The 55,583-nt window shown below is 72.7% G+C and carries 56 protein-coding genes and 3 pseudogenes (2 of these 59 running past the window's edge); 38 read left to right on the top strand and 21 right to left on the bottom strand.

Going from position 1 to position 55,583, the window contains the following annotated elements:
- Together JO379_RS03120 and JO379_RS03115 are read right to left on the bottom strand one after the other, a co-directional pair.
- On the bottom strand, window positions 1-811 hold the 5' portion of the coding sequence (locus JO379_RS03120; protein WP_209513682.1) for an alpha/beta fold hydrolase. The gene continues 587 nt to the left of window position 1, outside the view; 811 of the gene's 1,398 nt are visible here — the first part of the coding sequence; its start codon is at window positions 809-811; its stop codon lies off the left edge, out of view.
- Between the two features lie 30 nt (window positions 812-841).
- Window positions 842-1,900 (bottom strand): methyltransferase, encoded by a 1,059-nt coding sequence (locus tag JO379_RS03115; protein ID WP_209513680.1) that lies wholly within the window; start codon window positions 1,898-1,900, stop codon window positions 842-844.
- A 130-nt stretch (window positions 1,901-2,030) separates the two neighbouring features.
- Here JO379_RS03115 and JO379_RS03110 point away from each other — a divergent pair, with 130 nt between their 5' ends.
- The 8 genes from JO379_RS03110 to JO379_RS03075 all read left to right on the top strand — a co-directional run bounded on the left by JO379_RS03110 (window position 2,031) and on the right by JO379_RS03075 (window position 14,962).
- A complete protein-coding gene (locus JO379_RS03110; RefSeq protein ID WP_209513678.1) occupies window positions 2,031-2,744 on the top strand; it encodes a winged helix-turn-helix transcriptional regulator in 714 nt (237 codons plus the stop codon).
- 51 nt (window positions 2,745-2,795) lie between these two features.
- The gene (locus JO379_RS03105) at window positions 2,796-3,614 is read left to right on the top strand and encodes an SDR family NAD(P)-dependent oxidoreductase (RefSeq protein ID WP_209513676.1); all 819 of its coding nucleotides are present in this window, start codon (window positions 2,796-2,798) and stop codon (window positions 3,612-3,614) included.
- A gap of 172 nt (window positions 3,615-3,786) precedes the next feature.
- A complete protein-coding gene (locus tag JO379_RS03100) occupies window positions 3,787-4,776 on the top strand; it encodes a DUF1702 family protein (RefSeq protein ID WP_209513675.1) in 990 nt (329 codons plus the stop codon).
- 72 nt (window positions 4,777-4,848) lie between these two features.
- On the top strand, window positions 4,849-6,765 hold the full coding sequence (locus JO379_RS03095; protein WP_209513674.1) for a CRTAC1 family protein: 1,917 nt from the start codon (window positions 4,849-4,851) through the stop codon (window positions 6,763-6,765).
- A 29-nt stretch (window positions 6,766-6,794) separates the two neighbouring features.
- Complete coding sequence (locus tag JO379_RS03090) at window positions 6,795-7,754, top strand: enediyne biosynthesis protein UnbU (protein WP_209513673.1); 960 nt, start codon at window positions 6,795-6,797, stop codon at window positions 7,752-7,754.
- Window positions 7,751-13,549 (top strand): type I polyketide synthase, encoded by a 5,799-nt coding sequence (locus JO379_RS03085; RefSeq protein ID WP_209513672.1) that lies wholly within the window; start codon window positions 7,751-7,753, stop codon window positions 13,547-13,549. Before JO379_RS03090 ends, JO379_RS03085 begins: the two co-directional genes overlap by 4 nt.
- Complete coding sequence (locus tag JO379_RS03080) at window positions 13,546-14,010, top strand: acyl-CoA thioesterase (protein ID WP_209513671.1); 465 nt, start codon at window positions 13,546-13,548, stop codon at window positions 14,008-14,010. The genes JO379_RS03085 and JO379_RS03080 overlap by 4 nt, the downstream gene beginning before the upstream one ends.
- 13 nt (window positions 14,011-14,023) lie before the next feature.
- Window positions 14,024-14,962, top strand: coding sequence for a hypothetical protein (locus JO379_RS03075; protein WP_209513670.1), 939 nt, complete (start codon window positions 14,024-14,026; stop codon window positions 14,960-14,962).
- Between the two features lie 37 nt (window positions 14,963-14,999).
- On the opposite strand, the gene JO379_RS03070 is transcribed toward JO379_RS03075, so the two are convergent.
- Both JO379_RS03070 and JO379_RS03065 read right to left on the bottom strand, forming a co-directional pair.
- Window positions 15,000-15,749, bottom strand: coding sequence for a helix-turn-helix transcriptional regulator (locus JO379_RS03070; RefSeq protein ID WP_209513668.1), 750 nt, complete (start codon window positions 15,747-15,749; stop codon window positions 15,000-15,002).
- A 75-nt stretch (window positions 15,750-15,824) separates the two neighbouring features.
- Entirely contained in the window at window positions 15,825-16,730 is a 906-nt protein-coding gene (locus JO379_RS03065; protein ID WP_209513665.1) for an SRPBCC family protein, read from the bottom strand.
- 166 nt (window positions 16,731-16,896) lie between these two features.
- Here JO379_RS03065 and JO379_RS03060 point away from each other — a divergent pair, with 166 nt between their 5' ends.
- The 6 genes from JO379_RS03060 to JO379_RS03035 all read left to right on the top strand — a co-directional run bounded on the left by JO379_RS03060 (window position 16,897) and on the right by JO379_RS03035 (window position 24,813).
- Window positions 16,897-18,174: an ABC1 kinase family protein gene (locus JO379_RS03060; RefSeq protein WP_209513664.1), complete on the top strand. Its 1,278-nt coding sequence runs from the start codon at window positions 16,897-16,899 to the stop codon at window positions 18,172-18,174.
- A 14-nt stretch (window positions 18,175-18,188) separates the two neighbouring features.
- Window positions 18,189-19,445 (top strand): SDR family NAD(P)-dependent oxidoreductase, encoded by a 1,257-nt coding sequence (locus JO379_RS03055; protein WP_209513663.1) that lies wholly within the window; start codon window positions 18,189-18,191, stop codon window positions 19,443-19,445.
- Between the two features lie 72 nt (window positions 19,446-19,517).
- Window positions 19,518-20,840, top strand: coding sequence for a HEAT repeat domain-containing protein (locus tag JO379_RS03050; RefSeq protein ID WP_209513662.1), 1,323 nt, complete (start codon window positions 19,518-19,520; stop codon window positions 20,838-20,840).
- Window positions 20,841-20,884: 44 nt separating this feature from the next.
- The gene (locus JO379_RS03045; protein WP_209513661.1) at window positions 20,885-21,556 is read left to right on the top strand and encodes a DUF6073 family protein; all 672 of its coding nucleotides are present in this window, start codon (window positions 20,885-20,887) and stop codon (window positions 21,554-21,556) included.
- A gap of 130 nt (window positions 21,557-21,686) precedes the next feature.
- Window positions 21,687-23,801, top strand: a complete 2,115-nt coding sequence (locus tag JO379_RS03040; protein WP_209513660.1) for a methyltransferase domain-containing protein — start codon at window positions 21,687-21,689, stop codon at window positions 23,799-23,801.
- Between the two features lie 16 nt (window positions 23,802-23,817).
- Entirely contained in the window at window positions 23,818-24,813 is a 996-nt protein-coding gene (locus JO379_RS03035) for a methyltransferase (RefSeq protein ID WP_209513659.1), read from the top strand.
- A gap of 134 nt (window positions 24,814-24,947) precedes the next feature.
- On the opposite strand, the gene JO379_RS03030 is transcribed toward JO379_RS03035, so the two are convergent.
- From JO379_RS03030 to JO379_RS03020, 3 genes are all read right to left on the bottom strand, one after another.
- Window positions 24,948-25,778 carry a maleylpyruvate isomerase family mycothiol-dependent enzyme gene (locus tag JO379_RS03030; protein ID WP_209513658.1) on the bottom strand — a complete coding sequence of 277 codons (831 nt, stop codon included), beginning with the start codon at window positions 25,776-25,778 and terminating at the stop codon, window positions 24,948-24,950.
- A complete protein-coding gene (locus JO379_RS03025) occupies window positions 25,775-25,948 on the bottom strand; it encodes a hypothetical protein (protein ID WP_209513657.1) in 174 nt (57 codons plus the stop codon). Before JO379_RS03025 ends, JO379_RS03030 begins: the two co-directional genes overlap by 4 nt.
- Window positions 25,949-26,019: 71 nt before the next feature.
- On the bottom strand, window positions 26,020-27,024 hold the full coding sequence (locus JO379_RS03020; RefSeq protein WP_209513656.1) for a helix-turn-helix transcriptional regulator: 1,005 nt from the start codon (window positions 27,022-27,024) through the stop codon (window positions 26,020-26,022).
- 95 nt (window positions 27,025-27,119) lie between these two features.
- On the opposite strand from JO379_RS03020, the gene JO379_RS03015 reads away from it, so the two are divergent.
- From JO379_RS03015 to JO379_RS03005, 3 genes are all read left to right on the top strand, one after another.
- Window positions 27,120-27,839 carry an NADPH-dependent F420 reductase gene (locus JO379_RS03015; RefSeq protein WP_209513655.1) on the top strand — a complete coding sequence of 240 codons (720 nt, stop codon included), beginning with the start codon at window positions 27,120-27,122 and terminating at the stop codon, window positions 27,837-27,839.
- 207 nt (window positions 27,840-28,046) lie between these two features.
- Window positions 28,047-28,448, top strand: a complete 402-nt coding sequence (locus JO379_RS03010) for a VOC family protein (RefSeq protein WP_209513654.1) — start codon at window positions 28,047-28,049, stop codon at window positions 28,446-28,448.
- A 15-nt stretch (window positions 28,449-28,463) separates the two neighbouring features.
- Window positions 28,464-29,699 carry a winged helix DNA-binding domain-containing protein gene (locus JO379_RS03005; RefSeq protein WP_209513653.1) on the top strand — a complete coding sequence of 412 codons (1,236 nt, stop codon included), beginning with the start codon at window positions 28,464-28,466 and terminating at the stop codon, window positions 29,697-29,699.
- On the opposite strand, the gene JO379_RS03000 is transcribed toward JO379_RS03005, so the two are convergent.
- A complete protein-coding gene (locus tag JO379_RS03000; protein WP_209513652.1) occupies window positions 29,652-29,930 on the bottom strand; it encodes a glycosyltransferase family protein in 279 nt (92 codons plus the stop codon). The genes JO379_RS03005 and JO379_RS03000 overlap by 48 nt on opposite strands.
- A 235-nt stretch (window positions 29,931-30,165) precedes the next feature.
- On the opposite strand from JO379_RS03000, the gene JO379_RS02995 reads away from it, so the two are divergent.
- Together JO379_RS02995 and JO379_RS02990 are read left to right on the top strand one after the other, a co-directional pair.
- On the top strand, window positions 30,166-30,969 hold the full coding sequence (locus JO379_RS02995) for a GNAT family N-acetyltransferase (RefSeq protein WP_245381354.1): 804 nt from the start codon (window positions 30,166-30,168) through the stop codon (window positions 30,967-30,969).
- Between the two features lie 287 nt (window positions 30,970-31,256).
- Window positions 31,257-31,871 (top strand): AAA family ATPase, encoded by a 615-nt coding sequence (locus JO379_RS02990; RefSeq protein ID WP_209513651.1) that lies wholly within the window; start codon window positions 31,257-31,259, stop codon window positions 31,869-31,871.
- A gap of 93 nt (window positions 31,872-31,964) precedes the next feature.
- Here JO379_RS02990 and JO379_RS02985 read toward each other — a convergent pair whose 3' ends face one another.
- Entirely contained in the window at window positions 31,965-32,237 is a 273-nt protein-coding gene (locus JO379_RS02985) for a GlsB/YeaQ/YmgE family stress response membrane protein (protein ID WP_209513650.1), read from the bottom strand.
- Window positions 32,238-32,393: 156 nt separating this feature from the next.
- On the opposite strand from JO379_RS02985, the gene JO379_RS02980 reads away from it, so the two are divergent.
- The 10 genes from JO379_RS02980 (at window position 32,394) to JO379_RS02935 (ending at window position 38,068) form a co-directional block, all read left to right on the top strand.
- Complete coding sequence (locus JO379_RS02980; protein ID WP_209518465.1) at window positions 32,394-32,726, top strand: gas vesicle protein GvpO; 333 nt, start codon at window positions 32,394-32,396, stop codon at window positions 32,724-32,726.
- Window positions 32,727-32,846: 120 nt separating this feature from the next.
- Window positions 32,847-33,311: a gas vesicle structural protein GvpA gene (locus JO379_RS02975; protein WP_209513649.1), complete on the top strand. Its 465-nt coding sequence runs from the start codon at window positions 32,847-32,849 to the stop codon at window positions 33,309-33,311.
- A 3-nt stretch (window positions 33,312-33,314) separates the two neighbouring features.
- On the top strand, window positions 33,315-34,028 hold the full coding sequence (locus tag JO379_RS02970; protein WP_209513648.1) for a GvpL/GvpF family gas vesicle protein: 714 nt from the start codon (window positions 33,315-33,317) through the stop codon (window positions 34,026-34,028).
- A gap of 23 nt (window positions 34,029-34,051) precedes the next feature.
- Window positions 34,052-34,303, top strand: a complete 252-nt coding sequence (locus JO379_RS02965; RefSeq protein ID WP_209513647.1) for a gas vesicle protein GvpG — start codon at window positions 34,052-34,054, stop codon at window positions 34,301-34,303.
- A gap of 53 nt (window positions 34,304-34,356) precedes the next feature.
- Entirely contained in the window at window positions 34,357-34,890 is a 534-nt protein-coding gene (locus JO379_RS02960) for an ABC transporter substrate-binding protein (RefSeq protein ID WP_209513646.1), read from the top strand.
- Window positions 34,883-35,959, top strand: coding sequence for an SRPBCC family protein (locus tag JO379_RS02955; protein ID WP_209513645.1), 1,077 nt, complete (start codon window positions 34,883-34,885; stop codon window positions 35,957-35,959). Before JO379_RS02960 ends, JO379_RS02955 begins: the two co-directional genes overlap by 8 nt.
- Window positions 35,960-36,002: 43 nt before the next feature.
- Window positions 36,003-36,572, top strand: a complete 570-nt coding sequence (locus JO379_RS33075) for a gas vesicle protein (RefSeq protein ID WP_307841880.1) — start codon at window positions 36,003-36,005, stop codon at window positions 36,570-36,572.
- A 23-nt stretch (window positions 36,573-36,595) separates the two neighbouring features.
- Complete coding sequence (locus tag JO379_RS02945) at window positions 36,596-37,417, top strand: GvpL/GvpF family gas vesicle protein (RefSeq protein WP_209513644.1); 822 nt, start codon at window positions 36,596-36,598, stop codon at window positions 37,415-37,417.
- Window positions 37,414-37,683, top strand: a complete 270-nt coding sequence (locus JO379_RS02940; RefSeq protein WP_209513643.1) for a gas vesicle protein — start codon at window positions 37,414-37,416, stop codon at window positions 37,681-37,683. Before JO379_RS02945 ends, JO379_RS02940 begins: the two co-directional genes overlap by 4 nt.
- Before the next feature lie 61 nt (window positions 37,684-37,744).
- Window positions 37,745-38,068, top strand: a complete 324-nt coding sequence (locus JO379_RS02935) for a gas vesicle protein K (protein ID WP_209518463.1) — start codon at window positions 37,745-37,747, stop codon at window positions 38,066-38,068.
- Between the two features lie 164 nt (window positions 38,069-38,232).
- On the opposite strand, the gene JO379_RS02930 is transcribed toward JO379_RS02935, so the two are convergent.
- A complete protein-coding gene (locus JO379_RS02930) occupies window positions 38,233-40,308 on the bottom strand; it encodes a SpoIIE family protein phosphatase (protein WP_209513642.1) in 2,076 nt (691 codons plus the stop codon).
- A 265-nt stretch (window positions 40,309-40,573) separates the two neighbouring features.
- Here JO379_RS02930 and JO379_RS02925 point away from each other — a divergent pair, with 265 nt between their 5' ends.
- Window positions 40,574-41,263, top strand: a complete 690-nt coding sequence (locus tag JO379_RS02925; RefSeq protein WP_209513641.1) for an adenosylcobinamide amidohydrolase — start codon at window positions 40,574-40,576, stop codon at window positions 41,261-41,263.
- 159 nt (window positions 41,264-41,422) lie between these two features.
- Window positions 41,423-41,971 carry a phosphatase PAP2 family protein gene (locus tag JO379_RS02920; protein WP_209513640.1) on the top strand — a complete coding sequence of 183 codons (549 nt, stop codon included), beginning with the start codon at window positions 41,423-41,425 and terminating at the stop codon, window positions 41,969-41,971.
- Window positions 41,972-42,070: 99 nt separating this feature from the next.
- On the opposite strand, the gene JO379_RS02915 is transcribed toward JO379_RS02920, so the two are convergent.
- The 5 genes and pseudogenes from JO379_RS02915 to JO379_RS02900 form a co-directional block, all read right to left on the bottom strand.
- The gene (locus JO379_RS02915) at window positions 42,071-42,241 is read right to left on the bottom strand and encodes a hypothetical protein (RefSeq protein ID WP_209513639.1); all 171 of its coding nucleotides are present in this window, start codon (window positions 42,239-42,241) and stop codon (window positions 42,071-42,073) included.
- A 35-nt stretch (window positions 42,242-42,276) separates the two neighbouring features.
- A complete protein-coding gene (locus tag JO379_RS02910; protein ID WP_209513638.1) occupies window positions 42,277-42,480 on the bottom strand; it encodes a hypothetical protein in 204 nt (67 codons plus the stop codon).
- Between the two features lie 230 nt (window positions 42,481-42,710).
- Window positions 42,711-43,067: a Clp protease N-terminal domain-containing protein gene (locus JO379_RS02905; RefSeq protein ID WP_372449132.1), complete on the bottom strand. Its 357-nt coding sequence runs from the start codon at window positions 43,065-43,067 to the stop codon at window positions 42,711-42,713.
- Window positions 43,059-43,256: pseudogene (locus JO379_RS34060) on the bottom strand (Clp protease N-terminal domain-containing protein); the annotation flags it as partial. The pseudogene JO379_RS34060 and the gene JO379_RS02905, both read right to left, overlap by 9 nt.
- Window position 43,257: 1 nt before the next feature.
- Window positions 43,258-43,500, bottom strand: a complete 243-nt coding sequence (locus tag JO379_RS02900; protein ID WP_209513636.1) for a hypothetical protein — start codon at window positions 43,498-43,500, stop codon at window positions 43,258-43,260.
- A 209-nt stretch (window positions 43,501-43,709) separates the two neighbouring features.
- Between JO379_RS02900 and JO379_RS02895 the strand changes: the two are divergent.
- A pseudogene (locus tag JO379_RS02895) lies at window positions 43,710-43,934 on the top strand (DUF6624 domain-containing protein); the annotation flags it as partial.
- A 52-nt stretch (window positions 43,935-43,986) separates the two neighbouring features.
- Complete coding sequence (locus JO379_RS02890) at window positions 43,987-44,178, top strand: hypothetical protein (RefSeq protein ID WP_245381352.1); 192 nt, start codon at window positions 43,987-43,989, stop codon at window positions 44,176-44,178.
- Window positions 44,179-44,375: 197 nt separating this feature from the next.
- Here JO379_RS02890 and JO379_RS02885 read toward each other — a convergent pair whose 3' ends face one another.
- From JO379_RS02885 to JO379_RS02880, 3 genes and pseudogenes are all read right to left on the bottom strand, one after another.
- Window positions 44,376-44,819 carry a DUF2267 domain-containing protein gene (locus tag JO379_RS02885; protein WP_209513635.1) on the bottom strand — a complete coding sequence of 148 codons (444 nt, stop codon included), beginning with the start codon at window positions 44,817-44,819 and terminating at the stop codon, window positions 44,376-44,378.
- A gap of 75 nt (window positions 44,820-44,894) precedes the next feature.
- Window positions 44,895-45,070, bottom strand: a pseudogene (locus JO379_RS33070) (DUF2267 domain-containing protein); the annotation flags it as partial.
- A gap of 82 nt (window positions 45,071-45,152) precedes the next feature.
- Window positions 45,153-45,584 (bottom strand): Hsp20/alpha crystallin family protein, encoded by a 432-nt coding sequence (locus JO379_RS02880; RefSeq protein ID WP_209513634.1) that lies wholly within the window; start codon window positions 45,582-45,584, stop codon window positions 45,153-45,155.
- Window positions 45,585-45,711: 127 nt separating this feature from the next.
- Here JO379_RS02880 and JO379_RS02875 point away from each other — a divergent pair, with 127 nt between their 5' ends.
- The 4 genes from JO379_RS02875 to JO379_RS02860 all read left to right on the top strand — a co-directional run bounded on the left by JO379_RS02875 (window position 45,712) and on the right by JO379_RS02860 (window position 49,518).
- Entirely contained in the window at window positions 45,712-46,344 is a 633-nt protein-coding gene (locus JO379_RS02875) for a type III effector protein (RefSeq protein ID WP_209513633.1), read from the top strand.
- Between the two features lie 166 nt (window positions 46,345-46,510).
- The gene (locus tag JO379_RS02870) at window positions 46,511-46,978 is read left to right on the top strand and encodes a winged helix DNA-binding protein (protein WP_209513632.1); all 468 of its coding nucleotides are present in this window, start codon (window positions 46,511-46,513) and stop codon (window positions 46,976-46,978) included.
- Between the two features lie 530 nt (window positions 46,979-47,508).
- Window positions 47,509-48,318, top strand: a complete 810-nt coding sequence (locus JO379_RS02865) for an SDR family NAD(P)-dependent oxidoreductase (protein WP_209513631.1) — start codon at window positions 47,509-47,511, stop codon at window positions 48,316-48,318.
- 567 nt (window positions 48,319-48,885) lie between these two features.
- Complete coding sequence (locus JO379_RS02860) at window positions 48,886-49,518, top strand: HAD family hydrolase (RefSeq protein WP_209513630.1); 633 nt, start codon at window positions 48,886-48,888, stop codon at window positions 49,516-49,518.
- Here JO379_RS02860 and JO379_RS02855 read toward each other — a convergent pair.
- The 3 genes from JO379_RS02855 to JO379_RS02845 are packed head-to-tail and all read right to left on the bottom strand — an operon-like array spanning window position 49,406 to window position 54,113.
- Window positions 49,406-50,755, bottom strand: a complete 1,350-nt coding sequence (locus JO379_RS02855; RefSeq protein WP_209513629.1) for an MFS transporter — start codon at window positions 50,753-50,755, stop codon at window positions 49,406-49,408. The genes JO379_RS02860 and JO379_RS02855 overlap by 113 nt on opposite strands.
- A complete protein-coding gene (locus JO379_RS02850; RefSeq protein WP_209513628.1) occupies window positions 50,752-52,761 on the bottom strand; it encodes a PEP/pyruvate-binding domain-containing protein in 2,010 nt (669 codons plus the stop codon). The genes JO379_RS02855 and JO379_RS02850 overlap by 4 nt, the downstream gene beginning before the upstream one ends.
- Window positions 52,758-54,113, bottom strand: a complete 1,356-nt coding sequence (locus tag JO379_RS02845; RefSeq protein WP_443742789.1) for an ATP-grasp domain-containing protein — start codon at window positions 54,111-54,113, stop codon at window positions 52,758-52,760. The genes JO379_RS02850 and JO379_RS02845 overlap by 4 nt, the downstream gene beginning before the upstream one ends.
- 337 nt (window positions 54,114-54,450) lie before the next feature.
- On the opposite strand from JO379_RS02845, the gene JO379_RS02840 reads away from it, so the two are divergent.
- Window positions 54,451-55,583, top strand: partial view of a PAS domain S-box protein gene (locus JO379_RS02840; RefSeq protein WP_209513626.1) — the 5' portion only. The gene runs 163 nt beyond the window's last position; 1,133 of the gene's 1,296 nt are visible here — the first part of the coding sequence; its start codon is at window positions 54,451-54,453; its stop codon lies off the right edge, out of view.

The following is a 55,583-nucleotide window of genomic DNA, read 5'->3' as shown; positions in this document are numbered from 1 at the left end:
GCATCGTGCCGTCCACCACCGGCAGGCCGGCGACCGGCAGCGGCTCCCGGTCGGCCCGCTCGACGAGCCGGTCCAACCGCTCCCGTACGACGGGCGCCGTGGTGCCCAGGTCCAGGTCGGCGTGGCGTCCGGCGGCCCACTGCGCCCAGTCGCCCAGCGTGGACTCGCAGGCTTCGGCGTAGTCCAGGAACATCCGGCGCCACACGGAGCCGGGGTCGATGACGCTGTCGAGGACGACGCGGTCGGCGTGCTCGCCGAACAGTTGCGTCCACACCGCGCCCAGGTAACTGCCGTAGGAGTGGCCCAGGTAGGAGACGCGCTCCTCGCCCAGCGTGCGGCGGATCACGTCCATGTCGCGGGCGATGTTGCGCGAGGTGAGGTGCGGCAGGACGTCCCCCGCCTCGGCGAAGCAGCGCTCGACGATGCCGCGCTGGTACCGGGCCTCGTCGTCGAAGGCGAGCGGGCGGTGGAAGATCCACAGCCACTCGTCGGGTGTCAGACCGCAGGACAGCGGGTCACTGCGGCCACTGAAGCGGTGGTCGAAGCCGACGATGTCGAACCGGTCGAGCACGTCGGGCGGCAGGACCGCGGTGAGCTGCGGTACGAGGAGAGTGCCGCGGTTGCCGGGGTCGTCGGGGCCGACGAGCAGCACGCCCTGGCGGAGTTTCCCGTCGCGGGCGCGGTGACGGGCGAGAGCGAGATCGACGGTACGGCCGACGCCCGGGCGGGCGTGGTCCACGGGAACGGTGACCGTGGCGGTGTCGAGGCCCACGAGGGCGTCTTCGGTGGCGGGCTGCCATGGGACGGACATGGTGGTCCCTTCTCGGTGGAGGAAGAGCCCCTAAGGCCGGATCTCGTACAGCGCGTTGAGCGGCGTCGGCGCCGGCAACTGCCGCACCGACCGCAGCCCCGCCCCCGCGCACAGCTCCCGCAGCCGGGCCGCCGGCAGACCGAGCATTCCCAGCGCCGCCCCGTCCCGTGCGACCGGCACGCTGTAGAGCACGCTCGTGCCGTACAACAGGGCAGCTGCCGAGCCCCGGTTGTCGGTGGGGTGGTCGGCGCCGTTGCTCTCGAGGAGCAGGAGCACCCCGTCGTCGGCGAGGGCCGCCCGGACCGCGCGCAGCGCGACCTGCGGGTCCGGCGCGTCGTGGAGCACGTCCAGGGCCAGGACCAGGGCGTGGTCGCCCGTCGCCGGCAGTGCTTCCGACGCGCCGGTGTGGACGAACTCCACCCGCTTGTCGACCCCGGCGGCGGCCGCCTCCCGCCTCGCGTGCTCGACGTTGAGCCGCAGCGCGTCGTAGCCGGTGCAGCGCGAGCGGGGGTACGCCCGGGCGAGCAGGACCAGGGCGTGCCCGCCGCCGCTGCGGAGGTGGGCCACCCGGGCCCCGGCCTCGAGCCGTTCGGCCAGGCCGTCGACCGCGGGGATCCACTGCGGCAGCAGCAGGGTCCCCAGCCAGCTGGAGCTCATCTGCCACATCGTGTGGAAGAGGGCGTCCGGGTACCGCTCGTGCGGGACGGCCCTGCCCGAGCGGAAGGCGTCGGCGACGGTGTCGAGCATCAGCGACAGGGCGGGCACGAGGCGGGCCGCACCGCCCATGAAGAACGGCGAGTCCTCGTGCGCCAGCACCGCCGCGTGCTCGGCCGGCAGGGCGAAGCGCGCGTCCTGTGCCTCGAGGTAGCCCGCCGAGGTGAGGCCGTGGAGCCATTCACGGACGTACCGCTCGTCCAGGCCCGTACGGGCGGCGAGTTCGGTACTGTCGGCCGGGCCGCCGGTGGCGAGTGCGGTGAAGAGGCCCAGACGGTCGCCGAGGGCGCACATGATGCTGACCATGCCGCCGCTGACGTCGTCCAGGAAGCGGGTGACGAACTCCTGCACGCCCGTGCTGTCGCATCGGTCCATGCCGCCCGACTGTAGTGACCGCCGGACCGGTGGGCCTTCTCCCAGATTGCTCACGCCGCACCGACGGTAGCGGTGGGGGCCATTGCTACCATCAATCGTCGTGACGAGGGCGGAATGCTGAGGGTGCGTCATGAAGGGCAAGCGCAATTACGGGCAGTTCTGCGGGCTCGCGGCCGGCCTCGACGTCGTCGGCGAGCGCTGGACGCTGCTGATCGTGCGCGAACTCCTCATCGGACCAGCCCGGTTCAACGAAATCCTGGGCAACCTCCCCGGGCTCGGCCCCAATCTGCTCACGGAACGGCTGCGCGCGCTCGACGAGCGGGGGGTGCTGGAGTCGGCGGCCGTGCCCGGCGACGGGCGGGGCAGGCAGTACCGGCTCACGCCGCGCGGTGAGCAGTTGCGCGAGCCGATGCTGATGCTCGCCCGCTGGGGCATGGCGTTCCTCTGCGAGGCCGATGCCACCACCGGTGTCGTGCGGCCCGCCTGGGGCATCCTGGCCGTCCAGGCGATGATCCACGGCCGGCCGGTGCCGGCGGTCGAGGAGAGCTACGAGTTCCGCGTGGCCGACGAGACGTTCCACATCGAGGTGGCGGACGGGCGCGCGGTCACCCGGCGCGGGCCCGCCGCGGAGCCGGCCCTGGTGGCCACCACCGACGCGGAGACGTTCGTGAGCATCGGCGCCGACACGCGCACGCCCTTCGAGGCGCTGCTCTCCGGGCGGCTGCGGATCGAGGGGGACCCGCAGGCAGTGCGGCGCTGCGTGGAGTTCATGGGGCTGCTCGACGCCCCCGGCCGCCCGCCCGTGGTACCGGGAGCGTCGGCGGCCACCGCACCACCCGGCTGACGGCGCTCGTCGGCCGGCCGTGTCCCGTCGAAGTCGAAGGGGAAGTCCGCCATGACAGCAGACCCGACGCAGGCCCCGACGCAGGCCCCGGCCCGGACGCAGGCCCCGGCTCAGGAGCTGGCCGGCACCACCGCCCTCGTCACCGGCGCCTCCAGTGGCATCGGCGAGGCCACCGCGCTTGCCCTGGCGGCCCAGGGCGCCTGTGTCGTCCTCGCCGCCCGCCGCCGCGACCGGCTGGAGAAGACGGCCGCGACGGTCACCGCCGCGGGCGGCCGTGCCGTGGTCGCCGAGGCCGATCTCAGCGGTGAGGCCGGCGCCACGGCGGCCGTCTCGGCCGCCGTGGCCGCGACCGGGCGGCTGGACATCGTGGTGAACAGCGCCGGCGTCCTGCTGCTGGGCCCCGTCGAGGACGCCCCCGCCGAGGAGTGGCACCGCATGGTGAACGTCAACCTGCTCGGCACGGCCCTCGTCACCCGTGCCGCCCTCCCGCACCTGTTGCGCGCCGCCGCCGACGGCCCCCGGCACGTCGCGGATCTCGTCAACGTCAGTTCGCTCGGCGGCCGCGTCGCCACAGCGAACACCGCCGTGTACAACGCCGCGAAGTTCGGTGTGAACGGCTTCAGCGAGGCCCTGCGCCAAGAGGTGGCGCGCCGCCACCTGCGGGTCTGTGTCGTCGAACCCGGCTTCGTCGCCACCGAACTGCCGCGGCACTCCCGGCCCGAGGTGCTCGGGGCCCTCGCCGGGGACTTCGACCCGGGCGAGCCGATGCGCCCGTCCGATGTCGCCGGGACGATCGTCCACGTCGTGACCCGCCCCCGCCACATGGCCATCGGTGAAGTGCTGCTGCGCCCGGCCGAGCAGCTGGCATAGGGCCCGCCGTCGAGCGATTCGGGCTTTTCGGCAGAATCCCCCACCCCATCCTCCCCGGTGTGTTGACCGTCACTTCCGTAACTGATAGCAATACGCACTGTGTTCGAGTCCGGTTGAGGACCAGCACGGGGAACTCCACGGCGTCGCACCACCCTGAGGACGGGGGTCGCACATGCCCGGAAAGCCCTTCGCACATCCACGCTCGCCCTACCGTGCCCGGCCCGGCCCACCACCCTCCCCCTGGGCCCGCCGCCTACGACTGCGCGACGAGATGGCCGACTTCTCCGTCCGCGGGTTCCACTGCGGCAGAACGGAGAGCCGTCGCGTCCTGGAGCGCCACGCGCGCTCCTTCCTCGCCGGCTTCAACACCGCCGTCGAGTCCACCACCGCCGGTACCCACGAGCGGCTCGCCGTCCTCGACGCCACCGAGCGCGGCTTCGCCTACGAAGGGGCGGGCATGGCCTGCGCCCTGCTCGACCTCCTCCGCCTGGGCCGGGGGCACCGCCGCCTCACCGCGCTCCTCGACGGCCCCGGCCGGAGCCATGTCCACCTCGTGCACGTCGGCGCCGGATGGGCCCTGGCCCGGGTGCCGCTGCCGGGCGCCCGGCGGCTGCTCGGCCTCGACCCGCTGCTGCAGTGGCTGACTCTGGACGGCCACGGCTTCTCCCAGGGATTCTTCGGGGGCCGCGCCGCCCTGGCCCGGCTCGCCCGCGGGCACCCGCTCCGACCCGCCGGGACCGTACGCCACCAAGGGCTGGGCCGCAGCCTGTGGTTCATCGAGTCCGCCGACCCCGGGCGCATCGCCGACACGGTCGGCGCCTTCCCGGCGGACCGCCGCCCCCACCTGTGGAGCGGGGTGGGGCTGGCCGCCTGCTACGCCGGCGGAGCCGCCGATACCGAGCTGGACCGGATCCGGCAGGCGGCCGGCCCGTACTGGCACCACCTCGCCCAGGGGGCGGCGTTCGCCGCCCAGGCGCGACGGCTCGCCGGGCACATCCCCGCGCACACGCACCTGGGGGTACAGCGCCTCGTCGGCGTCGACACCGTGACCGCCGCGGACTGGACGGTCGCCGCGAGGCGGAAGCTGCGCGGCGACGGCACCCTCGAGGACTACCTGACCTGGCGGGAGACCATCAGGGACAGCGCGCTCGCGTCCCGCTGACTCCCGCCGGGCCGACGGACCCCGCTGCACCGAAGCAGGAAGGCCGACCGGCCCCCGGATCACGGAGGGAACATGCTCCGCACTCAGTGGCGCGCGCTCGCCGCCCCCCTCGTCGCGGTGGTGATCGCGACCTGTCTGGGCGTAGCGGCCGCCCAGCCCGGTACGTCCGCCGCGGAGCGGGCCCGGCTCGCCGGGCAGTTCCGCTTCTCCGCCGCGTACCTCAACGGCGACCCCGTGGACGCCCGCACCGAGCGCCCGGTCCAGCCCGGCCTGCGCCGGATCTCCGCATGGATCTCGGCCGTGGGCGCCGGCGCCGCCGTCGGGGACATCGCCGGCACCGGGCGCGACTCAGACGTCTGCCTGGTCGACCCCCGTGACGACTCCGTGACGGTCCGGCCCCTGCCCGGCTCCGCCGGCCGCTACGCCCCCTTCACGCTGACGCCCCGCGGGCTGCCCTGGGACCCGCGGACCATGTCCCCGATGGGCTGCGTCACCGGCGACTTCGCGCAGAACGGCCTGACCGGCGTGCTGGTCTACTACTGGGGCCGCTCCCCGGTCCTCTTCCTGCGCACCGCCGGCACCGTGCCCTCGGCCGACGCGTTCCGGGCGCAGGAACTCGTCTCGCCCATGAAGCTGTGGAACACCACCACCGTCAACCACTCCGACCTCGACGGTGACGGTCACCCCGATCTCGTCGTCGGCAACTACTTCCCCGACGGCGCCCGCGTCCTGGACACCCGGGCCGCCGACGATCCCCGGATGGCCATGCAGGACGGCATGTCCAACGCCCGCAACGCCGGCACCACCCACGTCCTGCTGTGGACCTCCGGCCGCGGCGGCACCGAACCCGCCGCCGGCTTCCGCGACGTCCCCCGAGCCCTGCCCTCCGGGGTCCGGCACGGCTGGGCCCTGGCCCTCGGCGCCCAGGACCTCGACGGCGACGGCCTGCCGGAGCTGTACCTCGCCAACGACTTCGGCCCCGACCGGCTGCTGGCCAACCGCTCCCGGCCCGGTACCGCCGACTTCGCCCTCACCGAGGGGCGGCGCGGGTTCACCACGCCCAAGTCCAAGGTGCTCGGCCACGACTCGTACAAGGGCATGGGCGTGGCCTTCGCCGACCTGGCCGGCACCGGCGAACCGGACATCCTGGTCAGCAACATCACGCTCCCGTACGCCCTGGAGGAGTCCAACTTCGTCTTCACCCGCGACGGTCCGGTCTCCGACCTCGCCCGGGGCACCGCCCCCTATCGCGACCGCAGCGAGGAGCTCGGCCTGGCCCGCTCCGGCTGGTCCTGGGACGTCAAGACCGGCGACTTCGACAACAACGGCAGGCCCGAGATCCTGCAGGCCGTCGGCTTCATCAAGGGCCCCACGAACAAATGGCCCGAGCTGCAGGAGCTGGCCATGGCCAACGACAGCGTGCTGCACCACCCCGCGAGCTGGCCCCGCCTCACCACCGGCGACGACCTCTCCGGCGCCGCCACCAACCGCTTCTGGGTGCGCAACGCCGCCGGCCGCTACACCGACCTCGCCCGCGCCACGGGACTCGACCAGAAGGTGCCCAGCCGGTCCTTCGCCCTCACCGACGCCGACGGCGACGGCCGCCTGGACATCGTCGTCGCCAACCAGTGGGGCAGATCCGTCCACTACCGCAATGTCAGCCCCGCCGGGCAGCACCTCGCCCTGCGCCTGAGGGTGCCCACGACCGTACCGGGCGGCACCGCCACCACCCCGGCCATCGGCGCCCGGGTCACCGTGCGCACCGCCGACGGGCGCGTACAGGCCCAGCAACTGCAGCCGGCCAACGGGCACACCGGCGTGAACAGCACCGAGCTGCTGTTCGGGCTGGGCAAGGGCGACAGGGGGCCCGTCACCGTCGAGATCGCCTGGCGGGACGTCGCGGGCCCGCACCGCACGACGCGCTCGCTGGAGCCCGGCTCCCACACCGTCGTCCTGCCCGGGCCCGGTCCCGCCGGCGCACGGCGCTGAGTCCGTCCCCCACGCGAAGAGGTGCTGCCGTGACGACCACCGCCCCCGCTTCCTCCGCCCCGACGGCCGCCGCCCCCGCCGGTCTCACCCCGGAACAGCGGCGCAGCAAGGCCCTGCGCCGCTTCGCGCTGTCCATCACCGTCCTGAACATCCTCGGTCTGACCTGGCTGGGTTTCGAGCAGGCGTATGTGACCCCGTTCGTGGCCGTCGCCGCCGCCTACGCCACCGAACTGCTGCTGGAGAGCGCCGACGCCGCGGCCCACCGGCGCCGCCCGCGCTACCTGGGCTCCTTCGGGCAGGTCCTCGACTTCATGCTGCCCGCGCACATCACCGGGCTCGCCTGCTCGATGCTGCTCTTCGCCAGTGACCGGCTGCTGCCCGTCGCCTTCGCGGCGGCCGTCGGTATCGGCTCCAAGTACGTCGTGCGCGCCCGGGTGCGCGGCCGGCTCCAGCACGTCCTCAACCCGTCCAACACCGGCATCGTGGTGACCCTGCTGCTGTACGACTGGGTGGGCATCGCCCCGCCGTACGAGTTCACCGAGTACGCGCCCGGCATCCTGCGCTGGGTCATCCCGCTCGCCGTGCTGGTCGCGGGGACGCTGCTCAACGCCAAGCTGACGAGGAAGATGCCGCTGCTGCTGGGCTGGGCGGGCGGGTTCGTGCTGCAGGCCGTGGTGCGGTCCCTGTTCACCGATGCCTGGATCGTCGGCGCGCTGACACCCATGACCGGCGTGGCCTTCATCCTCTACACCAACTACATGATCAGCGACCCCGGTACGACGCCGTTCGCACCGCGCCGGCAGTTCGCCTTCGGCCTCGGCATCGCCGTCGCCTACGGAGTCCTGATGGTCCTGCACATCAGCTTCGGCCTCTTCTTCGCCCTGGGCATCGTGTGCGCGGTGCGCTGGCTGGCGCTCGTCACGCTGCCGGTGACCAGGCCGCTGATGGATCGTTTCGGCCGGGCTCGTGCCGCCGGGGAGGCCCTGTGAAGTGCAGCGTCGCCGTGGTGGGCATGGCCTGCCGCTACCCGGACGCCGACGACCCGGCCGCGCTCTGGCAGACCGTGCTGGCCGGCCGCCGCGCCTTCCGCCGCATCCCGCCCGAGCGGCTCCCCCTCGCCGACTACGGGCCCGGCGGGGCGGACGGCATCGACGCCGAGCGGGCCGCGGTCCTCGAGGGCTGGTCCTTCGACCGGGCGGCCTTCCGCGTGCCGGGCCCCGCCTACCGTGCCGCCGACCTCACCCACTGGCTCACCCTCGATGTCGCCGCGGCGGCGCTGCGCGACGCGGGGTTCGCCGGGGGCGAGGGGCTCGACCGCGACCGGGTGGGTGTCGTCATCGGCAACTCCCTCACCGGAGAGTTCTCCCGCACCGGGCAGCTGCGGCTGCGCTGGCCCTACGTCCGCCGCACCGTGGAACGGGTGCTGTCCGAGCACGGCACCGCGGCCGGCGACCGCGTGGAGATCCTCCACGCACTGGAGTCCCGCTACAAGCAGCCCTTCCCCGTGCCCGGCGACGAGTCCCTCGTCGGCGGCCTCGCCAACACCATCAGCGGCCGGGTCTGCAACCACTTCGGCTTCCACGGCGCGGGCTACACCGTCGATGCCGCCTGCGCCTCCTCCCTCGTCTCCGTCATCACCGCCTGCACGGCACTCGCCCAGGGCGACCTCGACCTCGCGCTCGCCGGCGGCGTGGACCTCAGCCTCGATCCCTTCGAACTCGTCGGCTTCTCCCGGCTCGGCGCGCTCGCCCACGGCCCCATGCGGGTCTACGACCGCCGGCCGACCGGCTTCCTGCCCGGCGAGGGCTGTGGCGTCCTGGTCCTCGCCCGCGAGGCGGACGCCGTGCGCCTGGGCCTGCGGACCTACGCCCGCATCGAGGGCTGGGGCATGTCCTCCGACGGCCGGGGCGGGCTGACCCGGCCCGAGCACACCGGCCAGGCCCTCGCCCTGCGCCGGGCCTACGAGCGGGCCGGCTTCGGCCCCCAGACCGCCGGCCTCGTCGAGGGGCACGGCACCGGCACCACCGTCGGCGACCGCGTCGAACTCGCCGTGCTCGACGAGGCGTTGCGGGCCGCCGGCGCGCGGCCCGCCCGGCCCACCGCGCTCGGCAGCGTCAAGGCCAACATCGGGCACACCAAGGCCGCCGCCGGCGTCGCCGGGCTCATCAAGGCCGTCCTCGCCGTCCACCACGGCGTCGTACCCCCCACCACGGGCTGCGACGACCCGCACGAACTGCTCGCCGGCCCCGACCCGGTGCTGCGCGTACCGACCGCCCCCGAGCCCTGGCCGGACGGGCTGCGGTACCGACGGGCCTCGGTCAACTCCGCGGGGTTCGGCGGCATCAACGCGCACGTGGTCGTCGAGGGCCGCGCGGCGTCCCGGACGGCCGCCTGGGGGTACGCCCCCGCGCCGGGCCCGGAGGTCTTCCCGCTCAGCGGCGACGACCCCGGCGAACTCGCCCGCCGCCTCCACCGGCTCGCCGGCCTCGCCGAGACCCTCTCCGAAGCCGAACTGACCGACACCGCGGCCGAACTGGCCCGCCGCGCCGACCCCGCGCGGCCCCTGCGCGTCGCCGTCGTCGCCACCTCGCCCGTCGGCCTCGCCAGGCGCCTGCGGGCCGCGGCCGCCCCCCTCGGGGACCTCGCACGGGACGGCGGCGTCCACTGGGACGCGCGCGGCGGCGTCTTCGCGGGCGCCGGCCCGGCCGCCCGGCTCGGGCTGCTCCTCCCCGGCCAGGGCGCCCCCGAGCGGACCGCCACCGGAGCGCTGGGACGCCTGGTGGCCGTCGGGGACCTCGTCGCGGAGGTTCCCGACCTGCCGCCCGGACGAGCCGCCTCCGACACGGCCGTGGTGCAGCCCGCCGTCGTCGCGGCCTCGCTGGCCGGTCTGCGCTACCTCCGGCGGCTCGGCGTTCGGGCCGACGCCGTGGCCGGCCACAGCCTCGGCGAACTCACCGCCCTGAGCTGGGCGGGCGCCCTCGGACCCGCTGCCGCGGTGGCGCTCGCACGCGCCCGCGGCGCGCTGATGGCCCGCCACGGCGACAGCGGCGGCGGCATGCTCGCCGTCGGCACGGACGCCACGACGGCGAAGGCGCTGCTGGAGCACACCGGTGCCGTGATCGCCGCGGTCAACGGGCCCCGGCACGTCACGGTGGCGGGGCCCCGTCCCGACCTGGCCCGCGTCCGCGAACGCGCCGTCCACGACGGCGTGTCCACCGTCCCCCTCGCCGTCTCCCACGCGTTCCACACGTCCGCGATGCGCCCCGCCCTGCCCGCACTGACCCGCTGCTTCGCCGCAGCGGACTTCGCCCCGCCGTCCGGCACCGTGATCTCCACGGTCACCGGCGCGGCCCTCGCCCCCGACACGGACCTGGCCGCACTCCTGACCCGCCAGATCCTCTCCCCGGTCCGCTACGCCGAAGCGGTCCGCGCACTCACCGCCCGCGTGGACGTGCTCCTGGAGGTGGGCCCCGGCACGATGCTCACCGCCCTCACCCAGCCCACCACCGCCCTCCCGGTCATGGCCCTCGACACGACGGCCACGACATCCGTGGCCGCTGCCACGGCAGCGCTCTTCGCCGCCTGCGCGGCCGATGTGACGCCATGGACGGCGGATCGTTTCTCCCGGCCGATCGACCTGGACCGCCCACGGGAGTTCCTGACGAACCCCTGCGAGACGGACCGGATCCCGTCCCACGGCGCGGACGCCGGTATCCCCGACGGCCCGGCCGCGGCGACGACACCGGCGGAGACGGCCGCCGGGGCTCCGGCACCACCGAGCCGGGACCCGTACCCGGAATCCGCCCCGCACGGCAGCCATGCCCGGTCCGGGCCCGGCGAAGACGCGACGGGCAGCACCCTCGAAGCCGTGCGGCGCATCGTCGCCAAGGCGGTGGAGTTGGCGGAGGAGGACATCGGGGACGACGACCTGCTGCTCGCCGACCTGCACGTGAACTCCCTGCGGCTCGCCCAGATCGTCGCCGAGTCGGCGCGCGCGACGGGGCGCGCCGTGCCCGGGGACGCCCGGGCGCAGGTGACGGCCAGTGTCGCGGGACTGGCCGCCTACGTCGACGGGTTGCCCGTGGCGGAGGGCGCGGACGAGGGTGCCGATGTCGCCGGGGCCGGCCCGTGGGTGAGAGCCTTCACGCACCGGCTGGAGCCGAGCCCGCCGCCGGAGGGCGGCGCCCGCGTTCCGTACACCTGGACGTGCCACACCGACGGGCACCCGTCGGCCGGGGCCGTACGGGCGGCGTTCCCCGGCGGCGGACCGGGGCCGCAGGCCACTCTCGTCGCGCTGCCGCCCGGGCTCGGGGACGCGGCGGGGGCCGCCGGGACGTGGGTGGCGGCCGTTCGGGCGGTGGCCGAGAGCCCGGGACCGGTCGTGCTGTTGCACCACCGCGGGCCGGGGGCGGTCGTCGCGCGGTCGGTCCTGGCCGAACGCCCCGGCCTCGACTGCCTCGTCGTGGACGTGCCGGCGCACGCCGAGGGAGTGCGCCGGGCGGCGGCCGAGGCCGCCCGGGGCATCAGCGGCTATGCCGAAGTCGTCTTCGACGACCGGGGGCACCGGCACGTGCCCGTGACCGCGTACCTCCCGCTGCCCCCGCCCGACGCGGCGGCGATACCGCTGGGCGCCGAAGACGTCTGCCTGGTGACGGGCGGCGCCAAGGGCATCGGCGCGGAGACGGCGCTCGCCCTGGGCAGGGCCACGGGGGCACGGCTCGCGCTCCTGGGCCGCGCCCGGCCCGACGCCGACCCCGTCGTCGCCGCCACGCTGCGCCGCTTCGCCGACGAAGGCCTCACCGCGCTGTACCTCGCCGCCGACGTCACCGACCCCGCCGCCGTGCGCCGCCGTGTCGCTGAGGCCGAGGCCCGCCTAGGGCCCGTCACGGCGGTGCTCCACTGCGCGGGCCGCAACGAACCGGGCCGGCTGGAGGCACTCACCCCCGAGCGGCTGCGCGCCGCCGTCGAGCCCAAGTGCGCCGGCCTCGACGCCGTACTCGGCGCCGTCGACACCGGCCGCCTGCGCCTGCTGGTCGCCTACGGGTCGGTGATCGCCCGCATCGGACTGCCGGGGGAGTCGGACTACGCCCTCGCCAACGACCTGCTGCGGCACCGGGTGGAGGAGCTGAGCGTCGCCCTGCCGCACTGCCGGTGCCTGACGGTGGAGTGGTCCCAGTGGGAGGGCGCGGGCATGGCCCACCGGCTCGGCGCCGTGGAGACGCTGCGCCGGCAGGGCGTCGCGCCGATTCCCGTGGCGGACGGCACACGGGTGCTGTTGTCGCTGCTCGCGGCGCCCGGCCTGCCGCCGACCGTGATGGTCGCCGGGCGGCTGCCCCGTGCGGCGACCCTGCACCACGCCGACGAGTCGCTGCCGTTGCTGCGGTTCCTGGAGACCCCCGTGGTGCACCAGCCCGGCGTGGAGGTCGTGGCCGACGCCGAGGTGGGCCTGGGCACCGACCCGTACCTCGCCGACCACGCCCTGGACGGCGTCCCGCTGCTCCCCGCCGTGGTGGGCCTGGAGGCCATGGCCCAGGCGGCGGCGGCCGTCGTGGGGCGGCCGGCCCCCTCGGCGGTCACGTCGGCCGTCTTCGAGCGGCCGGTGACCGTGCCGTCCGACGGCTCGCGCACCGTGCGTGTCGCCGCGCTGCGGCACGACGACGGCACGGTGGAGACCGTCCTGCGCAGTTCCGAGACGGGCTTCACGGTCGACCACTTCCGCGCGTCGTACCGGTTCGGGCCCGAGCCGTCGGCGCGCGAGCGGCCGGGCGCCCGCGCCCAGGCGCGCCGCTCCCCGTACTACGGCGACCTGTTCTTCCACGGCCCCCGCTTCCGCGGCCTCATCGGCTACCGCCGGCTCACCGGCCGCCGGTGCGAGGCGCTGGTGGCGGCGGGCCCGGACGGTGAGTGGTTCAGCGGGTTCCACAGTTCCCGCCTGCTGCTCGGCGACCCGGGGGTGCGGGACACCTACGTCCACCTCCTGCAGGGCTGCGTGCCGCACCGGCGCGTGCTGCCCGTGGGCGTCGAGGCGGTGCGGTTCCACGGGACGGCCGCCGGGGCGGGCACCGTGGTCGTGCACGCGCACGAGACCGGCCACGACGCCGACGGCTACTGCTACGACCTGCGCGTCGAGGACCTGGACGGCTCGGTGCTCGAGACCTGGCACGGCCTGCGGCTGAAGGACGTCGGCCCGTTGCCGAGGGACGACAGCGCCCCTTGGCCCGAGGAGCTCCTCGGGCCCTACCTCACCCGCAGCCTGGACCGCCTCCTCCCGTCGTCGCGCGTGGACGTCGTGACGGTCAGGACCACCGCGGGGGCCGTGGAGGAGGGCGAGAAGACCGGTTTCGGATCCGTCGCCCACCTGCGGGACCGCGCGCTCCGCACGGTCGCGGACCGGCCCGTGGCCGTCGACTGGGCGGACGTCACGGACCCGCTGCCGGGCCACTGGCGCGTGTTGCTGGGGCCCCGCGCGGCCGCCACCGCCGAGGAGGTGAGCCGGGCGACGGGCGAACCCCTGGAGTACGGCTGCTCCCGCCTCCTGGCCTGCCGTCAGACGCTGCTCAAGCTCGGTGCCCGCCCCGACGTGCCGCTTCGCGTGGAGCGCCGCACCGACGACGGGTGGGTGCTGCTGCGGCACGGACAGTGGCGCGTCGCCACCGTCGTCGTCCGCGTCGCCGGGTTGCCGGTGCCCGTAGCGGTGGCCGTGTGCGCGGGACCGCCCGTACCGGCACCGTCGCCCCATGACCCGGCCCGGACGCCCGCGATCGAAGGGAGCGGCACCCGATGACACCGGCCGTACCGCCGCCGCCCGCGTCGCGGCGCACCTACGTCCACCGCCACCACGTCCCGTTCGAGGAGACCAACCTCGCCGGCAACGTCTACTTCGCCCACTACGTCCGCTGGCAGGGGCACTGCCGCGAGCGCTTCCTCGCCGAGCACGCGCCCGGCACGCTGACCGCCCTCGGCCACGGCCTCGCGCTGGTCACCGTCGCCTGCGACATGGAGTATCTGCGCGAATGCCGGGCCTTCGACGCGGTCGACGTCCATATGTCGCTGCGCCGGATCGCCGGCCATCGCGTCGTGATGGCCTTCGCCTACGAACGGGTCGCCCCCGGCCCGGCCGAGCTGGTCGCCCGCGGCCACCAGACCGTCGCGTGCATGCGGCGCACGGGGGACGGGGACCGCATGGAACCCGCGGCTGTCCCCGAGGAACTGCTCGCCGCCCTGAAGCCCTTCCACAGCGCGTGAAAAGGGGTCACCCATGGCCAGAACCGACGTCGTCCCCGATACCGAGACGTCCGTGGCGCCGTCGCGGGGCGTCCCGCTCGCCCTTGCGGGCGCCGCGGTCGGTGTGCTGCTCGCGGTGCTCTGGTCCGCCCGGCTCGTCGACGGCCTGGGCGTCGACGCGGCCGACGGCATCCTCGGCCGCGACGCCCTCAAGGACGACATTCCCAGCAGCGGCGCCGGCGTCCTCTTCGCCTTCGTCGCGGGGCTGGCCGGCACGTTCACCGCCTGCAACGTCGCCGCGTTCGGCGCGATCGCCCCGATGGCCGGCAGCGGCGGTGGCCGTGGCGGCCGGCTTGCCGGGGCCCTGCGCCCGCTCGCCTGGCTGACCGCCGGGGCGGTGGGCGTCGCGGCCCTGTACGGAGCGGTGGCCGCGGCGATCGGCCCCGGCATCCCGCAACTGTCCCAGGACACGATCGGCAACGGCATGCCGGTGCGGGCCCTTCAGGCACTGATCGTCTACGTACTGCTCGGCGCCGTCCTGGTCTGGCTGGGCCTCGCCGCGTTCGGCTTCGCCCCCGACCCGCTGGGCCGCCTCGAGGACCGGCAGCACCACCTGCGCGTGCTCCTCATCGGCGCCCTGATCGGCGGCTTCGTGATCGGCCGCCCGTACCCGCTGTTCCGCAAGGCCTTCGCCTACGCCGCGGACACGCACAACGCCGCGTACGGCGCCCTGCTCTTCGCCCTCATCGCCCTGGGCAACGTCGCGGTGATGGCCGTCCTCTTCGTCGTCCTCGCCCTGGCCGGTGGCGGGCGCGTGCCGCGCTGGCTGAACGCGAAGCCGGGCCGCGCCGCCCGCGTCACGGGCACGGCTCTCGTCCTCTTCGGCACCTTCACCTTCGTCTACTGGGGCATCCGTCTGCCGGCCCGCTTCGACTACGGCTGGTTCCCGACGATGCCGTGGAACGCGCGCTAGCGCCCGTCGCACCCGGCGGCCCGGCCGGCGGCGGACCTCACCCGGGTTCCGCCGCCGCGCCCGCCGGCCCCGTGTCGCGCGCCAGCAGCAGAGGCAGGGCCAGGACGATCGGCGGGTCGCTGAGGGCGGGGCGGCGGAGGGGGAGGCGGAAGGAGCCGTGGGTGGGAGCGGGGGTCGTGGCGACGAGACGATGGGCGCCGGACGGGTCGTCGAGGGCGTCGGCGACGCGCGTGCCGCCGTCGAAGCACACCGCCAGGATGTGATGGCCGGCGCCCTCGGGCGGGCGCAGCCGGAGCGTGCCGCGGGCGGGGGCGACCGTGCAGGCGAGGGGCAGGTCCTGGGGGACGCCGTGCGGGAAGAGGCCCGTGAAGACGATCCCGTCGGCCGGGACCTGCCCGGTGACGCGGCCGGTGAGCTGCCCCGGCCGGCAGCGCCCGGGCGGCGCGGCCACCGGCCGGCCGACGGCGCCGACGACCTCGCCGATGCCCCGGTCGCCGTGCCGGTCGAGGAGGGCCTTGAAGCGGCTGGGCGGCATTCCCACCAGGCGGGTGAACTGCGTGGTGAAGGTGCCCAGGCTCGAGTAGCCGACCGCGGTGCACACGTCCGTCACCCGGGGGGTACCGCGGATCATCATCCGCTGTGCCTCGGCCATGCGCAGCGCGGCGAGGAAGCGGGCGGGCGTGACGGCGGTGACGTTGCGGAACACGCGGTGGAAATGGAAGGGGCTGAACAGGCCCGCCTCGGCGTGGTCGGACAGGCACTGCACCTCACCGAGGTGATCGCGCATACGGCGGACGGCACGCTCGACCGCGGCGAGCTGGTCGGTCGACGGGGGCGCGGCGGGCGCGGCCGGGCCCACGGGTCAGGCCGGGTCGGCGGCGCGGCGGGCGTGGTCCCGGGCGGTCGCCAGGGCGGCGACCCAGGTCGCGGTGAACCGCCGCCGCAGCTCCTGGGCCCGGCTCTCGGGCAGGCCGAGCCCGGTCCAGCCACGGTGCGCGAACGCCAGGCGCTGCCCGCTGCCGACGGCGGTGACGGTGACCTCGCAGGCGGGGTGGGTGCGGGCGCCGGGAACGTCGACGGCGAAGACGAGCCGCCGCTCGTCGCTCAACTCCCAGTCCCGCAGCGCGAAGCGCCGGGGCCCCTCGTCGTCGACGACGAAGAACCACGCCGGCCGGAAGCCGTCCTCGGCGACGGGCAGCCAGTCCAGGAGGGCGGGGTAGGCCAGCGGCCGGTAGGGGCCGGCCGGCAGGTCGACGGCGCCGTCGATGTCGTCGCGCAGGGCGTAGCGGGTGCCGTGACCGGTGCGCAGATGGGTGGCGAGCCGGATGAGGAAGTCGGTCCACCCGTCGCGGATTTGGCCGGCCTCGGCCGGGGTGCGGGTGTCGTCGTGGTCCGTGACGGTCAGCAGCGTCCCGCCCGTCGCCTCATCGGCGGCGAGCGTCCAGCGGACCGTCTGGCGCTTGCCCACGCCGAGGAACCTCCAGTCGTACGCCATCTCCCGGCCGGGCGCGAGCACCGTGGGGCGCACGGTGAAGAAGTCGCCGTCCTCGAAGCCGAGGCGGTTGCCCTCGCCGACGCGCAGCGGACCCGCCAGGTCGCCGAACCACCGGCCGACCCGCGCGGGTTCGGTCAGCGCCGGCCATACGGTCTCCGGCGGATCAAGGAGGCGCACGGCGACCCGTACCGCCCCGGGGAGCAGTTCACCGACGGGTTCGCCGTCGGGTGCCGCGACGTCGAAGGGCGACTCGACCGGCTCCTCGTCGGACATCGGTCCTCCCACCCGCACGCTACCGCCGGACAGATTGCTCCCATATTATGTAGCATCTGTTCACTGTCAACGCTCCAAATCAACGTTTCTCCAGGCAAGTTCAGCTGATCACTCGATCTCGCTCGTCTTTCGAAAAGTGATCTCGGCCGCCCAGGAGGACAGACAGATGAAGCCCACGGACGCCCCCGGCCGAGCCGCCCTCGCCGGCAGACTCGCGACCCTGGCCGCCGTCACCGGCCGGCACGCCGCGGCCGCCGCCTTCGACGCCGTACGGGCCGGACCAGGGGCACTGCCGGAGGTGGCCGGCCGCCGGACGGCGCTCCTGCTCTACGGTCTGGGACCGACGTTCGTCAAGGGTGGCCAACTGCTCAGCACCCGCACCGACCTGCTGCCCCCGCGGGTGTGCGGAGCCCTCGGCCGGCTGCACGACCGGGTCGCCCCCATGACGCGCGCACAGACGGCTGACGCCCTGGCCAGGGCCTATGGGCCGGACCGCGACCACTGGCCCTTCACCGCCTTCGACTGGACGGCCACCGCCAGCGGCAGCATCGCGTGCGTCCACCGCGCGCGGCTGGCCGACGGCCGGTGCGTGGCGGTCAAGCTGCGCCGCCCGGGCATCCGCCGCCGCATGCACGCCGACTTCGCGCTGCTGCGCGCCGGGGCCCAGCTGATGCAACGCCTGCCGCCGCTGCGCAAGGTGCCTGCCTTGCGCATCGTGGAGGAGCTCGGCGGCGCCGTCCTCGGTCAGCTGGACCTCGAGCGGGAGGCGCGGTCGTTGGCGGCGTTGCGGACCAATCTCGCCGGGTTGCCGTATTTCCGGCTCCCGGCCCCGGTACCGGAGGCGTCAGGCCCCGGCGCCCTGGTGATGGACTTCATCGAGCCCCTCGAACGCTTCCGGGCCGGAAGCCTGGACCGCGAACAGCGGCGGAGAATCGTCCGCAACGTCCTGCAGGGCGTCTACCGCATGCTGTTCATCGACGGCCTGGTCCACTGCGACATGCATCCGGGCAATCTCTACCTCAACCCCGACGGCGTGGTGGTGCTCCTGGACGCGGGCTTCGTCATCCAGCTCGAACCGCAGGTGCGGCGCCTGTTCGCCGAGTTCTTCATGAACATGTCCCTGGGCCGGGCCGCGGAGTGCGCGGACGTGGTGCTGCGCAGCGCCGAACACATCCCGCCGGGCGTGGACCTCTCCGCCTTCCGGTCCGGGATCGAGTCCCTGGTCGCGGCGACGACCGGACGGCAGGCGGGGGAGTTCCGCCTGGCACCCTTCGCCACCCGGCTGTTCGACCTGCAGCGCCGCTCCGGGATCGCCGCCGCCCCCGCCTTCGTCTTCCCCCTGATGTCGCTGCTGGTCCTCGAAGGAATGATCAACGAGTTCGACGTGGACGTCGACTTCCAGGGCGAGGCCATCCCCACCCTGCTGACCGCGCTGAACACCTGATGACCGGAGTCCGCATGGACCGCGACAGCGCAACGGCGGTACGAGCGTTCCGACCGCTGCCGGCACCGGTGAGCGCACCGGGGGCCGACGGCTTTCCGCCCTTCCGCTGGAGCGTGCTCGCCGCCTTCCCGGCGGACTCCCTCGCCGCCGCGCTGCGGCACGCACACCGCCCCGACGGCGAGCCGGCGATCGCCGTGGTCCTGGGGGCAACGCACCGGCCGGACGACGACGCCCTGTTGCTCGAAGGCGCCGCCCGGGCCACCGCCACGGGGCGGCGGCTGGTCCTGCTGCACCGGGGTGCCGGCGGGGGGAGCCTGCTGCGGGCGGCGGCACTGGAGTCGCCCGGCCTGCGGGTCACCGTGCTCCAGACGGCCGGCCCGGTCGACGGCACGCGGATAGCCCACCTGGTCCGTACGGCACGCCCCGTCGACGAGCTCCATGTGGCCGCGGACGGCTTGGTCACCCGCGACGACTGGCGGCCCGTCACCCTCCCGGTCCGGCCCGGCCCCGCCGCGGCACGCCCGGGCGGCACCGTCCTCGTCACCGGCGGCCTGGGCGGGCTCGGCCTGCGGGCGGCGGGCGTGCTCTCGCGGGTGGCCGGCTGTCGTCCGGTGCTGCTGGACGTCACCGCGCCCGCCGAACTGAACCGCCGGCCGGCCGTGCTGCTGGAACGGCTGCGGGCGGCCGGCACCCTCGTCCTCACCGCCGACCTCACCGACCCGAGGGCGGTGGCGGCGGCCCTGGAGCGCGTCCCCGGCCCCGTACGGGCGGTGGTGCACTGCGCGGGTCTGGTGGCAGGCGGCCCCGTCGCCCGTACCTGCCCCGAGGACCTCGCGCGGCTCCGGGCGGCCAAGGTCGACGGGCTGCGCCACGTCCTCGACGTCCTCGACCCGGCGGAACTGCGGCAGCTCGTGGCGTTCGGCTCGATCACCGCCCGGGTGCCGCACCGGCAGATGGGCGGCTACGGGCTGGCCAACGAGCTGCTGCGCCACGAGACCCTGCGCCGGGCGGCCGCGCTGCCGCACTGCGCGACGGTGGTCGCCGAGTGGTCGGTGTGGAGCGGGGCCGGCCAGGCCCACGAGATGCGCGCCGTGGACCAGGCCCGCCGCATGGGCATGGCGCCCGTGGCGCTCGTCCCCGGCATGACCGCCCTGCTGTGCCTCCTGCGGTGGCCGCCCGGCCCCGCCCACGCCGCCTCCGTCATTCTCACCGGGCCGGGCGACCGTACGTTTCCGCCCCCGGCCGACTGCGCGCGCAACAGCCCAACTTGAGAGAAGGCAAGCAGCCCCAGGTCGCATAACTTATCGATAGCGAGTCCTCCTCTACAGGAAGGAAGCTCACACATGGCTATCGACTTGTGCAACAAGTCCCCGGCTGCGCTGGCCGAGAGTGACCCCGGTTCCTGGGCCGACGCCGGCCACGCGGAGCCCGTCCTCCTCGACGACCTCGGCACCGAGCAGCGCGACGCGCTGAACTTCGCCTACCGCACCACCCTCAGCAACGTCGACCCCCGCTTCGTCGCAGGTGACCCGGCTGCCTGGGCCAGCGACTTCGGCTACGCGCTCGACCGCGTCGCGATCCGGCTCGACAACCGCACCAACGACGAGCTGCGCGAACAGGCCCTGAAGCACCCCGACCCCGCGATGCGCGAGCAGGCCCTGTTCGAGTACGCGGACCGCGACCACGCCGACGCCATCGAGCTGCTGGCCCAGGCCATTCGCGACGACACCGACCGGCAGGTGCGCTGGGACGCGCTGTGGGCCGTGGAGAAGCTGGGCGGCGCCCGCGCCGTGGCCACGCTCCAGAGGTTCCTGAAGGACGCCGACCCCGAGATCGCCGAGTGGTCGCGGCTGTTCACCAGCGAGCTGCAGACAGGCGACCCCGCCTTCGACGGCCGCGCCGGGAAGTCCACACCGGGCCGTACCTTCGACGAGACGATCTTCCTGCTGATCCACTGCGACCTGTACGTACGGCTGGACGACTCCAACCAGCACTGGGGCAAGATCTCCCTGGCCCCGCAGGGCCTCGCCCGGATCTACGGCCAGGCGCACGCCTGCCCCAACGTCGCGACCCGCGAGAAGCAGCTCGTCATCGCCAAGACCATCGACGGCCTGCACACCGACGGCTCGCCGCACGTCGACAACTACCTCTTCCGCGGCTTCACCGACCGCACCCGCCGCGACCGCGGCAACTTCTTCTTCGAGTCGCTCGTGCCCAGGCCGTTCTTCAAGTCCGGCCGCGCCGACGACCCATCGCAGGGCGTCGCCCAGGCCAACATCGGCTTCGCCCGCTACGGCACCTGGCACCTCGAGCCGCGGTTCCAAATCCACGACGAGTACGCGATCCGCTACGTCCGGGGCCGCTTCCAGGGCTGGGGGCACGTCAACCTCGCCCGCATCGCCGGCAAACCCCTCGAGGAGGTCCTCACGCCGGGCAACGGCGTGCTCTCCACCCTGCACGACCCCGAGGTCGGTCCGATGACCAACGCCTTCATCCTCGGCACGTTCAAGGGCAAGCTCAACGACTGGGACGGCGACGGGGTCATCGACCTCAACTCCCGCCCCGTCTACTCGACCGCGGAAGGCGAGATCGACTCCGACCAGGACGGCATCCCCGACGAGCCCGGTCTGACCTGCTGCGACTGGACCACACGGCAACTGCCCTGAGGCGACGCCACAGCCCCGTATCCGACAGCCCTGAAAGGGGAGAGATGTCCGCTCCGACGCAGCGGCCGTCCGTGGTCTATGGCCGCCCGGTCACCACGGACGGTGTGCGCAACCTGTACTCCGGTACCCACGTCACGCCCTGGACGCCGCCCGCTCCCGGCATCGACAACCTCGGCATCACCTCCATCGACACCTTCGCCGTCCCCGGGATCGGTGAGTACACGGTCCCCTTCGACGGCTACGTCCGCGTGGTGCGCTCGCAGCCCACGTCCCAGGAGTGGTCGAAGGCCGAGGTCTACACCAACCTCATCGAGATGAAGATGGAGGGCTCCTGCGAGGAGCTCGGCCACATCACGGTCACGCTCAACCCCGAGTGCCTGTCGACCGGCCAGATCCGCACCCCCTTCGACCCCTACGCGGGCGAGGGACCGGCCGCCAAGGCGTGCCGCATGGCCGTCGGCGCCATCTTCCACATGCCCAAACTGGGCCTGAGGCTCGCCAACAAGGAACCCATCATCCTGACCATCGACGACGTCCGGCAGATCCCCCCGGCCGGCTCGCCCGGCAAGGGCCAGATCTACCGGATGCTGCCGCTCCACGACCTCGAGCGCATGGACGACTCGCCGGTCGCCTACGTCACCAGCCTGCGCTTCACGATGGGCGGCTATCTGCCCGAGGAGCGGTTCGGCGAGAGCGCCAAGGAGTTCGGCAAGTAGGCGGGAGACACAGGAAACGAAGCGGAGGAGACCCAGGAGTCGAGAAGAGGGAGGAGGTGAAGGCACCGAGCGGCACGGCGCCGCACGCGCTCACGGTCACGCACCCGTCACCAGCCGGAAGAAGGTGCTCATGACGCCCGACGACTCCCGCCCGCGCGGCCTCTCCCGCGAGTCCGCGGCCTTCCCGCCCCTCGGGGGCAGTGCGTACCCGGTCGCTCAGGACCGGTGGGAACGGCTGGTCAGCACCGTCACCGTGCCCGATCCGCCCGAGGCGGTCTGGGCCGCGCTCACCGCCCCGCACCGGGTGGCGCGCTGGCTGGCGGTCTGCCGGGGCCCGTGGGCGGTCGCCGGGCGGGAGTCGATGCTGGACTTCGAGGACGGCGAGTTCTTCTGGTGCCGCACGGTGTGCGCCGACCCGCCGCGCACCCACCGGCCCGGTTCGCTGCGCCTGCTGTGGCGGTGGCTGGGCGTGGGACCGGCCACCGCCGTCGCCTGGACCGTCGCGCCCGCCGCCACGGCGGCGGGCGGTACCACGGTCACCGTCGTCGAGGAGGCCGACAACCCGCCCTCGGACTGGCGCTCCTGGAACGGCATGGGCTGGCCCGGAATCCTCGACCAGCTCGCGGCCCACCTGCGCACCGGCACCACCTGGCGGTGGCCGTGGCGCCGGGTGGGCCCGTACCTGCAGATCCCGCTGCCCGTACCCGCCTACCGGGCCTGGCAGGAGCTGACCTCACCGGCCGGCGTCCAGCACTGGCTGCAGCGGTCCACCGGCACGCTCGCCGCCGGCGAGGACCTCACGCTCGTCATGGGCGACGCCAGCGGCACCGCCCGCATGCGGGTCACCCGGCTCGTCGAGGCCGCGCAGGAGTTCCCGTCCTACCTTCCGTACCTGGAGTTCGAGCTGAGCCGGCCGTCGTGGACGGCGGCGCTCGGCGGGCGGATGTGGATCGAGCCCGCGGGGCTGACCTCGTCGCTGCTCCAGGTGTGCCACTTCGGCTGGGAGAACCTGGACATTCCCGAGCCGGTCACCGAACGCCGGATCATCACCGGCTACTGGACCGCCGCGGCCGACCGCGCCCGTGCGCTGTTCCTGCCCCAGGGCCCGCCGGCCGGCCCCCATGGCTGGTCCATGGCGGGCGCGCCCGAGATGCCCGCGGCCGCCCAGGGCATGGACACCGGTGTCGATCCGCTGGACGTCCAGCAGTTCCTCGGCCGTATCGTCGGTGACCTCGGAACGGCCATGGCCGGCGTCCTGTGCGCGCTGGGTGTACGGCTCGGACTGTTCGCGGCGCTGGGCACCGGCGGCCCGGCCACCGCGACCGAACTCGCCGACCGCACGGGGCTGTCCGAGCGCCACCTGCTCGAGTGGCTGCGCGGCCTGACGAGCGCCGGCTACCTCGAGCACGACCGCGGCGACGGACGCTTCACCCTGCCCCCGGCCCACGCCGCCGTCCTCGCCTTCGAGGACTCGCCCGTCCACCTGGCGCCCGGCTTCGAGCTGCTGCCCCCGCTCGCCGCGGCCGTCGAGGACGTCGCCACCGACTTCCGTACGGGCAAGGGCCTGGACCGCTCCCTCTACGCCGAGCAGCTCTTCACCGCGATGGAGCGGATGAGCGCGACCTGGCTCGACACCTGGCTCACCGAGCACTGGATCCCCGCGGTCCCCGGGTTGCTCCCCGCCCTGGAGCGCGGTGGCGCGGTGGCCGACATCGGCTGCGGCGGCGGCCTGGCGCTCGTGCGCATGGCACGGCGGTTCCCCATCTGCCACCTGACGGGCTACGACCTGCACGAACCAAACGTTCGCCGCGCCCGCGAGGCCGCCCGTGACGCGGCGGTCGAGGACCGGGTCACCATCGAGGCGGCCGACGCGACCACGGCGCTCGCCGCCGGTGGGCCGCTGCGGCTGGTGACGATGTTCGACGTCCTGCACGACGCGGCCGAACCCGAGCGGCTGCTCCGCACCGTACGGCAGGCACTGGAACCGGAGGGCGTGCTCCTCGTCCTGGAATCCCTCTCGGCCGACGACCCCGCGGACAACACCGGACCCCAGGCCACCGTCCTCTACGCCACCAGCACCCTCTACTGCCTGCCGACCGCGCTCGCCGACGGCGCCCCCGGCCACGGCACGCTCGGGCTGCCTCCCTCCGAGATCCACCGCTTGGCGGAGACCGCCGGCTTCGGCCGGGTCGAGCCCGTCCCCACCGGCAGCCCGTTCAACGCGCTGTACGCGCTGCGTCCTTGAGAGGAGTGCGCATCACATGGACGACAGTGCCTTCGCACGGCTGCTCGCGCTGAAGGACACGATGACACCGTGGGCCCTGCGGGCCGTGGTGACCCTCGGCGTGCCCGACCTGCTCGCCGGCAGCGAACTCGGCATCGACGAACTGGCGCGGCGCACCGGCACCGTACCGGACGCACTGCACCGCGCGCTGCGCCTGCTCGCGGCGCGCGGTGTCTTCACCGAGGCCCGCCCCGGGGTGTTCGGGCCGACGGAGCTGTCCCGGCTGCTCGAGTCCGGCCATCCGATGAGCCTGCGGCCCTGGCTCGACCTGGACGGCGCGATCGGGCGCGGCGACCGCGCCTGCGTGCACGTACTGGAGGCGCTGCGCACGGGCGGCCCTGTCTACGAGCGGGCCTACGGGCGCCCCGTCTGGGACGACCTGGCAGCCGATCCCGCCCTCGCGGGGTCCTTCGACGCGGCGATGGAACGCCGGGCCGCAACGCTCGCCCCGGCCGTCGCCGCCGCGTCCGGGCGGCCGGAGCACGTGCTCGACGTCGGGGGCGGCACGGGAACCGTCCTCGCAGCCGTCCTGCGCGCCCACCCCGGCGCACGAGGCACTCTTCTCGACCGCGCACCCGCCGTCACGGCGGCCCGCGCGGCCTGGGGCGACACAGCGGCGGGACGGCGCTGCGCCTTCGTCACCGGCAGCTTCTTCGACGCGCTGCCGCCGGGAGCGGACATGGCACTGCTGGTCAACGTCCTGCACGACTGGGCGGACGAGCACGCGGAGGCCATCCTGCGACGGTGCGCGGAGGCGGTGGGCGCCGGAGGGCGGGTCGTGGTCGTGGAGGGGGTACGGGATGCCGGCGGGCACGGACTGCTGGAGCTCGACCTGCTGTTGATGCTGGTGTACGGCGGTCGCGAGCGGGGGCTCGACGAATTCCGGGAGCTGGGCGAGCGGGCGGGCCTGGAACTCCTGGCGACGGAGCCGGCGGGGGAGGGGCTGAGCTCACTGACGTTCTCGCCGCGCTGAGTACGGACCTGCTGCGGCAACTGCCATTGCCGCGGTGAGATGCGGTGCGGCAAGGTCGTGTGACGATGCACGCCACAAGGGCCCTGTCGGTGACGCGACCGCACCGCGTGTGCCTGCCACCGAACTGGTGGGCGTCAGTAGACGATTGACACGATCCGGCAGGCCGCTTCGGCCAGTTCACGGTCGCCGTCGATGCGGGCGCGGGCCAGGGCGGTGTCCGGCTGGATGCCGCGGGTGCACAGGCGCCAGGCGGTCTCAGCATCCAGGCCGACGAGCGCGGCGGGACGTCCTGCGTCCGGCTCGGCAAGCGACCAGTGATCCCCGATGGCCGTCACCGTCCAACTGCCGCCGGCCGGGCCTTGGATCCGCACCTGGATCTGCGTGCCGACCGGCGCGGTGACCTGGCGCAGGGTGTGCGGCAGGGCCCGCATGAACGTGTCCAGGACCACGGACAGGAACCGCGGATCGGGATCGGTGTCCTGGCCAATGGCGTGGCGGATCTGCTGGCGGTGGGTCCAGAACTCGGTGAACTCGCGGGCGCTGTCCAGCCACATCGGCGCCGGATCGACCCCGGCCCAGGACACCCCCAACGAGGGGGAGCCGGGGTCGGCGGCCTCGAAGAACCGGGCGACCTGCCCGCCGATCACGTCGAGTGTGTCGGTGAGCGCGACCGGGCTCACTCGACGGTGGGCGTCGACCCATTCCTGGTTGATGCGGTGGATGAACGCCTCCAGCGTTTCACCCGGCGCGAGGCCGGGGCCGTCCTGGTGGCCGTCCCGGTCCCGGGCGAGACGCCCGTAGAAGTCGCCCAGGAGGTGCGCGGCAAGATCCCGAACCGTCCAGCCCGGCACCGTTTCCTTGCCCCAGTCGGCGGCCGTCAGGCTCCTCAGCGTGGCCATCAGCGCGGCGTGCTCCGGGGCGAACAGGGAGCGGGCGTCGGACGGGGCACCGAGCTGGGTGTTCATGGCTTGAGCCTGCCCATCAGGGGGCCGTTCCGCCAGTGAATATCCCACTGCGACGACTCTCTGGGACGGAAGAAAACCTGGTGGCCGCTGTCAAATAATGCGTTGGTGAGCAAGCCTTCGGCTATGCGATCACGACCGATGCCGTGGTGATCGGCAGCTGCGGTCTTCATCGCCGCATCGGGACCGATGTCATCTGGCGGATGACTGCGGACCAATGGCAGGCGAGCACGGCTGAGCGGGGTCAACGGGCGCGCTGAACAGTGACTGTCGAGGGATCGGGGCGGGGGCCATCCGCGGCGTGCAGGGCGCGGTGGGCGGTGGTGCGGAGGTGGTGGAGGACTTCGGGGTCGGCGTCGAGGGTGTAGTCGGCGTCGAGGCCGGCGAGGGTCTGGGCGATGCGGGGCAGGTAGTCGTCGGAGGCGTCGATGCGGCAGGTGGTGTCGGTGAGGGGCTTCAGGCGGGTGGCCAGGCCGCGGGTGCGGGCGCGGATGCGGTCGGCGGGGGCATGGACGGTGGCGATGGCGCGGTAGCGGGTGGGGGCGGCGGACAGCCGGCTCGCGACGAAGGCTGCGGGGTTGCCGCCGGGCACCGGACGGGGCGGGACGCGGCGGCCGGTGGGTATGGCGTCGGTGATGCGGTCGAGGCGGAAGAGACGCCAGTCGTCCTTGTCGGTGTCGTGGGCGACGAGGTACCACAGGCCGCCGGAATCGACCAGGTGGCAGGGCTCGACGCGGCGCCGCGCCGGGCTGCCGTGGCGGGTGGTGTAGTCGAAGGTGATGATCTCGTGGTCGCGGCAGGCGACGGCGAGGGCGGCCAGCAGGGTGGGGTCGGCACGCGGCCCCTGTTCCTCCCAGGTGATGCCGGCGAGGGACTCCTGAAGGGCGCCGACCTGGCCGCGCAGGCGGCGGGGGAGGACCTGTTCGAGCTTGGCCAGGGCGCGCAGGGCGGTCTCCTCGATGCCGGTCAGGCCGCCGGCAGCGGTGCGCAGGGCGACGGCGATGGCGACGGCTTCGTCGTCGTCGAGGAGGAGGGGTGGCAGGTCGCTGCCGGAGGTGAGGCGGTAGCCGCCGCTGTGTCCGCGGGCGCTGTCGACCGGGTAGCCCAGTTCGCGCAGCCGGTCGATGTCGCGGCGGACGGTGCGCACGGTCACCGAGAGGCGGTCGGCGAGGTCGGCGCCGGACCATTCGCGGCGGGTCTGCAGCAGGGACAGCAGCCGCAGCATGCGGGCGGTCATGTCGCTCGTCATGAATTCCATGATGCCGCTGTCAAAGGACACAGGCTGTCCTGAAACCCTCCTACTGTGGGTGATGTCCGAACGGAGCAAAACGGGAGGTTTCACCCATGAAGATCGCTGTTCTCGGTACCGGTGGCGGCGCTCGCGCGCACACCGCGAAGCTGCTCGAGCTCGGCCACGAGGTGTGCGTCGGTACCCGCGACGTCGAGGCGACGCTGGCCCGGACCGAGCCCGACATGATGGGCAGCCCGCCCTACAAGGAGTTCCTCGCCGCTCACCCGGGCATCACGCTGCTGTCCTTCGGCGAGGCCGCGGCTGCGGGCGAGCTCGTCATCAGCGGCATCGACGGCCACAACGCCGTGGCGGCCCTGTCGGCCATCGCCGACCAGCTGGCCGGCAAGACCCTCATCGACTACGCCGTCCCGTTCATCTACCAGCACGCCCCGGAGCACCCCTGGCCCACACCGTGGGGCGTCATGCCGAAGCTGGACCCCTGTGACACCGACAGTCTCGGCGAGCAGATCCAGCGCGCCCTGCCCGCCACGAAGGTCGTGAAGTCCTTCGTCACCCAGGAGCAGACCACCGTGGTCAACCCGCAGGCGGTCGCCGGCGGTGACCACACGATGTTCGTCGCAGGCGACCACGCGGACGCCAAGCAGCAGACCATCGACCTGCTCAAGGCCTACGGCTGGAGCGACATCCTCGACCTCGGCGCCCTGGTCTGCGCCCGCGGCATGGAGATGCACACCCACCTGCACGAGGCCATCCGCTTCGGCCTCGGCGGTCAGGAGCTCGGCGGCCACTTCGGCATCAAGATCGTCCGCTGACCCTGCCCGGACGGACCATCAGCCACACCGGCTGGGGGCGGCACACTGACGCCTGCGGCCCCCCAGCCGCTTCACTCCCGGCGGCGAGCGCACCGCCGGGGCCGCGGGCGCGGCACCCGCTGACCATCGGCACCAGCCCGCCTCCCGCCCGCACGGGAGTCACCGCCACCAGCACTCCCAGCACGACACGACCCCAGGAGCAACAGCATGCCCGGCAAGAACACCCAGACCAGCGCTCTGTCCGGCACGATCATGTGCCACGCGATGTGGGCCCGCGACGGCCGCGAGCTCGCCGACTTCTACGCCACCGCCCTGGGCACCAAGGTCTCCCAGACCTACCCCGATGAGCACGGCAACGAGGCCGCCTTCGCCTTCCATGCGAACGGGGCGATGTACCTCTTCTACTCCTCCGCGTCCTACACCGCTCCCGTCTGGCCGGAGCAGGAACTTCCCTTCCATATGGACTTCGTCTTCGACGACGTCGAGGCGGCGGAGAAGGAGCTGCTGGAGATGGGCGCCACCAAACCCGACCACCAGCCGGGCGGAACCTACTGGACCGTCCTCCTCGACCCGTCCGGCCAGCCCTTCTGCATCCACGGCAGCCACTGAGACCCCCCCCTTGTGATGACCGTTCTGCCCCGCATCACCGCTGCCCAGCGGCGCGCCCGCCTTGTCCGCTGCCATCTCCTCGCCCCCTCTGCCCGCCGGCAGACGGCCGAGGCGGTGGCCCAGGCACTCATCGGCCTGCACGCCACCGACCCCGCCACCGTCTTCCTCGCCGCGGCCGCCCGCATGCACCAGCCCACCGCCGCTGCCATCGAACGGTCCCTGTACGACACCCCGGCCGGCCTACCGGCGCTGGAGCGCATCCGGTGCATGCGCCGCACCATGTTCGTCGTGCCCGCCCCGCTGGCCCCGGCCATCCGGTCCGCGACCGTCCACGACACCCACCGCCACCGCACCGAGACCCTCAGGCACCTGCGCCAGACCCTCGGCTGGGACGAGCGCCGCTACCAGGCCGTCGAGCAGACCGCCCTCGACGCCCTCACGGCGCGCGGCCGGGCCACCGCTGCTCAGCTCGCCACCGACGTGCCCGCCCTGCGCGAGCAGATCATCACCTTCCCCGGCAAGCCGTACGAGTCCCGACAGCGCGTCAGCGCCTCCGTCCTCGGCGTGCTCGCCACCGAAGGCCGCATACGACGGTCCCGCCCCGCCGGCACGTGGACCTCGGCGCAGTTCCGCTGGGCCCCGGCCCGGCCCCTGCCCCGGGTACCCGCCGCCGCAGCGAAGACCGCCCTGGCCCGGCACTACCTCAAGGCATTCGGCCCCATCACCGTGGACGACCTGAAGTGGTGGACCGGCTGGAACCTCACCGACACCCGCAAGGCACTGGCCGCCACCGGAGCGCAGGCCGTCGAACTCGACGAAGGAACCGGCTACCTCCTGCACGAAGACCTCGACACCCTTCCCGACGCCCCCGAGCCCGCAGCCGCCCTGCTGCCCGGCCTCGACCCCACCCCCATGGGCTGGCGCCACCGTGACTTCTACCTCAACCCCGGCCACACCAAAGCCCTCTTCGACCGTAACGGCAACATCGGTCCCACCATCTGGTGGAACGGCCGCATCATCGGTGCCTGGGCCCAGCACACCGACGGTCACATCAACCATCACCTCCTCACCGACCCCGGCCACGACGCCCGCACCGCGATCACCGCCGCAACCGCCCGTCTGACCGCCTTCCTCGGCACCACCCGCGTCACCCCCTGCTACCGCACCCCCCTCGAACGCCACCTCGCCACACAGAGTCGGGTCCTAGAGGCTGTCCCGAAGTTCCGCGAGGTTGAGCGGCGACAGTCGTGACAGCTCGGATTCGGCGTCGCCCATGACGACGTTGTAGCGCGAGGAGCCGAGGATGGCTGTCATGGTGGCGGCGATCTCGCCGTGCGGTGCCGTGAGGTCCAGCGCGAGGCCGAGGCCGAGCCGGGCGAACGCGGCGGTGTTGTCGGGCTGGTCGGAGAGGACGCCCATGCCCGGGACAGGAGTTGCGCCCTGCACCGCGTCGAGCAGGGACGCTCTGCCTCCGTGCGTCACGAACAGATCGGCGCGGCGCAGGAGTGCGTTGCCCCGGGACCGGGTCCTCCAGACACCGCCCGACGGGGCGGGGCGGTGAGGCGAATGGCAGCAATCCCGGTTGAGATCGGCCCAACTATCAGAGACATTACGTCGTTGGGGCGGAGGCGTGACGAAGAGCCGAGTCGACTTCCGCTTGGTTCCCCGCCTGCCCCTTCGCCTGGACCACCGCACAGTGACTGAACAGGAGCCATCCGTGGCCGACACTCGGCAGACCACCCCCGACGTTCGTGTCGAGGATCGAAGCAGGCAGGGCCATCCGGATCGCCCCGCGGCCTTCGACGACGCGGTGATACGCCAGGCCCGCAACTCCGCCGCGTTCTGGGCCGCAACCGGAAACTCCCGCGGCCACGAGATGATCCGCCGACGCGGCTTCCTCGCCGTGCTCGGCGGTCAGCGCGCCGGGACACGCATCCTGCTGCAGGAACCCGACCCCGACGCGCACGAGCTCGCCGAACTGACCGAGCTGGCCGGCCGATCGACGGGACCGGTGGATGTCGAGGATCCGTTCAGTTCCACCGACCTGAGTCACCTGGGCCTGCGCAACTGGCAGATGCCGATCATGGTGCGCCCGCCCGGCCCTGTTCCCGCGCCCGCGATGGAGGTGGTCCGAGTCCAGCGGGCGCACGAGCTGCAGACTGCCGAACAGATCGTGATCGAGGGCTTCGAGCTCACCAGATTCAGCCCCTACCGTCCCGGTGAGGTGTTCCCCGCAACACTGACCGAACAGCCAGGCGTGGACGTCTTTCTCGCCGTTCTCGACGGCGAGGCGGTCGGAGCCGGTGTCACCGTCGTCCACGACGGGTTCGGCAGCCACTACTGGGTCGGCACAGCGTCGGCGCACCGCTCCCGTGGCGTCGGGCGGGCCGTCATGCTCGGCTCGCTCACACCCATGGCGAACCTTCCGGTGACACTCACCGCCTCACGGCTCGGACGGCCGCTGTACGAGTCGCTGGGCTTCACCGCCGTCACCTCGTCGACCTGGTGGGCCTCACAATGACCCTCATCGAGGCGTGACTTGGCGCCCCCGGCCGGCCCGGCAACGACTGGCTGCGTTCCATGAGCCGCTGGTGTCGCGTTGCGCCCGGTGGCTGCCGGCGCCGGTGCGGGCTGGGCGCCCGGTCACTCGGCCCACGGTCTGACGGCACTCTTCCAGGCGGGCGGCGTTCCGCACGGTGTTCCGCTCGGCGTCAGGGTCCCTCGGGGCGTGGGTGCTCGATTCACGGGCCCGGCCGGACGGCAGAGCGCGCTGCAGCCTGTCGCCCTGTCAGCGGTTACCGTCTGAGCATGATCGACTCATCGTGGAACGTCCTTCTCCTCGGCGGTGCCTCGGGCGTGGGCAAGAGCCGGGCCGCTGCCGAGCTGGCCCGGTCGAGCGGCGCGTTCGTGGTCGAGTTCGACGATGTGGTCAGCGCGGTCCAGCGCCTCACCACGGCCGAACAGCACCCTGCCCTGCACTGCTTCGACCGGATCCCTGACACCTCCGTGCTCGACGTCGACCGTGTGGTGGAGCTCCAGATCACCACCGCCGACGCCCTGCAGTCCGCCCTCCTGGGCGTCGTCGACAACCGGCTGACCGTCGACATTCCGGCGGTCATCGAAGGCGACTACCTCAGCCCGGCCGCCGCAGCCCGCGCCGTACAGGACGGCACCGTGACCGGCCGTGACATACGGGCGGTCTTCCTGCACGAGGGGGATCCGGAGCAGATCGCCGTCAACTACGCCGTCCGCGAGCCGAACAGCGGTCTCCAGACCCATCGGGCGCGGGTCAGCGCCCGGTACTCACACTGGCTCGCCGATCAGGCCGCGCTCCACGGGCTGCCCGTCGTGTCGTCCCGCCCCTGGCACGATGTGGCCGTACGCATCGAGCGGGCCCTCGACCGGTCGGCCTCGCGCCCCTGACGGGCGGGAAGACGACCGGCCGACCGCCCGGACGGGGCGTCACAATGCTGGACAACCCCGGGTACAGGCTCGCGGACTTCCTTCCGGCCCTGGTCAATGACGATGACCACGTGCTTTCGCTCTGTCCACGGCCGCCACTCCGATCGCCGCAAGGGCGATCTGGATCAGCCACTCGATCCAGTCGAGGCCACCCGTGACCGAGACGTGCAGTGCGCGTGCGATGGCCGTACCGGCCAGCGCGGCGGCAATGCCGACAAGGATCATCAGCCACACGGGAACGTGTTGCCGTCCCGGGAGCACCAGCCGACCGAGCAGGCCGATGATGAAGCCGATCACCAGCGCGCTGAGAATGCCCGAGATTTCCATGGCACTCACTTCCACGGATGGGCGGGAAGGACCGGGAAAGGCACAGGAAGAACCGCCATCCGGTTGCTCATTCTAATACCGCATGCGCCCCATATGCACCTTCCCTGTCAAGGATGCTTGGGGGATAATTGCGACTGAAAGCATGAGAAGGTGAAGATCACGAACGAGCGTGAGCCAAGGGCGGCGAAATCTCCTCGCGAGCACGAGGCTCCGGCGAACCGCGTGTCCGCCACGGAGGCGCTGCGCAGCGCGGCCGAGCAGCTCACGGAGCTGCTCGGGCGCCGGCCCGAGTCGGTCTCCGCGCTGAAACCCACCGATGAGGGCTGGGAGGCCCGCGTCGAGGTCGTGGAAGTGGAGCGGATTCCCGAGACGACGAGCGTGATGGCCAGCTATCAGGTCCTGCTGGACCCGGCCGGCCAGCTGCTGGCCTACGAGCGCGGGAACCGTTACACACGCGCCCAGACGGGTGGGGCCGACCGCGATCGCTAGCCGTGCCCCCCGGCCCCTCGTCGGCGCGACACGACTTCGTCCCCCAGCGGCCTCGCCACCGGCGCGACGCCGTCTCACGCGAACGACGTCCGGACGCGGCAATCGCGAAGGGAAGAGATCGTGACTGTGACTCCGCAGGGCGGTGCGCTGCCCACCGGTGGCGGTGGTGAGCGGTCCGGAAACCTCTACGACGTGCTGGAGCTGGTCCTCGACCGCGGACTGGTGATCGACGCCTTCGCTCGTGTCTCCCTCGTGGGACTCGAACTGCTCAAGGTGGACGCCCGCATCGTCGTGGCCAGCGTCGACACCTACCTCCGCTTCGCCGAAGCCTGCAACCGGCTCGACCTGGAGGCGGGCCGCAAGGCGCCCGCCCAGCTCCCCGACATGGTGCAGGGAGCCGTCGAGGGGGGCGCGAGGTCCAAGAGCAAGGGCGCGCTGACGGGAGCGGTCGAGGCCATCACGGACTCACTGCACAAGGGCGACGACGAGGCCGCGGAACGCGAGGAGGAGCCCGCCGGGCGCGAACACCGTCGTGCGGAGCCCGAGCGCAGGACCCGGCGCCCGTCGCGGTCGAGGGAGGAATGAGCGATGCCGGTCTACGTCTACGCCATCACCACGGCTACCCACCCCCTGCGCCTCGACGACCTGGAAGGCGTGGGCGATCCGCCCGCCGAGCTGTACGCGATCAGTGACGATTCGCTGCGGGCCGTGGTGAGTCAGGCGCCCGAGGACCTGGCGATGGGGCGTCGGGACCTGGAGGCCCATCACGCCGTGCAGGAGCGTCTGTGGGCGGACGGCAGCACCCTGCCGCTGAGCTTCGGTTTCGTCGCCGCGGACGAGGACGCCGTGCGTGCGGTCCTGCAGGAGCGGGCCGAGCAGTTCGCCCGCGCCCTCGAGGAAGTGACCGGACGGGTGGAGTTCAACGTCAAGGCCGTCGGGAACGAGGAGGCGCTGTTGCGCGACGTGCTGACCGGGTCCGAGGAGGCCCGCAGGCTCAACGAGGCGACGCGTGACGGTGGCGGCGCGTACGAGGACCGGCTGGCGCTCGGGCAGCTCGTGGCGCAAGAGGTGCAGAAGCGGCAGGAGGCCCTGGCGGCCGGGATCGTCGAGGCGCTGCGCCCGCTCACGCGTGCCGAGCAGCTCTCGCCGCCTTCCGGGCAGTACTTCCTGAACGCCTCGTTCCTCGTCGAGGACAGCGGCGAGGAGGCGTTCTCCGGGACCTGCGCCGAACTCACCCAGCAGTACGCCGATGTGGCCGAGCTGCGCGTGCGCGGACCGTTGCCACCGTACAGCTTCGCCTGAACAGACCGTGGAAGGAGCGGGCCGTGGGACTGGTTGCGGGGCTTCTGACACTGCCGCTCGCTCCGGTCAGGGGCGTCGCATGGGTGGTGGACAAGGTCCGCCTCGCGGCGGAGCAGGAGCTCAACGACCCTGCCGTTCTCCAGGAGGAACTGGCCTCCCTGGAGCGGGCACGGGAAGAAGGGCGGATCGGGGAGGAGGAGTTCGCGCAGCAAGAGGACGCGCTGCTGGCGCGCTTGATGACAGCACGGCAGCAACGGTTCCCGTCCGGCGGCTGACGGGCGCCGCTCGCCGCGGCTCCTTTACCGTCCGGAATGAGGAGGCGGAAACGATGGACAACGCCAAGATGGGCGCGGCCGTTCTCGGCGGCTACATGCTGGGGCGTACCAAGAAGGCGAAGCTCGCGCTCGGACTCGGCGCGTTGTTGGCCGGTTCACAGGTGAAGCCCGGTCAGCTCGGCAGGACACTCGCCCGGTCCCCCTTCGTCAGCGGCATCAACGAGCAGGTGCGCAAGGAGCTGGTCTCGGCGGGCAAGGCGGCGGCGACGTCCGTGATCACGGCCAAGGCCGAGCATCTGGCCGACTCCCTGCACGACCGGACCACCGGCCTGCAGGAGAAGGCGAAGCCGGCCAAGGGCGGGCACAGCGCCGGGGGAGCGGCCTCGAAGAAGGCTCCGGCGGCCGCACACGGCTCCGGGCACCGGGCCTCGTCGGCGTCCCGTGGCGGGACGACGGCCTCCGCACACCGGACGTCGGGGTCGGGCGGAGCGTCCGGCAGCACACGGGAGACGCATGAGGAGGAGACACACGGCAAGGCCCGTGACCGCTCCTCCGACGACGCGCACAGGAGGTCGGGTGATGGCTGAGCGCAAGGCAGCGGAGCGCGCCACCGGGGCGGCGGGCGGGCTGCGGGATCGTGTGCAGGGCAATCCGGGCGCGAACCGGCTGGTGGAGGAGGCCGAGGCCTACGTCCAGGCGCGGCTTGAACACATACTCGAAGACATGGTGCACCGGCTGGAGGACACGGCCACGCGGCTCGGCGAGGCGCACCTGGGCCCGCATGCGCTGGCCGGCGCCATCGGAAAGGGCGGACAGCATCTGAAGGCGGGAGCCTCCCCCAGCGCGGCCGTGCTCTCGGCAGTCGCCTCGCACGCCAAGGACTCGCTGGTGGAAAAGGTCAAGGAAGCCTCCGGCAAGCGCCGCGAGGAGAAGAGGCGGGGCGCACCGTCCGGTGGCCGGAGCCTGACGGTCGTCGAGGACGTGGAGGTCGGCGTACCGGTGCGTGAGGCGTACGACCAGTGGACCCAGTTCCAGGACTTCGGCAGGTTCGCCAAGGGCGTCGTGAACGTGGAGCGCGAGGACGAGACCACCTCGCAGTGGCACGTGAAGATCGCCAAGGCGAGTCGGCACTGGCAGGGCACGGTCACCGAAATGGTGCCGGACGAACGCATCGCGTGGACGTCCGAGGGTGCCAAGGGCACCACCAAGGGTGTGGTCACCTTCCATCCCCTCACCGAGAACCTCACCAAGGTGCTCCTGGTCATGGAGTACTTCCCGCAGGGACTGGTCGAGAAGACCGGCGCACTGCTGCGGGCCCAGGGCCGTCGCACCCGGCTCGACCTGAAGCTCTACCGCGCGTTCCTGACCGTTCGCGGGGAGGCCACCGGCGGCTGGCGCGGGGAGGTCCGGGACGGCGAGGTGGTCCGTGAGCCGGATGAGGACGCGTACGAGCAGGAAACCGACGACTACGAGGCCGAGGACCGCGTCGACGAGAGCCCGCGCCGCGCCGAGGAGTCCGACGAACCCTACGAAGGCGAGTACGAAAGCGAGTACGACGAGGTGTACGCGGACGAGGAGCCGCGGGCGGGCGAAGAATCCCTGCGTGAGGAGGAACCGGAGGACGAGGAGCCGCACCCCCGCCGCTCCCGGAAGTGAGTCCCGGGAGCCGGCCCGGAAATGATCCGAGGAGGCCCACGCCGTGACCGAACCCGTGCCCTCTCCCCTCAGCTCGGCCCGCTCGCCCTACGCGTACGGGCAGGAAGGCGGCAGCAGCGCGAACCTCGCCGACATCCTTGAGCGCGTGCTCGACAAGGGCATCGTCATCGTCGGCGACATCAAGATCAATCTGCTCGACATCGAGCTCCTCACCATCAAGCTCCGCCTGCTGGTGGCCTCCGTGGACAAGGCCAAGGAGATCGGTATCGACTGGTGGGAGCACGACCCGGCCCTGTCCTCGCGCGCACACGAGCAGCGCGAGCTGGAGAAACAGAACGAACGGTTGCGGGCCGAGGTCAGGATGTTGCGGCAACGCGCCGACGAGTCGCCGCCGGGCCTGCCCGCGGGTGAGGCCCGGCCGGTCAGCGCCCACCGCACCCGTCACGCCGATGCGGAGAGGTCCCGCCCGGCGGAGCGGCCCCGTGCGACCGAGCGGTCCCGCCCGTCGGAGCAGGCCCGTGACAGCGAACGTCCCCGGGCAGGGGAGCGCGCCCGCGGCAGCGCACCGGCCGACCGGAGGCGGCGGGCCCCGGACGACGAGGACCGCGGCTGAGGCCGGGCCCGGAGGGAGGAGCGATGGCAGGCCACTTCAGCTACACGTACGCCGTGGTGCCCTTCTCCCCTTCCCTGGAGCGCACCGCGCTGGGCGGCGTCCGCGGCGTGGCGGACCGTCCCGTCCGCCTGGTCCGCTCCGGTGAGGTGGCGGCGGCCGTGAGCCCCGTACCGGAGGCCGACTTCTCGCAGGCGGCGCTCAAGGCGCACCTCGAGGACCTGGACTGGCTGGAACCCACAGCGCGGGCACACCACTCGGTCGTCGAGTCCCTCGCCGCCCGCACCACCGTCCTTCCGCTGCGACTCGCCACGGTCTACCTCGACGACACGCGCGTCGCACAGATGCTGGAGGCGGGCCGGGCGACGTTCGCCGGTCTGCTCGCCCGGCTGACCGGCCACGCGGAGTGGGGCGTGAAGGTCTACGTGGAGCGGCCCGCCTCGGCAGCCGTTCCTCCGGCCGACACCGCGCCGCCCCTGGAGGAGCCCGATCCCGGTCGCGCCTACCTGCGGCAGCGACGTCACCAGCACCAGGCACGAAGGGACGCCTGGCACACGGCGGAGGAGGTGCTCCGCCGCATCGACGCGGAGGTCCGAGGCCTGGCAGCCCAGCGCGCCCGGCACCGGCCGCAGCAGGGCCGCCTGGCAGACACGGGCGGCGAGAACGTCGCCAACGACGCCTACCTCGTCCCCCACGAGCTCGCCGAGGAGTTCCGGCGTCGCGTGCGCCGGGCCGCCGAGGACGCCCCCGGTGTCCGCGTGGACATCACCGGGCCCTGGGCCCCGTACTCCTTCGCGGAGCCCGGCGTGCAGGAGCCCGGTCTCCAGGAGGGAGCGGCGCCAGGATGACCCCGTACGCGGACGACGACCGTCCCCTGGCGGAGCGGCAGGTGGCCTTGATCGACCTCCTCGACCGTCTGCTGAGCGGCGGAGTCGTCCTCACCGGCGATCTCGTCCTGTCGATCGCCGATATCGACCTGGTGCGCGTATCGCTGCGGGCCGTGGTGGTGGCCATCCGTGAAGAGGCGGAGAGGTCATGGGAGCTGGGCTCACTGGAGCCACTGGCACCGGGCACCGAGGACGTGGAAGGCGGTGAGGACCGTGTCCGGCCGTGACGACCAGCGCACGCCGGACCGCGTGCAGGAGCTCTCCCGAGAGGCGAGCCGCCTCCTGTCGATGGTCCCGGCCCACCCCGAAGAACTCCCGCCTCCGCTGGACACGTCCCGCCGCACCGCCGCCGAACGCCTGCACACCGACCCCGACACCGTCGAGCGAGACCTCGTGCGTCTGGTGCTGACCATCGTCGAGCTCCTGCGTCAGCTCATGGAGCGGCAGGCGCTCCACCGCGTCGACGCAGGCGACCTCACGGAGGAGCAGGAGGAGCGGCTCGGCCTCACCCTGATGATCCTCCACGATCGCATGCAGGAGCTGTGCGAGCGGTACGGGCTGACGATGGAGGACCTGAACCTCGATCTCGGCCCTCTCGGCACACTCCTGTGACGGACGAGTCGCGGGGTGGCCCTCCTCGCCCAGCTCGTCGGCGACCGACCCGCGCTGCCTCTCCGGGCGGCAGTGGGCCGGCTACTGGTTTGGTGCGGCGTCGCTGATATCGCCGAGCGCCGAGCTGCGGTCCTGCTCGACGGCGAGCTCGCGAGCAGCCCGCGTCAGTGTGCGGGCGTGGCTTGTGCGATGAGGATCGCGACGTCGTCGTGGTCCTCGGGGTGCCGCAGGGAGTGCAGGAGCCACCGGCACGTCTCTTCCAGGGGCCGGCGCGGTTCGTCGAGGGTGTGCAGCAGGGTGCCCAGGCGCTCGTCGATGGGGTGGTGGCGGGTTTCGACGAGGCCGTCGGTGTAGAGGATGAGCCGGTCGCCGGGGTGGAGATCGAAGGCGGTGGTGTGGAAGGGGATACCCCCGACGCCCAGGGGTGCGCCGGTGGGCAGATTCAGCAGACGGGGGTGGTGGCCGGCCGGGGCGAGGACGGGCGGGAGGTGGCCGGCGTTGGCGATGCGGCAGCGGTGATCGCCGGGGTCGTAGACGGCGTAGACGCAGGTGGCGATGTAGTGCTCGAGGCCGCGGGTGATTCTGTCCAGGTGCTGGAGAACCGCGTCGGGGGTCAGGTCGAGGTCGGCGAAGGCGCAGGTGGCGGTGCGTAGTCGCCCCATGGTGGCGGCGGCGTCGATGCCGTTGCCCATGACGTCGCCGACCACCAGGGCGGTCTTGTCCCCGTCGAGGGGGATGACGTCGTACCAGTCGCCTCCGACTTCGTGGGATGCCTGGGCGGGCTGATAGAGGGAGGCCACGTCGAGGCCCGTGAGGTGGGGTGGGTGGCCGGGCAGGAGGCTGCGCTGGAGGGTCTCGGCGGTGTTGCGGACGCTCTGGTGCCAGCGGGCGTTGTCGATGGCGACGGCGGCGCGGGCGGCCAGTTCGCCGGCGAGGAGGACGTCGTCTTCGTCGAACGGGAGCGGGTTGCGGGCGCGCAGCAGGTCGAGCGTGCCGAGGACTTCGTTGCGGGCGATCAAGGGCACCGCGAGGTAGGAGTGCACACCGGCCTCGGTGAAGGCGGCCGCGCCGTCGGCATCACGCGCGATGCGCTGCAGATCCTTCTCTTCCGTGTGGGCGATGACGATGGGCTGTGCGGTGTGGACACACCGGGTGATCAGACGGTCCGAGCTGTAGGCGGCAAGGTCACCGGCCTTCATCGCGGCGGTGGCCGGCGTGGGACAGGCGGCGGCCACCGCGAGCGTGCGGAACAGTTCCGGCCCCTCGTGGGTGCCGCTGGTGCGGCGGAAGGCCAGCACCGCGTCCAGGACGTCGACCGCTGCGACATCGGCCAGGTCGGGGACGGCTACCTGGGCCAGTTCGTGGGCGGTCTGCTCCACCTCCAGGGTGGTGCCGACGCGGGCGGAGGCGTCGGCGAGCAGAGCCAGGCGGCGCCGGGCCTGTTCTGCTTCGGTGGTTGCCCGGTGGCGTTCGGTGACGTCGACGACCGAGGTGGCCACGCCGATGACCCGCCCGCTGGGGGTTTCCAGCCGGTAGTCCGACACCGACCACGCATGATCATGGTCGGGGTCTGCCGGGGTACGGCCGACGGCGTACTGGTCGATCAGCGGCGTGCCGGTGACCAGCACCTGCCGCAGCGCGAGCTCGATGGTCTCCGCGTCGAGGAACGGCAGGATCTCGTGAGGCCGGCGCCCGATGTGATCGGCGGCGGGAATGCCGTTGATGCGCTCCAGGGCCGGGTTGACCAGGAGATAGCGCAGATCGGTGTCCAGGAGTGCCACCCCGATGGGGGACTGCGACACGAGCTGCTCCGACAGGGCCAGATCCGTCTCGACGCTCTGCAAGGTGGCGTGGTCGGCAGCGATGCCCAGAGCGTAGACGTCCCCCTGGTCGTCGAGGAGCCGCATGTTGCGGAACTCCACCCGGCGGGTGCTGCCGTCCTTGTACCGGATCGGGAACGCTCCGGCCCAGCTCGCCCCGGAGCCCATCACCTCGGCGAACAGCTTCACCACCAGGTCGCGGTGCTCCTCGTGGACCAGCAGGTGCGCCGCGTACCGTCCGAGGGCCTCCTCGGCGGTATAGCCGAACACCTCGTCCGCCTGCGGGCTCCAGAACACGATCCGACCGCGGGTGTCCAGGACGACAGCAGCCACACTGAGCAGGTCGAGCAGCCCTCCCGGCGGCGACGGCCCCGCCCGGCGATCCCGCTCCGCCTCGCCGAGCGGCTCGTATGCACCCATCCTGCAAGGCTCCCTCCTCGGCGCCCCCGCTCGGGCCGGCCGAGGGCTCCCTTCCATGCTGCTCCCCGACCGCGAGCTGCACGATCCGACGGCCGGTCCCGTGCGGCCCCCGCAGGCCACCCCGGCACAGGCCCGCCAGGGGACACGTCGGGGTGTGCGCCGGTGCCTTGCGCACAAGCCACGCTCCCCGTAGCGCCCGCGCTCCGGACGGGCGACTGCGCGTACGATCACCGGGTCCACGCCTCCGCCGACCAGGAGTCCTCCGGTGACCGCCGTAGTCCCGCCTCCCCGCACCGTTGCCGGGCTGCTGGTCCCTCGGCTGCTGACCCGCACTGAGGACGGTGAGCGGCTGCACGCCCTGTTGTGGTCACCGGGCCCCGGCTGGCGGATGATCAGCAGCGCCGTTCTCGGCGGAGGCATCGGCGAACGGACCTGGGTCCTCAACGCTCAGGTCTCCCACGGCTACCGGCGCACCGACCCGGACCGGCACCTCGCCGTCCTGGCCGGCGAGGCCGGCGCCCACGGCCCGGGAGTGGGGCTGATGACGGCCGCCGACATCTCACAACACGCCCGCGCGCACGACGGCGGCGTCAGCGCCGTGGTCACCGCGGGCATCGAGGTACGCGGGTGGGCCGCCTCGGCGGCCGAGGGCACGATCGTTCCGGCGAAGCCCGGAACGATCAACATCGTTGCCGCCCTCCCCGTGGCGCTGTCCGACGCCGCCCTGGTCAACGCGGTCGCCACCGCCACCGAAGCGAAGGTCCAGGCACTGCTCGATGCCGGCTACGACTGCTCCGGCACACCCACCGACGCCGTGTGCGTCGCCACGCCTGCTCCGCGCGCCGGAGAAGAGGTCCACGCCTTCGCCGGACCCCGATCGGTGTGGGGTGCCCGCCTGGCCCGCGCGGTCCACAAAGCCGTCCACAACGCCACGTCGGCGGCTGACCGCGGCTGACCCACCGGCCGACAGGTGTCTGTACGGGCCCGGCTGCGGGCCGGGCACCCGGGGATGCGGTGGGGGGCGGGGCCGCGCACGCTGGAACGGCGAGGGCAACCTGGGCCGGCGGCCTGATCAGCAGGCGTGGCATGTGCCCATGGCGGGAAGCTGACGATCATGCGCCTTCTCGACGACTTCCGCCGCCTCGACCGCCGACTGACCCACCGGGTGGCCTCCTGGGACTCCGCAGGGGCGCGCCAAGCGCTGCCGGCAGTCGGGTCGGCGGCCGAGGGAACGAAACTGTGGTGGGGAACTGCCCTGGTCATGACGGTCGTCGGCGGACGTTCGGAGCGCAAGGCAGCGGCGGCGGGGGTGGTCAGCATGCTCTCCTCGCAGTTGATCGCGAATGCGGTGTGCAAGCAGCTGTACGCGAGACGCAGGCCGCCCGGGGAGCTGATTCCCCACGACGGCGTCGAGGACCGCCCGGATTCCTCGTCCTTCCCTTCCGGGCACACCGCTGCCGCCGTGGGCTTCACCGCCGCCGTGGCCGCGTCCCACCCGTGGTGGGGAGCGGCTGCCGCCGTCCCCACGACGCTGGTGGCATTCGAGCGTGTCCACAGCGGCGCGCACTACCCCAGCGACGTCGCCGTCGGCGCCGTCATAGGACTGACCACTGCCTTTTTGGTCCACCGTGCGCCACGGCTGCTGCTCCGCGCCGCCCTCTGAGTGGCGTCGGGGGCACCGCATCAGCCGAGACCCGCGGCCGACCCGCGGCCGTCGTCCGCCTGCGCGTCGGCGCAGGCGGTAGGCGTACGACGGCCGGGTTCACTCTTCGCGCGGGCGCTGCCTGCGGGGCGAATCCTCGTCCTGCGTGAGGGCTTCCGGATCACGCCATTCCTCGGACCGGGTCGGCCGCCCGGAACGGCTCTGGTGCTCCGCTTCCTTCTTCAGCTGATCGTCCTTCTTGGGCCCGTGCTTGTTGCTCTGGCGCTGCATGGATGCTCGCCTCCTTCCGGGCGCCGCCCGCGGTTTCACGGGTGGTCGGGGTGCTGCTCGGGGGGCGTACCTCCGCCCTGGCCACCGCCCTTGGTGCCCTTGTCGGTCCCACGGGCGCGTGATGCGGGGCCACCGGGGCCGACCTTCTTGTCGAGACCCGCCTTTGAAGCAGCGGAGTCCTGGGAGGTAGCACCCTTCCCACTACGCCGCAGGGCGTTCTGCTGCGGATTCTTGGTCATGACGTCCTCCGCGAGTGAGGGAATCTCTCGTCCCGCGCGTTTCCAGTCGTGCCCCGTGGAAACATCCGCGTACGCGGGACCGCTCGTTCCTCCAGCCTATGCGGCTCGAAGAAGGGTGGCGCGACGGCAGCCGGGGTGCCGCGGGCAGCTGGACTCCCGCGCTCGGCCAGTGGCCCGTGGGGCGCCGCCCGGCTCCGGGCCGGGCGGCGTCCGCATACCCGCAATCGTCGCTACGAGGCGTCCCTGGCCACCCGCGTCAGCACCGCCTCGCGCAGGCCGTCGGGGTCCGCGCCCAGGGCCGCCAGCACATCGAGGCCTCGGCCTTCTCCCGCGGCCAGCATGCCGAGCAGGATGTGCTCGGTGCCGAACTTCTCCTGGCCCAGTGCACGCGCCTCGCTCAGGGTTTGTTCGAGTGCCTTCTTGGCATCCGGGGTGTAGGCGGGCCTCGGGTACTGGAAGGCGCCGGGGCCGAAGTTGTCATCGGCCTGGCGCTGGATCGCCTCGACGTCGATGCCGATGGACGACAGCGCGTCCTTCGCGGGTTGTCCGCCGGTGGCGACGATTCCGGCGGCCTTCAGGATGCGCACGGTCTCCTCCCTGGCCCGTGTGAGCTCGACGCCCTGCTCACGCAACACGTCCCCGGCCGTGCTCCGGTCGGTGCCGACCAGGCCGAGCAGCAGGTGTTCCGTACCGATGAAGTCATGGCCGAGGGCGATCGCCTCGTCCTGGGACAGCACCACGGCGTGCCTCGCGCGGTCGGTGAAAAATTCAAACACGCTATTTCTCCTTGCCTTCGGCTTTGCGTCTGCTCGCATGCTTCTCGTGCACCGACTGCCTGCTGACGTTGAGCGACGTGGCGATGCTCTGCCATGACCAGTCCTGGTCGCGGGCGTTGTCGACGTGGACCCGTTCGAGTTCTTCCAGGAGACGGCGCAAGGCGACGACGGCCTGCAGTCCCACCGCGGGGTCCTTGTCGGTGACCTGTCCGGCCAGCGAGGCCGGTGTGTCCTCAGCTCCCATGGGTGTCAGGCTGCCCTGACATCGCATGGGTGTCAAGGAGCCCTGACAGAAGGCTCGGGGTCCGGAGCACCGCGTTGGGAGTGGATCCGGGCACCTGGCCGGCGGGCCGACCGCAAGCGCCGCGGCGGGCGGCCCGCCGGCAACACCCTCAAAGAGCTTCTGGGCTGTGGCCACGAGATTCGACAAACGCGCCTATGTCGAGTTGAAGAGTGGCGCACGACGTTGCCGCACTGAGGGCGGAACTCACGGACATGGCTACGGCCGATCACCAGTCCTCAATCCGCGCGAACAGCGATGACCCCGCCGAGCAGTCGGCCTGGCGGCGATTGACCGCACGGCATGGTGACCGCCTCGGCGAGATCATGGGCGAGTACGGCTGGCCTGCGACGGAACAGGTCGGCGAGGAGGCCGCCCAGGCCCCGGGCGCCGTGGCGGTGTGACGGAGCCGGGGTTCGGCGGCCCCCGACTCGCGCGCCGAACCCTTGGGTGTCGGGGCTGAAGCTGGTCCACGCGAAGAGCGGCGTAACAGAGGTTGTGTCGCGCCTCGCTGAGGCCGAGCTCGATGTGCAGGTTCTTGCCGAGGCCAACCTTGAGGCGATGGTCGGCGTGCGGATTCTGGCGGGCGAGTACAGCACCGGGTCTGTGCACGGCGGCCGGGTCAACGCTTTGGGGCATTGACGAAAACGGTGCTCGGGTGGTCATCGAGTTCAAGCCCGCGACGGAGGTGGAGTTCGGTCGCCTGGAATAGCAGGTGGATCTCCACCGGATCGGCAGGCGAAGCACTTGGCCGACGGCGTTGCCCCGGACGCCCCGGGGTGCGGGGCGGACAGCGACGCGGCGGTCGTCGCGCCCGCCCCGAGCACGCATGTCCCCGTCTACGCGGCGGAGGTGAGTTCGGCGCGGCCGAACAGCAGGGCGTAGCCGGTGGGGAGCTGGCCCAGGATGCGGGTGACGAGGTCGGGGCCGGCGTGGGCGGCGACGGCGGAGAAGACGGATCCGGTGTCCCAGCGGGTGGTGGCCAGAGAGGCGCCGGTGCGGGCGGCGAGGTCCTTGACGAAGGCCCAGCCGGTCAGGGGCCGGGTGTCGGGGATCTGCGCGGTCAGTACGCGTGCGGCCTCCAAGGGCAGACAGGCGGCGAGATCGACGCGTTCGTCGCCGGTCAGCTGGCGTCCGAGCCCCGCGAGGACCAGGCGGACGGCTTCGTCGGCTCGCTCGCGGGTGGGGTAGGCGCCCTCGTAGCGGACCTTCTCCAGCATCTGTTCGTACGCCGTCCCGTACGGCTGCTGGTGCTCAAGCGGTACGCGGGCCTGGGAGATCACTGCAGTGCATGCCTTTCGTGGAGCCGGGATGGGTGGGGTGGTGCCGGTGGCGCGGCGCCACCGGTCATGGTCAGGTGGGCTGGGGCGGCCGAGGAGACGGCCGTAGCCGACGGGGAGCTGAAGCAGGGCCGCCCCCACAGGTCATCGCCGGTGGCGTCGGCGACGGTGGACAGCACGGCGCTGACGTCCCAGGCCGCGGTCTGCTCGGTGGCGCCCTCGATCCAGGCGGCGGTCGCCCCGCCGAACCGCTCCCCTCCTTCTTCGGGCTGCCCACGGGGGGAGGACGGGTGAGGGGAGATCAGGTGCCCGTCCTCCGTATCGGCCCGGCCGGTGTCAGCCGGAGACCTCCCTGCGGCCGGAGCCGACGCCGACGGAAATCTTGCGGGGCTTGGCGCGCTCGGCGATCGGGACGCGCAGGGTGAGCACGCCCGAGTCGTAGTCGGCCTTGATGTGCTCGGTGTCGAGGCTGTCTGCGAGCACGAGCTGGCGGGAGAAGACGCCCAGCGGCCGCTCGGACAGCTCCGTCTGCACGTCGTCGGCCTTCGTCACCGGCCGGCGCTCGGCCTTGACGGTGAGCATGTTCCGCTCGACGTCGATGTCGATCGCGTCCTCGGTGACACCGGGAAGGTCGAAGGCCATCACGTACTCGGCACCCTCGCGGTAGGCGTCCATCGGCATGGCCGACGGCCTCGACCAGGTGCCCGCGCCCATCAGCTGCTGCGTCAGCCGGTCCAGCTCACGGAAGGGGGCAGTGCGCATCAACATGGTGAAAGCACCTCCAGCAGATTCAGGCAGTTGCTGCCAATGCGCTCACTGACACTCTTGTAACATGTCATCCAATGGATGACAACCATGATGTCGTCGAAGCGATGACAAACCGAGGGAGGCGTCCGTGACCGCAGCCGACCAGCCGCCCAAGACCCGTACGAACGCCCACAGCCCGGCGTCGTTCCTGGCCGCCGCAGCGGCCCTGAACGCCATAGACGACGCCCTGCGCGACGCCCAGCGGGACTCTCCGGACATGCCCGACGGTCCCGGTCCCGGGCCGGAGCAGGCACTGGCCTCCCTGGTGCTGCTGCGGCAGGTGCGCGAGCAGCTCGCCGGATGGGAGACCGGCCTGATCGAAACCGCCCGCGACGCGGGCGCCAGCTGGGCCGATCTCGCCCATCCCCTCGGCGTCGCCAGCCGTCAGGCAGCCGAGCGCCGCTATCTACGCGGCCGCCCCGGCGCTGCCGGGACCACCGGCGAGCAGCGCGTGACGGCCACCCGCCGGGCCCGGGCCGCCGAACGGACCACCGCCGCCTGGGCCCGCGCCAACGCCGCCGACCTGCGGCGCATCGCGGGCCAGATCACCGCCCTCACCGACCTGCCCGCCGTTGCCCGCCGCCCGCTCGACAAGCTTCACGCGGCCCTTGCCCACGACGACCCCGCCGACCTCATCGCCCCCCTGGCCGCCGCCCGCCCCTACCTGGCCGCCGCCCACCCCGACCTCGCCGCCCGGCTCGACACCCTCACACCCCCCTGAACCACCCATTTCCCCAAGGACAATCCACCGAGCCCCGGCGGCGTCCGCTCGGCGCCGTCCGGAAGATCACCCACTTGTCCTCAACCGCACTTGAGGTCCTACGGTCTCAGCATGACCTGCACGAGGTGCGGGCTCTGACCGAAGCACCAGGAGGGGGACACAACTCATGACGACCCAACAGGCCTCCGACGCCGAACTCGCCGGACAGCCCGCCGCATACTGGACGGGTATCGCCTACGAGGCGCTGATCGCGTATACCCGGGCCCGGCAGGTCGAAAAGGGCTACACCCAGCCCCAGTTCTGGCTGCTGCGCAACCTGTCGGAGAACGACATCTCACCCGACGGCGAGGGAATGACCATCCCCGAGCTCAGGGAGGCCATGGCCTCCTACATCCGTCCCGAGGACGATCTGGCGGCGGAGGCCGAGGTGCTCCTTGAGCGCGGCTGGCTGACCCGCGACGCCGAAGACCGGCTGTGGCTCACCGAGGAGGGCGAACAGGCCCGCCTCAACCTCGCACGCAATGCCCCCGCGATCCGCGCCGCCCTCCACGAGGGCATCGACGACGCGGACTACGTGACCACACTCAAGGTGCTCCAGCAAATGATTCGCAACGCGGGCGGGACGGCGGCCTGACAGACCGAGAGGTCGGGCGGGGGCGCCCTGACCCCCGGTGGTGTCCCGCACGGTGACCAAATCGGGATGAAGGTCCTGCCGGCACTCGGGGCTTGCGCTTCGAGTGCGGCAAGCGAGGGGCCAGGGGTGGACGGTTCGCACCGTGTGCGATTCGCGGCAAGCGCGTGGCCGACCCCGTATCAGGGCGGCGTCAGGAATGCGGAGGGTCGGTTGAACCTGGAGCTGCGGGCTCGTTGAATGGATGACGTGAACAGCTCTTTGCGCCATGACGACCGGCCGCCTCATACGGCGTTGCCGAGTCCTGCGCGCTGTTCGCTGCCGGTGCGGTGAACGTGGTGCTTTAGCGCACCGCACCTCAGGAGCTCCGGCGGCCCGTTGACGCAAGACGCGTCCGCGGAAGCCGTCGCACCTCTTCAGTTACATGCTCGTCGGCGTTCCTTGAGCGCTTGGCGACGCCTTCTCGTTCGCACGACGCCCCCTCCCTCCAGGGGGGTGCTGTCGTCTTTGCCCATATCCCGGAGTGGATCACCATGTCTTCTGTCTTGCCCGCCCCCAGGACCGTGCTGGTCACCGGCGCCACCTCAGGAATCGGCTGGGAGACCGCCCGATTGCTCGCCGGGCAGGGCTGCACCGTCATCGCGCACGCGCCGGACGTGGCATCCGGTCAGAACGCCATTGACCGACTGGTGGCCTCCGGCGTCGACGCCTCGCGCCTGTGCCTTGCCGTCGCGGACTTCTCCCGCCTCGACGAGGTGCGGAGCATGGCCGCCCGGGTCGCCGACGGGCACCCCGTCCTGGACGTCCTGGTCAACAACGCGGCTGTCGTCGCTCCCGAGCGCCACACCATGACCGCCGACGGCAATGAAATCTCTCTCCAGGTCAACTTCCTGGCTGCCTACCTCCTCACCCACGAGCTGTCCGACCCACTGTCCGCCCGCCCCGGCAGCCGCGTCGTCAACGTCTCCTCCGCCATGCACCGCACGGCTTCCATCGCCTGGAACGACCCCCACCGCGCCAAGCGCTACTCCCGGCTCGCCGCCTACGCCCAGTCCCAGCTCGCCCTGACGGTCTCCGCCCGGGAAAAGGCTCCCTGGACCTCCGTCAGCGTGCACCCCGGTATCTGCGACACCGCTCTGCTCCCGCTCTACGCGCACGAGGGCGACTCCGCCGTCGATGGCGCCGAGCGCGTGGTGCGCCTGTGCGACCCGGCCACCGAGGTCGTCCCCGGCGCCTACTACGACCGCACCGCGCTCTCCCCGGCAGCCCCAGTAGCCATGGAGGACCGCACGGTCCGCCGCCTGTGCAAGCTCGCCGACCGGCTGGTCGCCAAGGCCACCTGAAGTCCACAACCTACGGCGAGCCTTGCGCGTGCGAGGCGGGCGCTACGTCGTACGTCCTTCCGCGCACGCGCACTGGTCCCCATCCGACTGCGCGGCACCGACGGCAAAAGAAGTTCGGAAACTCGGACCGCTCCTCAAAGACTGCTGCCTGCTGGAGTGGCCTGCGCCGAAGCGTTCGTCCGACCTGGGCGATGCGGAACGCGGACGCGGTCCCGGTGCGGGGATGGTGAGCTGCGGGACGCGGGCCGGACCGGGTGTCCGGACCTGAACGAGGCATCGCACGCCGCTCTGCTCCGCTCCCCACTGGCGCGCCGGGAACGGGCCGAACTCCTGGAGACCGCACAGTCGGCGACCGAGTACGGATGGTTGCGGCCGGCTGCCCGCTGCCCCCGGCCACACGGTGGCTGTACGAACCGCATCCACACAGTGCACCTGGGCCAGGCGCCCGCGCCCCGGGGCCGCCGGTACGGTGCATCTCCGAGGACGGCCCCGCGAGATCCGGGTGATACGCGGTGTGCACGGGTAGGGCGTGGTGGACCGGTGTGCACGACGAAAGGGCGATGACGTATGGACAGATCCGCCTCCAAGGGCTCCGTGCGGGCAAGCCTCGCGCTGAGCGCGGCTGTGGTGTGGGCCGTGCTCAGCGCCACGGTGAGCGCGGCGCTGCCCGAAGACGCGAGCGGGGTCACGAGAACGACGGCCGCCGCGCGTGAACGGGCGTGCCCCATCGTGTACTTCGACCTGGGCGAGACCCTCGTGCACACCGCCGACGACGGCAGCACCGGCTATCAACCCGGCGCGGCCTCTTATCTGCGTGCCCTGCGCCTACGCCGCATTCCCGTCGGCCTGATCACCAATGTGCCGCCCTCCTGGGGTACGACCGACGCCGAGCGCGCCGCCAGGCTGCGTCAGGAGGTCGACGCCACCTGGCGGGGGCCCGAGCCGTTCGCCTGGAAGGACTTCGGCGACCGCGTCCTTACCCCGCGTACCGAGGCGGAACGCAAACCGGCCCCCGCTCTGTGGCAGCGGGCGAAGGCCGGCTCGGGCCGCTGCCGAGTGGTCTATCAGGCGGAGACGGCCGAGGAGGTCAGAGCGGCTTCCTCGCTCGGTTTCGTGCCGTACCAGGTCGGTCGGCCGCACCGGCCCGCGTTTCTCCCGGTCCGGCTGGTCGAACTCCTTGGCCGGCGCTCTCCCGCTTGACCACCCCGCTGCGCACCAGCAGTTGGAAGGCCCCGAGCAGCACCGCCGTGGCGAGCGCGCTGTGCCACAGCAAGGCGTCCAGGCGTCCGGCGGCGAGATAGGCGCCCGCGGCGATCGCGGCCAGTGCGCACACCGCGCGGTCCACGATGCTCTCGACCGAGAGCAGCGTGGCGCGCGGGGCGTGCGCGGGCACCGCGTCGTTCATCAGCTTGCGTTGGACGGGGTAAGCGAAGCCGGTCGCGGCGGCGAACAGGCAGAGCAGCGCGACGACGGCCCACGGCCCGCCGAATGTCATGGCTGCCAGGCTGCCCGCCAGCGCGAGGCTGAGGACCGAGACCCAGGCGACCGGTGGCAGGCGGCGGCTCAGCCACTGCGGACGGGCCGATGCCACCGCCTCCGCCACCGTCATCGCCGCCATCACGCTGCCGTGCGAGGCTTCCGCGATGCCGTGGTCCAGCAGGATCGGCTGGAAGAGGTTGACCTGGCAGATCCGGGAGAGCGTGAAGATCGCCACGCCCTGCACCATCACCAGGGTCAGCCATCGTGAGGAGGCGACACAGCGCAGCGCGGCGCCCGCGTCCCGCAGGAACGCGCCGCCCCCGTGCCCTCCGTCCGTCTTCCCCGTACCGTCGCCCGCCCCCGCAAGGCGGGGCAGCGCGACGGCGCAGGCGAGGGAGCCCGCCGCGCTGGCGGCGCTGAGCACGTACGGGGCCGGATGTGCCACGGCCATCAGGGGTCCGACCAGCGGCCAGCACACGACCTTCGCCACGAGCCCCAGCGCCCGAGCGGTGCCCTCCGCCCTCAGGTAGTGCTCGTCGCACTTCTCGGCGCGCAGACCGTCGTACAGGTAGGCGCTGGCCGCTCCCGAGGTGAGGGAACGGCCAGCGGCGATGGCCAGGAAGTGGACGAGGAAGCCGGCGTAGGAGGCGCTGACCACCGGAGCCAGGTTCGCCGCGGTCATGACTACCGCGCCGGCGAGCAGGCAGTTGCGGGTGCCGATCCGGTCGGCGATCAGGCCCGTCGGGATCTCGAACAGGCAGAAGGCCACGTAGTAGATGCTCTGGATGCCGAAGATCTGCCCGTCCGAGAGCCCGGCCGCCTTCTGGTAGGCGTAGAACACCGGCATCCACCACAGCAGGTTGAACAGCAGCTGGAAGCCGTAGTTGAGCCGGATGATCCGGCGGGCGGTGACGGTCGGGCCGGTGCCCGCCCCCCGCCGGCTGGAGCGCGCCCTCACAGCGCGTACGGGCGGACCTGGACCAGCCGGAAGTCGCCCCGGTCGGTCATCAGCCACTCGATGTCCAACGGCCGGTCCACGTCGGACCCGCTGAAGTGGGACTGCAGGAGCCGCCCGGTCAGGCACAGGTCGGCAAGCCGGGCGCGGGTGGCGGCGGAGAGCCCGTCGCCCGAGGAACCCAGGGCGACGGTACGGCCGCCGCCCTCCACGGTGTTGTACAGGTACTGCTGCGGCAGGACCGAACCCTCGACCACCTGCTCCGGGGAGCCGGGGGAACAGTTGAGGTAGACGTTGCGGAAGTCCTCGCGACGGGTCGGGTCGCAGGTCACCAGAACGCCGCCGAGCGAGGCGGGGACGTACTCCTGGACGATGACGCCCATGTAGGTGTCGTCCAGGGAGATGCCGACCTGGTGGCGAAGGCGCACGCTGCGGGGCGAGAGCAGCGAGGCCCACACTTGGCGTACGGCGTCCAGGAGTCCGTCGGCTCCGTGGGCGGTGGTGACGGAGTCGTAGACGCCCGCCGCGGAGAACCCCGGAAGGTCCTCGGCATTGGACGAGGAGCGCACCACCAGGCGGCCGCGCGGGTCGGCGGGGGCGGCAAAGGCCTGGCGGATCTGCCGGGTGACCGACTCGGGGACGGGGGTGTGCCGGATCAGGTGCTGGAGCTGCAGGCAGAGCGAGTCCAGGACGTCGGTGGCGTCGAGTTCGAGTGCCATCTTGAGCTTGCCGATGCCCTGCTGGAGGGCGGGGGAGGAGGCCAGGAAGTGCTGCTGGAGCGCGAAGGGCAGCGCGACGCCTTCGGGGGCGCCGACCGTCGTGGCCACGAAGGCGGCGGCAGCGGCGCGTAATTCGGCAAGGGAGGGCGCGTTCAGGCCGAGGCGGGCCGCGAGATGCCCGTAGAGGTCCTCGCGCGGCGGGCGGGGCCGCCCGTAGAAGGCGGTCAGGTCGGCCGTGCGGCTGTCGAGTACGTGGTGCAGCTCGCCGAGGTTGGCCGCCTTGGTGCCGTAGCGGTCGCGGTCGGCGCTGCGCAGCCGGTGCAGGGCCAGTACGGGAACGTCTTCGAGCAGCGGCGGTTCGAGGCGTATGCGCTGCTGGTGCCAGGCCGGAGCCCGCAGGTCGGGTTCGTGGTCGAGCCGCTCGAGGGATATCTCGTCCTCGCGGACCCGATAGCGGACCCACGCGCCGTCCAGGCCGTCCTTGTCGACGAGCTGTTCCAGGTCGCGCACGATCGCGTTGGGAATGCCCCAGCCGGAGGCGAGGACGTTGGTGTGCGATAGCGGGGTGATCGGCGCGGTGTTGAGGAATCCGGCGACCCGGGGGACGTCGTCCGGCAGGCAGGGCATGGCCACGATGTCCGCCCAGCCGAGCCCGGCCTCCGCCGCCGCGTACTCCTCGCGCGTACGGAAGAACCGCAGCCGCCCGGTGGCCTCGCCGGGATTGAGCGGGGCGCGGGCCCGGGAACCGAAGAGCTCGTGGCTGAGGATGCGCGGCACGCACAGTTCACTGATCGCCGCCAGCTCCTCCTCCTGCCCGTGGTTGGCGGGCTTGAGGAGCAGGGGCAGCCTGCCGTCGACCCGTGCCCGTACGAACTCGTAGAAGAACGAGAGGAGTTCGCCGTGCATGGTGTCGGCCTCGGTCGTCTCCAGGACGAGGAACGTGCGTTCGCGGCCGTCCGTGACCTGTTCGGTGTGCAGGGACAGCACACCGAGCAGGAAGCGACGCCCGGGGTCCATGTAGACGGAGGCGTTGAAGGCGTCGAGCTCCGCGTCGAGCGTGGTCAGGTCCATGCCCAGAATGCGGGTGGCGATGTAGTTGACGTGGAAGGGGTGCGCGGCGGTGTCGAGCAGGTGCCAGGTGTTCTCGGCACGGTCGACGACGACCTTGAGGTACGGGTGTCCCGCCAGGACCCCGGAGAGGGTGCGGAAGAGCGGCAGGGAGAGGTTCTCGCCGACGACCGTGCGGTCCGTGACCGGTTCGGCGGCACCGGTGAGCAGCTGGGCGGTCATACCGAAACCTCCTCGGGCTGAGCGGCGGGCAGCACCCGGGGCAGGGCGTCCACCAGGGTCTCGAAGTCGCGGAGCACGGTCCGCGCGTCGGCGGCGGAGAGCAGGCACAGGGCCGCCATGGTGTTGGCACCGGCGGCCGGGTCGTACACGGGCACGACACTGCCGTCGGCAAGCGAACTCTCCTCGACCACCGACAGGCGGCTGCCTCGGCTGAGGGTGATGTCCGCCGAGACGGCGCGGAAGTCCCAGACCTTGCGGACCGGCCAGGCCCGGCCGCGGCCGTCGACCGCGAGGACGACGAGGGAGCCCGCCGCGCCGCGCGCCTGCGCCGGGGTGAGGACCTGCTCGGGCCATGCGACCGGGTGTCCGAGGAGGTGGTCGACGAGCATGCCGACGAGGTCGAGCCCGAAGACCTCCTCGATCTGCGGCACGGTCATCGCGCCGCCGAACCGGGCGGCCGTCTCGATCAGCCACATGCTGCCGTCGGCGCCGAGCTTGATCTCGGTGTGGGTCCCGCAGTCGCGCAGGCCGAGGGCGTCGACCGCGCGGCGGGCCAGGTCCACGATCCGGTCCTGGGCGTCCCGGGCCAGCAGGGCGGGGGTGATGCTCGCGCGTTCGGTGAACGGCTCGACCGTGGGCATCCGCCCGCTGAGGCACACCGGGTGGAAGGTGCCGTTCGCCACGACGCCCTCGACACTGACGTAATCGCCCCAGCCGGGCTCGTCGAACCAGTCCGACGCGGTGCCGGTGACGATCTGCTCGACCACGTAGTCCGCGTCGGCCTCGGCCACGTGCAGCTCCGCGTAGCCCAGCCGGGCCGATTCGGCCATCACGTCACAGGAGCGGGCCCAGGCGGCCGACACCTCGTGCGGGGAGCGGATGATCTGGTGCGCGGTGGAGCCGGCGCTCCAGGCCGCCTTGAGGAGCAGCGGGCCGGGCAGGGAGCGAGCCGCCGCGTGCAGGTCGGCCTCGGTGCCCACGGGACGGAACTCGGGCTGCGACAGCCCGTGTCGCTGCCAGGTGCGGCGCATCAGCCGCTTGTCGCGGGCGAGCGCGGAGGCACCGCCTGCCCCCGCGAGACCGAGCGCCTCGCACGCCTCGGCGACGGCCACGACCGCATACTCGGAGAAGGTGAGCACCGCGTCCGCGCCCACGGCCTCGGCCCGCGCGACGATCAGGGACACCAGGTCGGAGCGGTGTGCGCCGGCAGGCGTCACGACCGAGGCGCACAGTCTGCGGGCGGAGCCTGCCACGGCGGGAGGAAGAGCGCTGAGCGCCAGCAGGTGCACTTCCGCCCTCGCGGCCGTCCGGGACAGGACGTGACCGAGCGGCGGACCACCCTTGGCATGCACTAACAGCACCTTGCTCACTGAAGTTCGTCTCCAATCATCCGGTTTTCGACGGATCGCCATATGCGGGGGAACGTGCGGTGAGCCCGGTGGCTCTCCGGTCCGCGTGGCGGAACGTGTTCACCCGCTTACTCCAGGGGACCAGGCCGCAACCGCCCGCGACGCCTCCGGGGACCCCCGGGACTCAGGCATTTGCCTGAGTCCCGGGGCGCCTCCGCCTCCGCAGCGGCTTTCGGCGCGACGGCACCCCGGCCGGGATCCGGGCATGTGCGGAGTGGGTGCGGGATATCCAACGCCGTATGACTGCGCGTCAGCCAGTCGTATACGGACGGAGAGCGCTGTGGACGATTCCAGTCTCAAGGCACTGCTCGAGCACCTTCCCGTGTTCTGGTGGGAAGCCGACGAGACGTGGCAGGTGCTGGAACAGGGAGGCGGCGCCTTCACCGACTCCGGCACGGCGCGGCGCTTCCTGGACCGGCTGCGCCGGGAACTCCCCGACCCGGGGCACTCGCCGCAGGAGGGCCGCCGACGGATCCGGTTCGACGGCCGCGCCTTCGACGTCAGCCGACTCCCGAGCGAGGGCCGGGCCCACGGCCGTGCGCGCGGCCTCGCGGTGGAGGCCGACACCCGCACCGAGGCCCCGGGCGGACACGCGGCCTTCGCGGACCTGGTGGACCTCGCCCCGGCCGCCGCCTTCATCCGCGACAAGGACGGACGCTACCTGTGGGCCAACCACGCCTACGGGCACCTCTACGGCACGGTCCCGGAACAGGTCGTCGGAAAGTACATAGAGGACCTCGACGAGCCCGCCGAGGCCGACCGGTTCCGCACCCTCGACCAGGAGGTCCTCAGCCGGGGTACGCCGGTACGGCACACCCTCGGCTACCGGCGCCAGGACGGCAGCGCGGGCCGGGCGGTGGGCCACCGCTTTCCCGTACGGGAGAACGCGCAGACCTGCGTCGCCGGAATCTACGTGGACGTCACGGACCACCTGCGCGCCACGGCCCAGTGGCAGGAGGCCGAGGAGCACCTGGAGGCCCTGCGCGACCACAGCGGCCTGCCCTGCGCGCTGCTCTCGGCGAACGGGCGCGTGGTCGAGGCGAGCGCGGCGGCGGCCGAACTGTTCCGGCTCAGCCCGCACGATCTGGTCGGCCGCCGCGCGCACACCCTGCTCGCCCCGGAACCCGATCTCGACCGGCTGCACCGGCGCTGGAACGGCCTGATAGCGCGCCGCACCAGAAGGGTCGAGACATCCGCGGTGCTCGTGGACGCCCAGGGGTTGCAGCGCCGCGCGCGGCTCCACCTGACGACGATCGGCCACTCCGTCACCCGGGCCCGGCACGTCTGGGCCGTCGTCACACACCAGAGCCTCGCCCACGAGGCGCATGCGCCGCTCACCGCCGCGCAGGTCCGCATCCTCTCCCTCCTGGCGGAGGGCAGCAGCAACGGCGACATCGCCACTTCGCTGCAGTT

It is taken from the genome of Streptomyces syringium (assembly GCF_017876625.1).
In the GTDB taxonomy this organism is placed as follows: domain Bacteria; phylum Actinomycetota; class Actinomycetes; order Streptomycetales; family Streptomycetaceae; genus Streptomyces; species Streptomyces syringius.
The sequence above is the reverse complement of the archived record's forward strand: the minus strand, read 5'-3'. Positions and strand labels throughout refer to the sequence as shown.

Bases quoted from the DNA above. Each gene is read 5' to 3' on its own strand.
- JO379_RS03115 (WP_209513680.1), bottom strand. From the start codon at position 1,900: ATGGACCGATGCGACAGCACGGGCGTGCAGGAGTTCGTCACCCGCTTC.
- JO379_RS03110 (WP_209513678.1), top strand. From the start codon at position 2,031: ATGAAGGGCAAGCGCAATTACGGGCAGTTCTGCGGGCTCGCGGCCGGC.
- JO379_RS03105 (WP_209513676.1), top strand. From the start codon at position 2,796: ATGACAGCAGACCCGACGCAGGCCCCGACGCAGGCCCCGGCCCGGACG.
- JO379_RS03100 (WP_209513675.1), top strand. From the start codon at position 3,787: ATGCCCGGAAAGCCCTTCGCACATCCACGCTCGCCCTACCGTGCCCGG.
- JO379_RS03095 (WP_209513674.1), top strand. From the start codon at position 4,849: ATGCTCCGCACTCAGTGGCGCGCGCTCGCCGCCCCCCTCGTCGCGGTG.
- JO379_RS03080 (WP_209513671.1), top strand. From the start codon at position 13,546: ATGACACCGGCCGTACCGCCGCCGCCCGCGTCGCGGCGCACCTACGTC.
- JO379_RS03075 (WP_209513670.1), top strand. From the start codon at position 14,024: ATGGCCAGAACCGACGTCGTCCCCGATACCGAGACGTCCGTGGCGCCG.
- JO379_RS03070 (WP_209513668.1), bottom strand. From the start codon at position 15,749: ATGCGCGATCACCTCGGTGAGGTGCAGTGCCTGTCCGACCACGCCGAG.
- JO379_RS03065 (WP_209513665.1), bottom strand. From the start codon at position 16,730: ATGTCCGACGAGGAGCCGGTCGAGTCGCCCTTCGACGTCGCGGCACCC.
- JO379_RS03060 (WP_209513664.1), top strand. From the start codon at position 16,897: ATGAAGCCCACGGACGCCCCCGGCCGAGCCGCCCTCGCCGGCAGACTC.
- JO379_RS03055 (WP_209513663.1), top strand. From the start codon at position 18,189: ATGGACCGCGACAGCGCAACGGCGGTACGAGCGTTCCGACCGCTGCCG.
- JO379_RS03050 (WP_209513662.1), top strand. From the start codon at position 19,518: ATGGCTATCGACTTGTGCAACAAGTCCCCGGCTGCGCTGGCCGAGAGT.
- JO379_RS03045 (WP_209513661.1), top strand. From the start codon at position 20,885: ATGTCCGCTCCGACGCAGCGGCCGTCCGTGGTCTATGGCCGCCCGGTC.
- JO379_RS03040 (WP_209513660.1), top strand. From the start codon at position 21,687: ATGACGCCCGACGACTCCCGCCCGCGCGGCCTCTCCCGCGAGTCCGCG.
- JO379_RS03035 (WP_209513659.1), top strand. From the start codon at position 23,818: ATGGACGACAGTGCCTTCGCACGGCTGCTCGCGCTGAAGGACACGATG.
- JO379_RS03030 (WP_209513658.1), bottom strand. From the start codon at position 25,778: ATGAACACCCAGCTCGGTGCCCCGTCCGACGCCCGCTCCCTGTTCGCC.
- JO379_RS03025 (WP_209513657.1), bottom strand. From the start codon at position 25,948: ATGAAGACCGCAGCTGCCGATCACCACGGCATCGGTCGTGATCGCATA.
- JO379_RS03020 (WP_209513656.1), bottom strand. From the start codon at position 27,024: ATGACGAGCGACATGACCGCCCGCATGCTGCGGCTGCTGTCCCTGCTG.
- JO379_RS03015 (WP_209513655.1), top strand. From the start codon at position 27,120: ATGAAGATCGCTGTTCTCGGTACCGGTGGCGGCGCTCGCGCGCACACC.
- JO379_RS03010 (WP_209513654.1), top strand. From the start codon at position 28,047: ATGCCCGGCAAGAACACCCAGACCAGCGCTCTGTCCGGCACGATCATG.
- JO379_RS03005 (WP_209513653.1), top strand. From the start codon at position 28,464: ATGACCGTTCTGCCCCGCATCACCGCTGCCCAGCGGCGCGCCCGCCTT.
- JO379_RS02990 (WP_209513651.1), top strand. From the start codon at position 31,257: ATGATCGACTCATCGTGGAACGTCCTTCTCCTCGGCGGTGCCTCGGGC.
- JO379_RS02985 (WP_209513650.1), bottom strand. From the start codon at position 32,237: ATGGAAATCTCGGGCATTCTCAGCGCGCTGGTGATCGGCTTCATCATC.
- JO379_RS02970 (WP_209513648.1), top strand. From the start codon at position 33,315: ATGCCGGTCTACGTCTACGCCATCACCACGGCTACCCACCCCCTGCGC.
- JO379_RS02960 (WP_209513646.1), top strand. From the start codon at position 34,357: ATGGACAACGCCAAGATGGGCGCGGCCGTTCTCGGCGGCTACATGCTG.
- JO379_RS02955 (WP_209513645.1), top strand. From the start codon at position 34,883: ATGGCTGAGCGCAAGGCAGCGGAGCGCGCCACCGGGGCGGCGGGCGGG.
- JO379_RS02945 (WP_209513644.1), top strand. From the start codon at position 36,596: ATGGCAGGCCACTTCAGCTACACGTACGCCGTGGTGCCCTTCTCCCCT.
- JO379_RS02940 (WP_209513643.1), top strand. From the start codon at position 37,414: ATGACCCCGTACGCGGACGACGACCGTCCCCTGGCGGAGCGGCAGGTG.
- JO379_RS02935 (WP_209518463.1), top strand. From the start codon at position 37,745: ATGGTCCCGGCCCACCCCGAAGAACTCCCGCCTCCGCTGGACACGTCC.
- JO379_RS02930 (WP_209513642.1), bottom strand. From the start codon at position 40,308: ATGGGTGCATACGAGCCGCTCGGCGAGGCGGAGCGGGATCGCCGGGCG.
- JO379_RS02920 (WP_209513640.1), top strand. From the start codon at position 41,423: ATGCGCCTTCTCGACGACTTCCGCCGCCTCGACCGCCGACTGACCCAC.
- JO379_RS02915 (WP_209513639.1), bottom strand. From the start codon at position 42,241: ATGCAGCGCCAGAGCAACAAGCACGGGCCCAAGAAGGACGATCAGCTG.
- JO379_RS02910 (WP_209513638.1), bottom strand. From the start codon at position 42,480: ATGACCAAGAATCCGCAGCAGAACGCCCTGCGGCGTAGTGGGAAGGGT.
- JO379_RS02900 (WP_209513636.1), bottom strand. From the start codon at position 43,500: ATGGGAGCTGAGGACACACCGGCCTCGCTGGCCGGACAGGTCACCGAC.
- JO379_RS02880 (WP_209513634.1), bottom strand. From the start codon at position 45,584: ATGTTGATGCGCACTGCCCCCTTCCGTGAGCTGGACCGGCTGACGCAG.
- JO379_RS02870 (WP_209513632.1), top strand. From the start codon at position 46,511: ATGACGACCCAACAGGCCTCCGACGCCGAACTCGCCGGACAGCCCGCC.
- JO379_RS02865 (WP_209513631.1), top strand. From the start codon at position 47,509: ATGTCTTCTGTCTTGCCCGCCCCCAGGACCGTGCTGGTCACCGGCGCC.
- JO379_RS02860 (WP_209513630.1), top strand. From the start codon at position 48,886: ATGGACAGATCCGCCTCCAAGGGCTCCGTGCGGGCAAGCCTCGCGCTG.
- JO379_RS02850 (WP_209513628.1), bottom strand. From the start codon at position 52,761: ATGACCGCCCAGCTGCTCACCGGTGCCGCCGAACCGGTCACGGACCGC.